Below are 57,671 nucleotides of genomic sequence, written 5' to 3'. Positions count from 1 at the left end.
GCCGTTACCATTCACAAGGGTCTGACCAATCCCGAGATCCGGCATCGCCTCGCCGAGGCATCCCTGTTCGTCTCGGCATCCGATTATGAAGGCTTCGGGCTCGTGGCCGTCGAGGCGATGAGCGCGGGGCTGCTACCCGTGCTCAACGCCAACGCCGCCTTTGTCGATCTCGCGGGCCGGCATCCGGACCTGTCCCTCTGCGATGCCTCCGACATCGCCGCGACAGTCGATGCGGTGGAAGCCGCTTATACCCGCCTTGAGACGCGAGGCCCCGCGCTCCGGAGCGATCTGATGTCCGCCGCTCACGCCTACGGATGGAGTGCCGTGGCCGACCGCTACTGCGACGTCTACCGCTCGGTGCTTGGCCTTGCCGCCGAGTCACGTCCCGCTATGTCGTTCGATACGACCGCCCCTGCCCGATGAGGATCGATATCATGCAACCGACACGGTCTTTCGCCGGACGCGCCGCCCGCCTCCTCGCGCTCGCGGCCTGCCTTTCCGCCAGTGTCCAGCCCGCGCTCGCCGGGTGCTACAACGGCGTCAATCTTGCAGGCGCCGAGTTCGGCACCATGCCCGGCGTCTTCGGCAAGGAATACACCTACCCCTCCAAGGCAACGATCGACTATTTCGCTGAAAAAGGTTTCAACACCGTCCGCCTTCCCTTTCGCTGGGAGCGCATCCAGCGCAAGCTGAACGGCCCCCTTGACCGGGGAGAGCTTCAACGCCTCAAGGACAGCGTCGCGGCCATGCGCGCACACGGCCAGACCGTCATTCTCGACCTCCACAATTTCGCCCGCTACAACGAGAAGATCGTCGGCACGAAGGACGTGCCGGACGCGGCGCTCGCCGATGTCTGGGCACGTCTGGCCAAGGTCTTCGCCAACCAGAAGGGCGTGGTCTTCGGACTGATGAACGAGCCGTTCGACATGGCCCCCACCGCCTGGCTGCCGCCCGCCAATGCCGCAATCGCCGCCATCCGCAAGACGGGTGCGAAGAACCTCGTGCTGGTGCCCGGCGTGTCGTGGACGGGCGCGCACAGCTGGCAGGTCGATATCGAGGGCTCCTCCAATGCCTCGACCATGATCAACGTCAAGGATACGGCCAACAACCTCGCCTTCGAGGTTCACCAGTATCTGGACAAGGACTTTTCAGGAACGAACGACGACTGCCCGCGTGGTGATGATGCCGCGGCAGCACTTCGCGCCATGACCGACTGGTTCCGGGCCAACAAGACACGGGGCTTCCTCGGTGAGTTCGGCGGATCGGAGACATCGGACTGCATGATCGGGCTGGCCCGCATGGTCGATGTGATGGCAGAGGACAACGACGTCTGGATCGGCTGGACCTACTGGGCCGCCGGTGACTGGTGGTCGCCGGACGAACCTTTGAACATTCAGCCAACCGAAACGGGCGACCGACTGCAGCTGAAAGCGCTGATGACGCGCAAGCTTGCCCGCGAGGAGGATGCCTGTCCGGCGTTGGACACCATCAAGCCGCGCTGAGGTTCCGGTCGGCGGGTGCTGCGGAATTCGGCTCTCGCGGCTTGCGGCCGAGCGCTGCGTCGTCGAGCACGGAGATCGTGCCGAACAGGAACCACAGCAAGCCCGCTGTCTTGATGGAGTAGCCGCTGTCGCTGATGATCATCAGCAGCAAAAGGTAGACGATGACCATGCCATGGAAGGTCCGGGCCTTCACACTGGAGAGGGGCGCAAAGACGAGCAGGCCCCAGAGTCCTATGAAGCCGAAGAGGCCGAACTTGGTCAGCGTATAGGCAAGACCCGAGTCCGCCGTGAACTGCGTCGTCGTCTGCGCGCCGAACACCACGCGCAGATCGAGCGAGGTGAGAAGGTGCGCGGTCACCTGAAACCTGCCGCCGATATCGTTCGGCCCGCCCTGCGTGCCCGACTGGATGCCGTAATAGGCGAGCGCCGACAGCATGATGAACGGCAGCACATACCATGCAAGACGCGGCATGAAGCGGTAGGCCGGCAGGAGCAGCGTCATCAGGATGCAGGTGTAGAGCCCGAAGCGCGCATCGCCGAGCGCGATCACCGTCAACGCGAGGAAGAGCGTGACGAAGCGCAGGCGCATGGTCGGCCGGAACAGGCACCAGGCATAGACGATCGCCCCGAAATTTCCGACAGAAACCGGCTCCAGAAAGACCGAGGACACCCGATGCATGCCGAGAAACGGCAGGATGGTGCGCGCGCTCGGCCGCATGCCGCTGATGAACAGGCCGGTCGTCTGGCCGTAGAGTTGATCGACGGTGACACTGCCGCGTGCGAGATAATAACCGATGACGTTGAAGAAGGAGATGTAGACGTCGAGCGCCAAATACTCGAACAGGCCGACGGCCACCACGATGGCCGCCGAGATGAAGACCAGCATGTCGGCAAGCTTCAGGTCCTGCAGCGTCCGCCCCGCGAAATAGAAACCGATGGGAATGAGAATGTCGCGAACGGCCTTGAGATCAGGCTGGCCACGCATCGTGAACAGGAAGACCATATAAGAGATAAAGACGGCCATCAGCATGTAGGGTGCCGTGCGGCGCCCAAGCGCCACGATGAACACGCACCCCACCAACACCATCTCCGACATCATCACATGGCTATCGGACACCCGCATGATCCGGGTGTTGACGAGGCAGAGAAGAGCATTGAAGACGAGGCCGCCGATGACGCTGAAGGCGGCCAGCCGCGTATAGAGCCCCCGCCACGCGTCGCCATCCCGAGCAGGGAGACCGCCGACAGGCAGTGCGTATCGCGCGGAGACGTCCTGAAGGACGCTCATCAGGCCGCTGCCTCGACGATCACGACGCCGACGAGTTTGGTCTTCCAGGGGCCGAGCGCCTGCGCCAGATCCTTCAGATCGGTGCGCCCAACGCGGCCGGGCCGGATGACGATGGCGATTGCATCGCTGTCCTTCACGAAGGCCATCAGCCGTGCAGCATTCTCCTCCCCCGTCGCATCGACCACCGAGAAGTCGGCAGGCTCCGGCTTGATTGCCGCCGAGAGGAGCGAGCCGGAGGCACGGCTGCGCTGCCTTGGTACGGCATGGCGATCGAGCCGGCGGTAGGTGACGCTTTCAAAAGCCGGGACGCCACCCATCTGCATACGTCTCAGTGTGCCGGCCAGCGGCGAAGTCGCGGCAACGGACGCACTGGCGACATCGACGGCGGCTCCCGTATCGGCCAGCGCGAGCGCGATATCGCCCACCAGCGCCTCATCCGGCTTTTCCATGCCGGGCGAAAGAAACACGATGCGGGCCGGCAGGGCCGCAACGGCATCGGTCAGCACATAGGCCGAGCGTGTCACGCCTGCCTCCCGCTGCCGCTCCATCGCATGCGACCGTGCAGCCGCCTTCCCGGAAAACGGCATGCGTCGCTTCATCCGCGCGACGATACCGCCGGTGCGCCGCGAGCGGCCGGACGTCCAGCCGTCCTCCGCCAAACCGGATGTTTCCCGATGACCTCCCGTCCGGCGTGCCGCGATGCGCGCGATGACGGGAACGCCGAGCATATCGACGATCTGTCGATCGGAGGTCACCCGCCCGTCGAGAAGGTCCAGCCCGACGGCAATGGCCGATCCGGCGGCGGCCCCGAACAGGAAGCCGGCGATGGCGACCAGCAGGGCGGAGGCCCGTGTCGTCTTCGACGGTGGCAAGGCCTCCGAGATGATGCGGGAATTGCCCGAACCGATATCATACTGGCGGCTCAACTCTTCCGAGCGCGTGACGAACGAGGTGTAGACGCCGCGGATCGCATCGGCTTCGCTCTGGAGTTGCGCAAGTTTCGTGCGCGCGTCGCCGCTGGCGCCATTGGCGTTGCGCAGCGCGGCAAAGCGCGTTTCGAGCGCCGCGACATTGGCCTTGCTGCGCTCATAGGTGTTGCGCACCGAGTCCTGCACCCGCTTGAGCTCCGACTCCAGAGCCCGCCGCATGCTTTCGGCCTGGGCCTGGGCGGTCTGGAGCTGGGGATGGCGGCTGCCGAGGCTGGTTTGCAGCTCCGCCAGCCGATCGAGCGTCTGCGCATAGCGTGTCCGCAACGTCGTGACAGACGTCTGCTGCAGCGCTTCGGGAATAGCGCCCGAGGCAAGATCACCTGTCGTCAGCGAGCGGACCTGATTGTAGTTGATCTGCTGCTGCTCGAGTGAAGCACGCGCGCCGCCGAGTTGCTGCGTTACATCCTCGAGTTGCTGGTCGGTCACGAGGCCTTTCTCGCCCGTGCTGATCAGCCCGTTCTCGGTGCGGAACTTGACGACCTTGTCCTCGGCTTCGAGCAATCGCTTGCGAAGCTCCTCCGCCTCGACCTGCAGGCTCATACTGGCCTTGAGGCTCTTGTCGGAACCGGTCTTGTTGGCCTTTTCCAGATAGATCGCCGAAACGGCATTTGCGATCTCGGCGGCGCGCGCCGCGTTCGGATGCTGGGCCGTAATGGTGAAGACCAGCGACTGGTCGGCCCGGGTGATGATGAGGTTCTGCGCGAGCGTCGCCGCAGCGCCCGCCGCCGCCGCCTCTTGGGAAACCGGCACCGGTGGCGACCGGCCAAGAAGGCGGCCGATCATGCCGACCTTCGCCTGGAAGAACGGATCCTTCTGCAACTCGAGCTTTTGCGCCGCCTCTGTGAGAACGCTGAAGGACTGCATGACGTAGATCTGGCTGTCGATCGCCTGCTGCGCCTGCGCGGGCGCGGCCGTATCGCCGGCGGACTGGCCGACCGCGGCAAGGCGCTCGGGGTCGAGCAGGATCTGGGTGGAGGCACGGAAGACGGCCGGCTGGCTGAGAACGAACGCAAACCCAAGACCGCCGAAGATCAGCGCCGTCACGATGACGATGCCGATCCGGCGCATCACAATCGACGGAAGTTGAAAGACGTCGATGTCCATAGGGCTTCCATATCCACGCCAGGTTGTTTTGTCAGCGCTCAAAGCTTGGCTCGGCGAGTTTCGGACGTTCGTTCGCACCCGACACGAGGTTCTCGATCCGAAGAATTGACAGCTTATGGTTAACAACCCCTGAACGTGGCGGTTCACACCGAAGCGAAGCACAACATTTGCAGGGACTTACGACGGGATCTGCGCAGGCAAGAACCATATCAGGCATCACTTGAGGAAACTTTAGCTATATTCCTTAGGCCGTCTTTAGCCTGCAACCGCTATCTCTGCGTCCATCAGAGCCACAGGCCTCGAGCCGCGCTGTAAAGGAGTGACGCCGTGAAGACCCAGATCCGAGAAATGCTTGCCCAATATGCCTCCCTGCCCTCGGCAGCCACCCTGGACGACGACGCAGACCTCTACGCAGCCGGCATGTCGTCGCATGGCTCCGTCCAGCTGATGCTGGCGCTCGAGGATACATTCGACGTCGAGTTTCCCGACAACCTGCTCAACCGCAGGTCCTTCTCCACGATCACGATCATCGAGCAGACGGTCAACCAGCTGGTGGCCGGGAAAGAAGCCGCCTGATGGACGTCGCTCTCAACGCCCATGGATCGACGCTGCTGGAGCGCGCCCGCCGCGTGGCCGGCATCGCGGGGCAGCACGCCGACGACGTGGACCGCAATGCCCGCTTCCCTCGCGAAGCGGTAGATGCCCTGATCTCGGAGCGGCTGCTGTCGATCCAGATCCCCGTCACGCTGGGTGGAGAGGGCGCGACGACCGCGCAGATCGCGGAAGCCTGCACCGTTATCAGTCAGGCCTGCTCCGCCTCCGCCATGGTCTTCGCCATGCACCACATCAAACTGTCGAGCCTCGTATCCCACGGCATCGACAGCCCCTGGCACCAGAGCTTCATGCGCCGTATCGTCGATGAACAGCTCCTGATCGCCTCGGCGACGACGGAAGGCGGCATCGGCGGCAACATGCGCAATTCGATCTGCGCCATCGAGATCGACGGGGACACCTGCCGGCTTCAGAAGGACGCGACGGTCATTTCCTACGGCCGCCACGCCGATGCGATCCTGATCACCTCCCGCGCTCACCCGGACGCCGTGACGACCGACCAGGTCATGACGGTGTTCACGAAGGATCAGTACACGCTGGAGCGCACCAACGAGTGGGATACGCTCGGCATGCGCGGCACCTGTTCGGAAGGCTATCTCTTCAAGGGAGAAGCCCCCAAGGAACAGATCCTGCCAAAACCGTTCGCCGAGATCGCGGCACAGTCGATGCTTGCCAGCTCGCACCTGCTCTGGGGCGGCGTCTGGTACGGAATAGCGGTCAATGCGATGACCCGCGCCCAGGCGTTTGTGCGCGCCGCGGCCCGCAAGAGCCCCGGCCAGACACCGCCCGGCGCGCTGCACCTCGCGGAAGCATCGAGCCTCCTGCAACAGGTCCGCGCAAATGTCACGGCGGGTCTCGCCCGCTATGAGGCAGCCCTTGCCGAGCCTGAACTGCTCTCCTCCATGGGCTTCTCCGTCGCGATGAACAACGTCAAGATCGCGGTCTCCCAGACCGTGCCCAAGATCATCGACCACGCCATGCAGATCACCGGCATCATGGGTTACAAGAACGGCACCGCGTTCTCCCTCGGACGCCACCTGCGCGACGCACAGTCCGCGCAGCTTATGATCTCCAACGACCGCATTCTCGCCAATACGTCGAACATGCTTCTCGTCAACAAGATTGAAACCAACCTTCTGGGATAATCGACCATGGATATGCAGCTTCCCTTGCTTGACCGGCTGTTTGCGGCCGGCCTCCTCATCGACACCGGCGTCGATGGCCTCTATGGCCGCAGCGGCGTGTTCGAAGACGTCATCACCCGCTTCGAAGCCGTCATCGACGGCCTCGGCGGCGTCGACAAGCCGGAGGCGATCCGCTTCCCGCCCGGCATGAACCGCGCCCATTTCGAAGGTTCGGGCTACATGAAGAGCTTTCCGCAGCTCGCCGGCACCATCCATTCCTTCTGCGGCTGCGAGCTCGACCATGTCAGCCTGCTGACATGCATGGAAGAGGGCAAGGACTGGACCGGCCAGCAACAGGCGACCGACATCGTTCTGACGCCTGCCGCCTGCTATCCGCTTTATCCGACGATCGCCAAGCGTGGCGCCCTGCCTGTCGGCGGCGGCCTCTTCGACCTGCAGTCCTACTGCTTCCGTCATGAGCCGTCGAAGGAGCCGACCCGCATGCAGCTGTTCCGCATGCGGGAATATGTCCGCATGGGCAAGCCGACGGACGTCGTCGCCTTCCGCCAGGACTGGATGGAGCGTGGAACCAAGCTGATGGAATCGGTTGGCCTGCCCGTCGAGATCGATGTCGCCAACGACCCCTTCTTCGGTCGCGCCGGCAAGATGTACAAGAACAACCAGCGCAACCAGAACCTCAAGTTCGAGCTGCTGATACCCGTCAACGCCAATGCCGGCCCGACCGCCTGCATGAGCTTCAACTACCATCAGGACCATTTCGGCAAGACCTGGGGCCTGACGACGGACGACGGCGAAACGGCGCACACCGCCTGCGTCGGCTTCGGCCTGGAGCGCATCGCGCTGGCGCTCTTCAAGCACCACGGCCTCGACGTGAACGAATGGCCGGCACACGTCCGCAAGACGCTCTGGGGCTGATCGACCATGCAAGCCGTCTTCCCCGGCATCGCGCCCGAGACCTATCGCCCACATGCGCTCCACGACAAGGAGCGCATGTGGCCGGAGACCAACTGCTACATCGATCTCTGGATCGAGGTCTTGAACACGCTGGGCCTGCCGCCGGAAGCCATGCTCGGCTTTACGCTCCGCCAAGACTTCGAGGGCGACCAGTTCACCTTCTTCAAGGTGCCGCTGGAAGACCTCGAAGCCCTGTACGGCATAACCTGTACGGAACTCGCCATCTTCGACAAGGTCGAGCGGCATCTGGAGACCCAGATCGCCCGCGGCCGTCTCTGCCTCGTCGAGATGGACAGCTTCTTCATGCCCGACACGGCAGGCGTCGCCTATGGCCGCGAACACGGCAAGACGACGATCGGCATCAACCGGCTGGATGTGGCCTCGCGCAGCCTCGACTATTTCCACAATGGCGGCTTCTTCCATCTGGAAGGCGACGATTTCGACGGCCTGTTCCAGACGCTCGGGCATCCTGATGCTTTGCCGCTCCTGCCCTATACCGAGTTCGCCAAGCTGCCGACCGTGCTGCCGGACGAGGCGCGCATCCGGGAAACGGCGCAGGCGCTGCTGGCCTTTCACTTCGCCCGCCGCCCGCAGGACAACCCGTTTCAGGCCTTTGCTGCCGTCTTCCCGGCGCAGGTCGAGGCTCTGGCCAACCGCGACTTCGATTTCTTCCACAAATACGCCTTCAACACGCTTCGCCAGTTCGGCGCGAATTACGAACTGCTCGCCACCCATCTCGGCTGGCTTGCGCCGGACGGGCGCTATGAGGCGGAACGCCTCGCAGCCCTCAAGATCTCCGAGGTCGGCAAGACCGTGCAGTTTCAGGTCGCCCGCGCCGTCAACCGCAAGAAATTCGACGCTCTCGGCGGCACGTTGACGCCTGCCGCAGAGGCTTGGGACGTTCTGATGCTGGGGCTGGCGGCAAAGCTCCCCTGATCCCTCATCTGCCCACGATTGACCGGGAACCTCACGACATCATGACAACGCTGCCGGAACGCCTTCGTCTCGAGGAGACACGCCCCCTGACGCAAGGCTGGCGCCTCGTCCTGACACCGCCGGGGCTTCACGCAGATCCATCGACACTCGTTGAGGACGACAGCATTCCCGCAATCGTGCCCGGCACCGTGGCCGGAGCGCTGGAAGCGGCAGGCCTGTTCGATCGCGCGGCCCCTCAACCGCTGAACGGGCAGGATGCGTGGTTCCTCACCATCATCGCCGATGAACCGCCAGGTGAAGCGATTCTCGGTTTCCAAGGTCTTGCGACCCTCTCCGACGTCTTCCTGAACGGCGAGAAGATCCTCTCCTCGCAGAGCATGTTCACGAGCCACGACGTCCCCGTGCGCCTGACAGGCAACGATCGCCTCGCGATCTGCTGCCGGGCGCTCCTGCCGCATCTGTTGCGCAAGCTGAAGCGCGCGCGCTGGCGCACCAAGATGATCGTGCCCGCAGGCCTGCGCGGCGTGCGCACGACGGCGCTCGGCTACATGCCCGGCTGGTGCCCGGAGATCCACGCGGCCGGCCCCTATCGTCCCGTTACGCTCCGCCGTGCCGAACAGGCTTGCGTCAGCGCCGTCGATATCGCCGCCTGCCTCGATGCCGACGGCACGGGCCACCTGAACGTTCGCTTCGACACGACGGTGATGGGGCCGGTCCGGCTGCGCTGCGCCGGCCATGAGACCACCGTTATGGTTGAGAATGGTCGTGCGGAGACCACGCTTGTCCTGCCAGGCATCGCCCCTTGGTGGCCGCGCAGCCATGGCGAAGCTGTGCTCCACGAGGTCGAAATCCTCATCGGGGAGGACCGTCTCACGCTGGGCCGCACCGGCTTCCGCCGGATCGAGATCGAGCGGGGCGCCGATGGCACGCGCTTCGCCCTGAAGGTCAACGGTGTCGACATCTTCTGCCGCGGCGCCATCTGGACCAATGCCGACATCGCGACGCTGCCGGGAGAACGGGAGGCCTATGCACCCTGGTTGCGGCTGGCGGCCGAGGCCAATATGAACATGATCCGCATCGGCGGAACCATGACCTATGAGAGTGCCGCCTTCTTCGCGCTCTGCGACGAACTCGGGCTGATGGTCTGGCAGGACGCCATGCTGGCCAATTTCGACTATCCGACCGAGGACGAGGCCTTCGCAGGATTGCTCCGCGAGGAGATCGAGACCCTGCTGCGGGCGACACGCGCCTCGCCCTCGCTGACCATCTTCTGCGGTGGTAGCGAGATGTACCAGCAGGCGGCGATGATGGGCCTTGCGGAACGGGTATGGGCAGGCCCTCTGACCGAAACGGTCCTGCCGGGCGTCGTGGCGCGGGAGCGACCGGATATCGCTTACGTTCCCAACTCCCCCTTCGGTGGTGCGCAGCCTTTCTCGCCGAATGCCGGCGTCGGCCACTATTACGGCGTCGGCGCCTATGAACGGCCGCTCGACGATGCCCGCCGCGCCGATGTCAGCTTCGCTGCCGAATGCCTCGCCTTTGCCAATGTGCCGGAGCAAGTGACGCTCGATGCGCACTTGCCCGTCGCACCCGTGCACGATCCCCGCTGGAAGGCACGGGTTCCCCGCGACCGCGATGCCTCATGGGATTTCGAGGATACGCGCGATCACTATCTCGGCCGTTTCTACGACCTCGACCCGGCCCGGCTGCGGCGGGAAGACCCTGCGCGCTATCTCGACCTATCGCGTGCCGTGACCGGCGAGGTGATCGAAGCCACGTTCTCCGAGTGGCGCCGCGCGGGCTCCTCCTGCGGCGGCGCGCTGGTCTGGACGTTCCAGGATCTTCTGCCCGGCGCCGGCTGGGGTCTCGTCGATGCCACGGGTGTACCGAAACCCGTCTGGCATGCTGTCCGCCGCGCCTTCCGCTCCGTTCAGGTGCTTCTCCTCGATGAGGGAACGAACGGCCTCGACATCCATCTGGTCAACGACACGGCACGCGACGAGACGGTGCGGCTGGAACTCACCTGCCTTCGCGCAGGGCGCCAGCCGGTTATCTCCGGCCGTCACGAAACCATCCTGCCGGCACGATCGAGGCTGCGGCTGCCGGCAACCGATCTCTTCGGTGCGTTCTTCGATACGACCTATGCCTACCGTTTCGCCGGCCCGCAGCATGACGTGACGGTCGCCCGCCTCGTCTCGGCGGAAACGAATGCCCCCCTTGCCGAGGCCTTCCACTTCCCGCTCGGCCGCCGCACGGCGATCCACGATGCAACGCTGACAGCGGACCTGATCGAGACCGATGAGGGCTTCGTGCTCGATATCGCGACCGACCGCCTCGCCCAGTCGGTGCATATCGCCTGCCCCGGCTTCCTGCCGTCGGACAACTGGTTCCACCTCGTGCCCGGCGCGGCACGCCGTATTCGGCTGGTGCCGAAGGCGACAGGGTCAGAGATGCCGGCGCGGCCCTCCGGCGAGATCGCCGCCATTGGCAGCACCCTCCCCGTCCACTTCTGACCCACACATCGTCTGACGATCGACGCGCGAAGCTTCACGAGACGACTGGAAACGCAACAGGATCTTGAGCCTTCGCGCAGGGTGCTGTTTTACCCATTCGTAGAAGGTCACGATGATGTGCGTGTGGCGGATGCGATAGCGAGGATCGTATCGCGAATGTGCTCGCGAAGTTCGCGCCGCGCCTTGGGCGGCGTGACATTGTGGTCGGCATCGGCCAGCAGGATGCGCGAGACGTTCGAATACCGTGCAAGAAGGTGACCGTCCCGTCCAAAATGCTGGGTCAGCCGAGCGAGGCCGATATCGCCCTCGCTATAGACGAGAGAAACGGGGACATGACGGTCGCGCAATTGCCGGAACGCGCGGTGCACACCGTTGCGCAGCCTTGCTTCGACCGACAGGGAACCAAGCACCGGAGCTGCCATCCGCGAAACGCGGCGCACGACGATCTTGAGAATATTGCCGGCGGCGCGCGGCACGTCGATCTTGCCGGAGATCAATCTGTAGGCTGTCTCCATGCGAAGGGCGCGCCGCTTGTAGTCGTCGAGCGAGCGGGGATTGTAGCGGATCATCTGATCCACATCGTCACGCGGATCCCAGGAGAAGGTCAGAATATTGATCGCGATGACCCCACGGCACCGCGGCTCGGCCAGCGCCGCATTGAACGCGAGGTAAGCCCCGCTGCATCGACCGACGAAGACGGGATCGGGCAGGCCGATGGCCTCGATGCGATCGAGCGCGGCGCGCACATCGGAAATCTGTTTGGGTGAATAGAGCACCTGACGGTCGCCCTCCGGCGCCGGCGGGCTATCGGCGATGCCAGCGGCGTCGAACCGGAACGAGGCAATGCCCGATGCGGCGAGCATGCGCGCCGTTTCCACCGTCGAGCGCGCCCAGCCGGATTGCCGGTCATATCCGGTGCCGAGCAGCAAAGCGGTGCCCGAGGGAACGGCATCGGCTGGCGTACAGAGGATGCCGAACAACCGGTCGTCGGGGCCGAACCGCATAGGACATTCGATGAAGCTGCCGCCATCGATGACGCCGGAAGACGGTGCACCCTGCCCGGCATCCGCCGCGACCTCGGACCCGACGAGGTCAAGGATCCATCTGCTCAACGCCTTGAAGACGGCAACGGGCGTCTCCGCTATGGTCGGGTTCGACACGAGGTCGGAATAGCCCTCGAAGACGACCCGAGTGACATCGGCACCCTCCGTCTGCAACTGAACGGCCAGCGCTCCGTCTGCATCCGACTGCGGACGTTCCGCGATGAAAAAACGCGTCGAGCCCGCTGGCTTCAGCGCCTTGCCATCTGCGCTGCGCACCGCAGCGGCAATGCTGTCCTGCATCGTAAGGCCCGCGATAGACGTACCCGGACCGCCGCTGCCGGGCGGCAAGCCCAATCCTTCGTCCACAACCTTTGCCCATAGCGAAAGCTCACGCAGATATCGCCGCCCGCTCGTGACCGGCGCAAGAAGAGCAACACCCGCAAACACAAACGAGGGATCTTCCGCCTGAAGCAGGTCTGGAACCTGAAGCGATCCGAACCCCTGCGCCACCACGACCAGACGCTGAAGTCCGGTGAGATCGCGAAGGCATCGCGCCGCGGCAAGCGCCGTCGTCACGAAGGGTTCGAGGCCCGCAGACTCGGGCAGATCCAGCGCATCGCCCGTGCCGGGATGGTCGTAGCGCAGGCTGGCAACACCGACATCCGCAAGGCTATCGGCAAGCTCGCGCCACGCCTTGTGCACGCAGAGCTCTTCCAGCCCCCAAGGGCTGATGAACAGGACGGCGCTTCGCGTAACCGCACCTTGCGCCGGTGTGAAAAGGCCGACGGTGTTTTCAAACGTGATCGGCCGGCTGGCACAAAGAGGCATCCGGATGGCATCCAGTCTGGCGGAGGTCATTCGTATTCGGTTCCGTTGGTTGGAAGCACCGAGGTGCGATGTCGCCTCGATCTAGAGCAGTATCCGTTAATATTCGATTCCTCTGATGGATATTCGAAACCGTCAGGCTTTCGGCAGGACCGGTTCGAGGTCGGACCGTCGCGCCGTATGTCGGGCAGGCGCCGTGCGCCATCCTTGCAGGCGGCCGAGAAGAAGTTGCCGCGAGCGGCGGGCCATCGCCCAGTCGGCCTTGAGGCCATAGACGAAAATACCGACCAGCGGACGAATGATTTCCGGCAGGAAACGCCGCATCGGAAAACCGTGCCGCCGCAGCACGTAGCCGAGCCCGGCGCCGTAGCGATACATCTTTTGCGCATGCTCGTGCGTCCGCCGGTCGCCATGGTCCTCGGGATGATGCGCCGTAAGCGCCGGGAAATATTGCCCCGTCGCGCCGGTCTCCAGGCAGTTGAGGATCATGTCCTGAACCTCGTGCGCGCCCCAGATCGTACCAGAGCCCGGCCCCAGAGCCGCATCGAACCCGCCTGCGACTTCGTATACCGGCCGACGCACGATAACGATCCACTCCATCAGCGTGTCCCAGACCGTATCCCGCGTCAGCGCCGTCGGCTCCGTGGCGAAGTCCCCCATGATCGTCCGTCCGTCGGTCGCCGTCGGCCGGCCGCTATAGATATCAGCCGGCTCTGACGCCATCAGTGCCTCCAGCGTCTGGAAGAAGGCGTCGGGATACCAGCAGTCGTCGTCCGGGAACATTAGCCAGGCACCGCGCGCCTGCGCCGCGCCGCGGTTTCGCGCGCGACAGACGCCTTTTTCGCTCGAGCGGATATGGACGATGTCGATCTCCGCCGAGAACCGCGCGAGAAGAGGAACGAGGCGGTCGTCGCCGTTCTGATCGACGAAGAGAACCTCGAGATCGCGGCGCTGCTGCGCGACGAGCGAAACCAGAAGACGCTCGATCTCCTCGACCCGCCCGAGGGTCGCCACGACGAGAGAGAAACGATGCTGCAGCGGCTCTTCCACGTCGAACCTCCCGATCCGCCAGATGCGCGAATGCCGTGACGCTCGCCCCGAAGGGCAGTTGCATCCGGCATAAGCCATATTCGCCAATAGCGGATTAATGGCGACGCGAAAAAACCGTCTAACCGTCCCGATGCGTCCGCAGGCTTCGCGGCTGCAGGCGCTTCAGCGTCTTGCCGCCGGGGTCGTTTTCCAAATGCAGCACGCGCTTGAAGAAGGTGTCGTTCGGCTGCATTCGCCCGATATTGATGATGGCGGCCTTGGCCGTCTCCACGGTGAAGAAGGTGACGACGCGCTGGTAGGTTTCCGGATCGAGCGTATCGAGCACCTCCTCCACAACGATCCAGCGCGGTTTGTGAAGCCCGAGACGCGCGATGGCGAGAAGGCGCAACTCCGCCTCCGTGGGCTTCACCTGCGATTGCAATGACTGATCGAGTGACGCCACGAACCGATCGAGCCCGAGGCGCGTCAGCACGGAGGCCAGTTGCTCGCGCGGGAACCGGTCGGGCGCTGCAGGATGGATCAGGGTTTCCGCCACGCTGCCCGGCGGGAAATAGGGTGCGCGCGGAATGAATGCCATGCTCTCGGACGGCGGCAGCGCAAGCCGCCCGCGACCCCAGGGCCAGAGACCGGTCACCGCGCGGAAGAACGAGCTCTTGTCGACGTCGGTCCGCGCCGTGATCAGCACCCGGTCTCCCGGCAGGATCTCGACATGCGCATCGGCAAGCCTGACGCAGCCGGAGGGCGAGGTTATCGCGAGATCGTCCATGACGATACTGCCACCTGAGCTGGCCGCACCGGGCTTAGAATAGGCGATCCGCTTGTCGTTCTCGTAGCGCTCGTCGGTCATCAGCATGGCCGACCGGAAGGCGGAAACACGCAGCAGCGTCGCCCGCCAGTCGGCCACCGCCTCGATGTTGTCCACGAACCATCGGAGCGATGCATGTACCTGATTGAAGGCACCGACGGCCATCATCAGCCCGCCAAAGGAAAGGTTTCCGGCAAAGAAGACAGGCGCCGCGATGACGATGGGCGCAATCACCGTCACCCAGCCATAGCCGGCCGTCACCCACGTCAGTCGGGTCATCGCAAACATCAGGCCGCGACTGATCTCCAGCACGGAGGCAAGGTCGCGCTCGATCCGGCGCTTCTCGTTCGCCTCTCCGCCCGACAGAGAGACCGCCTCGATATGTTCGTTGACGCGCATGAGGGAGAACCGGAGCGCGGCCTCGCGCTGATAGTGCTCGCCGTTCAGCTTCACGAGCGGCCGACCGACCAGCCAGCTCAGCCACGAGGCAATGCCGGCATAGAGGATCGCGGCCCAGACCATGTAGCCGGGAATGGCCACGGCATAGCCCTGAAAATGAAAGACGAAACCGGCCGACAGCGACCAGAGCACCCCGATGAAGCTGACGAGCAGAATGCCGGACTGGACGAGGCCGATGCCGAGGCCGGCCGTCAGGTCCGTCAGATGCCGCGCATCCTCGTGGATGCGCTGGTCGGGATTGATGCCGAGCGAGCCTGCATTGGCAAGACGGAACGCCCGCGTCGGCTTCATCCACTCGTTGATGAGATCCCGCGTCAATCCTTCCCGCAGCTTGATCTTGATCCATTGCCCAAGCCACGTCTGGATGACGTTGAGGACGAGGATGACGCCGGCGATCTGGCCGAAGACGACGAATTGCCCCAGAAAAGCCGGCAGGTCGCGCCGCTCCAGCGTGTCGTAGAACGGCTTGTACCAGCGATTGAGGAAGATCTGACCGACGGCAATGGCGATGATGACCGCAAGCAGCCCGGCAGCCAGCAACAGTATGACACGGCGCGACGGCGAGGCCACGAAGGCCTGCTGCATCATGCGCAGCTGCTGGCCAAGCGTCTGCTCCTCCTCCAGATCTCCCGCTGCCACGCCAGCCGCGCTCCCTGTCTGCCTGTTGCGAGCGTCCCTGCGATGCGGCATGTCAGCGGCTTTCTTCCAATCACGTTACGCTAAACTATAGCGCACCCCGCCATCTCTCCCACGGGAAAACGACCATGAAGCGGCGACCTTGCGGCTTGCTGACCATGCGGATGGACGGAAAGCCGCGAGTGCCGACCATCCGGATCGCCGAACGGGCGGCCAACGGCGTTTCCCTTCGGGCGGAGATCGTTTAAAGCGGTCGGCATTCTTTCGCCCGGAAGGTGCGTACGCATTCGGAGAAGCCATTCGTGTCCGCCGAGATATCCCTGGACGACCAGCGCCATTTCGCAGCCATCGCCGCCATGGCGCAAGAACTCCGGCACGCGATCGCGTCTGCGCCGCGTTGGGTCCAGCTCGCGCATCTTCTAAAGGACGCAGGCGCGCTGGAAGACGCGGAGAGGGCCTATCGGACGGCGATCCGGTGCGATGGCACGGAATGGGACGCGCGACTGCACCTCGCACACCTCTTGAAGCGGCTCAACCGGCTGCCGGAGGCGCTATCGATGTTCGAAGCCATCCGCGCACTTCCCGACGGACCGAATGTCGAACATGAGATCGCCGGATTGCGCGTCGCGCTCCTGCCCGAGAACAGCGTAATCCAACGTCCGGCGGCGCCACCGCCCGCTTCGCCGCTTGCACCGAGCGTGCAGCCACTGCTGGACGACCTATCCGGAGAACTGGCGCGTACCGGCATCGATCCATCCGACGCCACATCGGTGGGAAATATCCCCACAGCCCAGCCAGGCGCGGCTGGGCAACCGCGTCTTCTTCCTCTCATCTGCTCGGCCGATCTCAATGCCGAACTCGTCCCCAAGGCCAACCTTGTCCTTCGCGACGGCGTTCTCACAGGAACCACCGGCAACCCGCAATTCGAGATCCGGTGCGCCACCGCACCCGTCCCTGGCTGGATCGAAATCGAATTCGGCATCGACATGAAGACGCCGATCATCGAGCCGATCCTCTATGTCGAGCATGCGCCGCAATGGCAGACCTTCTCGACCTTCCGGCTGGCCCCGCGCAACGGCAGGTTTCACGCCTTCTGCCGCGTGGATGCGCCCATCCTGAGCCTCCGGCTCGACCCTTCCCACTCCGCCGGCCCCTTCGCCGTCACGCAGATCAGCCTGCGCCAGATCGGGCTCAGCCGCGTCGTGCGTCATGCGTGGAAGCGGGATCGCACAGCGACGCGCGACGCTCTGGCCAGACGCCGGCACGAGGGCCCGGCGGCCATGGAAGCAGCATTGGCGCAGTGCCTCGCAAATTCTCCGCTCGATGCCTACCAGCGCTGGATCCGCCGCTACGAAACGCCGTCGCGGCTTTCCGCGAATCAAGCAAGCAAGAACGTTGCCCGCTGGCCGAAGAAGCCGGCTCTGGCGGTGCTTGTCGAATGGGATCCAGAGGGACCTGCACCCCTCGCCCAAACGCTGGCTTCGCTTGGCGAGCAGGTCTATCCGCACTGGACGCTCGACATTCTCGCTCCGCGCCCGTTGACGGCATCGGAGCGTCTGTACATCGAGGCCGTTGTTCCGGGCGTCGCATTCCCGACGGATCTGCCCACCGCCATCGGCAGCCGGTCGGGCGGCCACATCGTGCATGTCGATGCGGGCGATCGGCTTTCTCCCGCCGCCCTTTTCCGTCTTGCGGAAGAGATTTTCGCCAGACGCGGCAAGGGCACCGACATCATCTACACGGACGAGGATCATCTGGTTGCAGGCGAGCGCCGCGACCCGCTCTTCAAGCCGGACTGGGATCCGGACTTCCAGGCCTCGACCGGCTATATCGGCCCCTTCGTCGCAATCCGTCAGGACCGGCTGACAGAGGGACTCAGCGCACTGTCTGACCGGTGGCAGGACGTTTTGAAAACAGCGCTGGCGGGCGCCTCGGAAAGCGACGTCCTCCATCTCCCCGACGTGCTGAACCATCGTCATGCGAAGCCGGAAACCGTCGCCTTCCAGCCCCCGTCACCCTCAGAGCCGGCCGGTGGCTGGCCGCACGTCACGCTGATGATCCCCACCCGCGACAGCGTCGACATCCTGCGCAAGGGCGTCGCCTCGCTTCTACGCGAAACCGATTATCCGAGCTTCGATATCCTCATCATCGACAATGGCAGTTCGCAAGCCGAAACGCTGACCTATTTCGAGGAAGTCGCGTCCAGCGGGCAGGTCGGCATCGTAAACGTGCCAGGCCCGTTCAACTTCGCGCATCTGAACAATCGGGCAGCGGCGGTGGCCAAGGGTGCGGTGCTCGGCCTCGTCAACAACGACATCCTCGCCATCGAGCCTTCCTGGCTGAAAACCATGGTGGCAGAGGCTGTGCGGCCGGACATCGGCGCGGTCGGCGCAAAGCTCCTCTATCCCTCCGGCCATGTGCAGCACGGCGGCATGGCCTGCGGCGTCGGCTACGTCACCGCACATCCGCAAAAGTTCAAAGCAGAAGATGATCGCGGTTACATGGACACCCTTGTCGCCACGCACCGCGTCTCCACCGTCACCGCCGCCTGCCTCATCGTGGAGCGTCACAAATATGCAGAGGTTGGCGGCATGGATGAAGACGCATTGCAGATCGCCTTCAACGACGTCGATCTCTGCCTCAAGCTTGATGCTGCCGGCTACCGCAACCTCATGGTGCCGGCCGCTCGCCTCATCCACCTCGAAAGCGCCACCCGCGGCCTCGACATGACGGGGGAGAAGGCGGACCGGTTCCGTCGGGAAGCCGAAACGGTTCTTGCCCGCTGGAAGCCGCGCATCACGAACGATCCCTACTACAGCGTCAACCTGACGCAGGATCGCGAAGACGGCACAATTCGGGATTAGAGAAGAAAGGCAAGTCCCCGGGCCTTGTCTTTCACAGATGTCTTGAAAGCTGCACAGACACGTTGATACAAGCATTGCCAGCCGATAAAGATATTTCAGCAACGATAGATGGACCTATGCATGAATTTTGAGCGCCTTTCGATTTCCGACGTGATTCTGGTCAAGCCGAACAAGATCGGTGACGACCGCGGGTACTTCATGGAAACGTTCCGCCAGTCCCTGTTCGAGGAACAGGCGGCAAAGGTCGAGTTCCGTCAGGACAATCAGTCGCTTTCGGCGGATGCCGGCACGGTGCGCGGGCTGCATTTTCAGCTGGAGCCGCGCGCACAGGGCAAGCTCGTCCGTTGCATCGCAGGCGCCATCTATGACGTCGCGGTCGATATCCGCGTCGGCTCGCCCACCTATGGCCAGTATGTCGGCGCGGAACTGACCGCGCAGAACGGCCATCAGCTGTGGGTTCCCGCGGGCTTTGCCCACGGCTTCTGCACTTTGGTGCCGGCCACGGAGGTCAGCTACAAGGTGACGGACTATTACAGCGCCGAGCACGACCGCGGGCTGCGCTGGGACGATCCGGCTATCGGCATCGTCTGGCCCGATGTCGCCAGCACGCCCGTCCTGTCGAAGAAGGACACGCTTCAGCCGCTGCTGGCAGAGCTGAAGGAAAGCTTCACCTATACCGGCCCCAACGCCAACTCGTAACCATCAGGAAACCCGACTATGCGCGTTATTGTTACCGGAGGCGCCGGCTTCATCGGTTCGGCCGTGGTTCGTTATCTCGTCCTTGAGAAGGGCTACGAGGTTCTCACCATCGACAAGCTGACCTATGCCGGCACGCTGACCTCTCTCGACAGCATCAGCAACGAGGCAAATCACAGGTTCCTGCAGGCCGACATCTGCGATCGCAGCGCCATCCAGGAAGCCTTCGACACGTTCCGCCCGGACCGCGTCATGCACCTTGCGGCCGAAAGCCACGTCGACCGTTCGATCACGGGTGCTGCCGACTTCGTGCAGACCAACGTCATCGGCACGTTCACCATGCTGGAAGCCGCTCGCGCGTACTGGAACACGCTGGAAGCCGATGCCAAGGAAGCCTTCCGCTTCCTGCACGTGTCCACGGACGAGGTCTACGGATCGCTCGGCGACGACGGGCTCTTCACCGAAACGACGCCTTATGACCCGAGCTCGCCATATTCGGCGTCCAAGGCTTCGTCGGATCATCTGGCCAAGGCCTGGCAGCGTACCTACGGCCTGCCGATCGTGGTGTCGAACTGCTCCAACAATTACGGCCCCTACCATTTCCCGGAAAAGCTGATCCCGCTGATCATCCTCAATGCGATGCACGGCAAGAAGCTTCCCGTCTATGGCAGCGGCGCCAACATCCGCGACTGGCTCTATGTCGAGGATCACGCCCGCGCGCTCGACCTGATCGCCGAACGCGGTGAGGTGGGCGAGACCTACAATGTCGGCGGCCGCAACGAGCGTCGCAACATCGACGTCGTACACCGCGTCTGCGAACTCATGGACACGCTGCGTCCGCAGGGCGCGCCGCATGCCAGGCTGATCGAGCACGTCACGGATCGCCCGGGCCACGATGCCCGCTACGCGATCGACGCGACGCGTCTGGAAACCGAACTCGGCTGGAAAGCGCTTGAGAACTTCGACACCGGCATCGAGAAGACGGTGCGCTGGTATCTGGAGAACGAATGGTGGTGGAAGCCGCTGCGTGATGGCTATGACGGCGGTCGCCTGGGCCTCATCCAGACGCAGCCGAAGGCTTCCTGATGGCTCTGACATATCTCGTCACCGGCAAGGAAGGACAGGTCGTCCGCTCGATCATCGAGCGGGCAGCCAACCGTCCTGATATCGCCATCGTCACCTTCGGTCGCCCGGAAGTGGATTTCAGCGCACCGGAAACGCTCGGACCCGCCATTGCGGCCATCCGGCCTGACATCATCATTTCCGCTGCCGCCTACACGGCGGTGGATCAGGCCGAAAGCGAGGAAGATCTCGCCACCAAGGTCAATGGCGAGGCAGCGGGCGCACTGGCGAAAGCGGCTGCCGGACTCGGTATTCCGATCGTCCACATCTCCACCGATTACGTTTTCGACGGGACGAAGACGGGCGCCTATGTCGAAAGCGACCCGGTTGCGCCGATCGGCGCTTACGGCCGCTCGAAGCTTGCCGGCGAAGAGGCCGTGGCAGCGGCCACGCCGAACCATGCGATCCTTCGCACCGCCTGGGTTCACAGCCCCTACGGCAAGAACTTCGTCAAGACGATGCTGCGCGTGGCAGCCGACCGAGACGAGATGAACGTGGTCGCCGACCAGATGGGATGCCCGACCTCGGCGCTCGACATCGCCGATGCCATTCTCACGGTTGCCGACAACCTCCTGAAGAGCGACGACGCGGCACTGCGCGGTACGTTCCACCTGACCAATGCCGGTCGCGCCAGCTGGGCGGAGTTCGCAACAGAGATCTTCCGCCTGTCGGCAGAACAGGGCGGGCCGTCTGCGAAGGTCAACCCGATCCCGTCGAGTGCCTATCCGACGCCGGCAAAGCGTCCGGCCAATTCCCAGCTCGACGGCAGCAAACTTTCCGCCATCCACGGCATCACCCTGCAGGACTGGCGCGCAGCGACCGAAACGGTCGTCACCCGCATTCTCCAGGCGTAGTTCATTTAGGAGTATTTCGATGAAGGGTATTATTCTCGCAGGCGGCAGCGGTACGCGACTGCATCCGATGACGCTGGTCACATCCAAGCAGCTGATGCCGGTCTACGACAAGCCGATGATCTACTATCCGCTGTCCACGCTGATGCTGGCCGGCATCAAGGACATCCTGATCATCTCGACCCCGGTAGATCTGCCGAACTTCCAGCGCCTGCTGGGTGACGGCAGCGCCTGGGGCATCAACCTCACCTATGCCGAGCAGCCGTCTCCGGATGGTCTGGCGCAGGCCTATATCATCGGCGCCGATTTCGTCGGCTCGGATCCCTCCTGCCTGATCCTCGGCGACAACATCTTCTACGGCCACGGGATCACTGATCTATTCGATCGCGCAAGCGCCCGAACGGAGGGAGCCACCGTGTTCGCCTATCATGTCGCCGACCCGGAACGCTACGGCGTGGTCGAGTTCGACAAGAGCATGAAGGCGCTCTCCATCGAGGAGAAGCCACCGGAGCCGAAGTCCAACTGGGCCGTTACCGGTCTCTACTTCTACGATGCCGCCGTCGTGGATATCGCCGCCAACCTCAAGCCCTCGCCGCGCGGCGAACTGGAGATCACCGACGTCAACCGGATCTATCTGGAACGCGGCAAGCTCAGCGTCGAACTGATGGGCCGCGGCTATGCCTGGCTCGACACGGGCACCCCGGACAGCCTGCTCGATGCAGGCGAGTTCGTCGCCACGCTGGAACGTCGCCAGGGCTTCAAGATCGCCTGCCCGGAAGAAATCGCCTACCTCAACGGCTTCATCGACGCCAACCAGCTTGAGGTCCTCGGCAAGAAGCTCGGCAAGAGCACATATGGCAAGTACCTCCTGTCGCGCCTGAAGGACGGCAAGATCTGAACGCGCATTGGACATCGATCCGGCACGAGAAAGGCGCAGGCTCCCCAGCCTGCGCCTTTCTTATATAATGCACCGTGCGGAACGACCGATTAGGTATTGGTTCCGCGCAGAATCTCGAACAGGAACCAGACGCGCTTCTCGCCGTCATCGATCCAGTTTTCCAGCAGGCTTGCGGTGGCGACATCGCCATGCTCGTCGCAGACGTCGTGTAGCTCCCGCATGCTCTGGATCAAAGCACCATTATCGTCGCGTAACTCTGCAAGCATCTCGTGCGGGTGAACGAAATCGGCATCGTTATCCTTGATCCGCTGCTGGCGGGAGATGTCACCGATCGACTTCAGCGTCGAACCACCCAGCTTGCGCACGCGCTCGGCCAGCGGGTCCGTTATGGCAAGCAACTCGGCTCCGTGATCGTCGAGCAGCAGATGATAGTCGCGGAAGTTCGCGCCGGACATATGCCAGTGAAAATTCTTGGTCTTCAGATAAAGCGCGAAGACATCGGCCAGGAGGGCCGATGCACCCCCGGAAATATCCTTCACGCCTTCCTGCGAAAGGCCCGTTGGCGTCTTCAGGTCGGCCTTGCGGCGCGATTTTACGGACTGGTCCATGGGTTCTTTTCCTCGTCTTGGAATATTTGAAAATCGTGACGTCGAGAAAGTCATTGCTATCGCATGCAACAGGGCAGCGACGAGTTCTCTGCAGAAAGCAGCATTAGACCTGTTCGGCATGCCGAAGCAGCAACGGATGACCCGCAGGGAAGTTCCTGCCAAGCGACAACCTAGGCGGCAAAATCGCGGCAAACCTTAGTTACGGTCCCCCAAGCCTGCTCCTTTAAGGCACATTCGCGTCTTTCCGCTACACATGGATGTAACGAAGAATGGCCCCGGAACCGTGCCGCTAGCGCTGCGTAATTCCCAAGCAAGCACCGATGCACGCGGCAATCTCGAAGAGAGGCTGCTTCAGGCGCTGCCAACGTCCAGACGAAGATCGCGGCAGTCGCGAAACGCGGCAGGCTCTGCTCCAGTGTCTGCAGGTTTCATGCTCGCACATCTGAAACACATCTCTTGACATGTCCCGTGGAATAGAACATTTAGAGAACAAATCAGGAGATGTTTCGAGATGGCGACAGCAGAGAAATTCATTGTCATGCCTTTCAAGAAGGTCCGCGGCGGCGTTGCTCCGGGCGAGATGCGCCAGGCTTCGAATGCCGTCAGCGCGGAGAAGATCGCGACCTCCATGTCCGCACGTTTTCCGGGCGTGGCGGCCTATGCGGTTAAGGTCGATGAAGAGTCCGGTGACATGAGCGAGCCGCGCCTGATCATCCAGTTCGGCGAGGTTGCCGATCTCGCAGCAGCATGAGGTATGCCATGGATAAGCAGATCGAATTGCGCGAAAGCGTCAGGATCCTGATCGCGCAGGGTGAAGCGGCGCGTCAGCGGGCCGAGGCCCATCGCGAACAGACCCGCATCAAAGTCGCCGCCATGACGTCTCGCCCTGGCGAGAAGTATCTGGCCGCCATGCGCCAGGCCAAGGCGGCGACCAGCCACTAAGCACTTTTCAGGCGACGGCTGAGCGCCTCGCCTCTGTCTCCCCCGGGAACTTACCGGGCTCCCCATGGTTCTGCGGCTTTTTATACGAGAAGGAGCACACCATGGCCGACACCGATATCCGCACGATCTTCGTCACGGGACTTAAGAATGCCCATGCAATGGAGAATCAGGCGCTCTCCATCATGAAGCCACAGGTTTCCAGGATCGAGAACTATCCCCAGGTTGCCGACCGCCTTCAGCAGCACATTCGTGAAACGGAAGGCCAGATGACGCGGATCGAGACGCTGCTGGACGAGTTGGCAGAGAGCCATTCGGCACTCAAGGACATGGCGCTTTCCTTCACGGGCGCGATGGCGGCGCTAGGCCACACCGTCGCCGGTGACGAAATCCTGAAGAACTCTTTCGCAAATTTCGCCTTCGAGAATTTCGAGATCGCTGCCTACAAGTCGCTGATCACGGTGGCCGAACTCGGCGGCTTCCCGAATGCTGTACCTACGCTGCGCTCCAATCTCGACGAGGAAATCGCAATGGCCGATTGGCTGGATGCCAACCTGCGCAGCGTCACCATGACATTTGCATCCCTCAAGGAATCCGGCGAAACCGCAAAGATCTAGAACGTCCCAACGAACAGGAACCTGCCGTGGCGCCAGACGTGGCCCCGGCCGGTTCCGGTCTCGTCGGACGGCACTGCACGAGGACAGGCTCGCAAATAGCACCGTCGTCATTTGCCATCCGGCCACGCCGCCTTAGGTCTCCCTTCACACCCGCATCAGGACTTCTCAAAAGGCGACGACATTCATGAAGCGTCAGACGATCGATGAGATTGCACGCCGGCACGGTATCGGCGAAACGCGACCCAGTCCCGATAAGGATGAAGTTACCGTCTCCAGCGAGACGAAAATCAAAATCCTGGAGGCGCTGAACGTCGAGGTCGACGCCGAGGAGCCGAGCGAGCCGACACTCCGGACCACGGAGAAAGCCGCGCCTCTCCCTGCCTCCTACCTGCCCCCCTTTCTCCAAGACACGCGCGTGTGGGGCGTGACACTCGAACCTTATGAGCTTCGTTCATCCCGCAACTGGGGTATCGGCGACTTTCAGGATCTCTGCGACATCGCCCGGGTTTTCGGCCCGCTGGGCGCGGACTTCATCGGATTGACACCGTTGCACGCGCCCTTTCTCGCCGACCCCGATCGCTGCAGCCCCTATGAACCCTCCAGCCGACAGCGCCTGAACCCCCTCTACATCGCCGTCGATCGCGTTCCCGGTTACGAGCAGGACCCGGATATGGAGAGTAAGGCTGCTGAATTGCGGCAAGCAGGACTTGTCGATTATGTCGGCGTCTGCAACCTGAAGCTCGAAGCGCTGCGCAACATCTGGACGGGCTGGACGCCCGAGAGACACGGATCGTCCGAGCCGGAAGATTTCGACACGTTCATCACCCGCGAAGGTGCGCCGTTGCGCCTCCATGCATTGTTCGAGACCCTGTCTTTCACAATGTCCGCCCAAGGCCTCGGTGCCGGCTGGCATGCATGGCCGGAGAGCTTCAAGGACCCAAAAAGCCCGGATGTCGTTGCTTTTGCCGAGACCCACGAGGACGAGATCCGCTTCCATATGTGGCTGCAATGGCTGGCGCACTGCCAGCTCGACACAGCCTCGAGGGCTGCAAAGGCTGCTGGCATGCGGATCGGCCTCTATCTCGATCTTGCGGTCGGCGAGGCGCTCGATGGCGCCGCGACCTGGGGGGAGCGCGATCTCTACGTCTCCAAGGCCACCGTCGGAAGTCCGCCGGATCCTTTTGCGGCCGACGGCCAGGACTGGCACCTCGCCGCCTTCCAGCCAGCGGCTATCGCCAGCGGTGATCCATCGCCCTACCAGCGCATGGTAACGGCCGCCATGCGCTATGCCGGCGCGATCCGCATCGACCATGCCGCAGCGCTGCGCCGCCTCTTCCTCGTTCCGCTCGACCTGAAGCCGGACGGCGGCGCCTATGTCGCCTATCCGGAACGGGATCTGCTCGGCATTCTTGCGACATCCTCCAAACATCATGAATGCCTCGTCATCGGCGAGGATCTCGGCGTCCTCCCCGAGGGCTTGCAGGATGATCTCGCTCAAGCACGCATTCTCTCCTACCGCATCCTGTCCTACGAGCGCACGGAAGACGGCTTCAAACCGGCAGAAGCCTATCCGGCTTTGTCGCTCGCCTGCATCTCCACGCATGACCACCAGACGCTCGCCGGCTGGTGGCGCGGCGCCGATATCGCCACCCGCGCCGAGCATGGCATCCTCCCGCCTGACATTACGCAGGCGCATCAGGAAGAGCGAAGGATGGAGCGAAAGGATCTCGTGCAAGTGCTTGACGACGCGGGAATAGAACAGCCTGCCCGCCTGCCGTCCGGGTCTGCCGAGGACAGCGCTCTGACCGGCATCGTGGTCGATGCCCACCGTTTCATCGCCAGGACCACGTCTGCCCTCGCGGCGGTACGTCTCGCGGATATGACCGGCGAGAAAAATCCGACGAATGTTCCGGGGACCAGCGACAGCTATCCAAATTGGAAGCCGAAGCTCTCCATGACGCTCGACGAATTGCCCGAAGCCCCGCTTCTCGTGGCGATTTCCACTGTCATGCGGGAGGAGCGTCCGCGCTCGGAAAGCACGACGTCCGCACGCATCTGACAGCACCGCCACGCCATGTTTGGCAAGACGATGTGGAACAAGCTTGGGGTTCGCACGGTTCTCAACGAAACAACGCGAGACAGCCCATGAATGTTCATTCGCTTGCCGAAGCACACACACCTGTCATCACGCCGCCGCGGATCTACTACGTCCACCCCCTGCATCTGAGGGGAATGGAGGCGTGGGACGCGGCCTTTGCGCATGCCGCAACGCTCGGTTTCGACACCGTCCTTTCGGCACCGGTCTTCCAAAGAGGGGACGGAACCAGCGTTTTCGTCACTGCCGACTTTAACACCCTAGGCTCAGAGCTTGGCGTCGGCGACAGCATCGAAGATGGCATTTCGACGCTAGTCTATGCCGCACGGCGTCACGGTCTAGCCCTGATGCTGGACATCGTCGTCGGGCGAGAGGCAGACGCACCGTCGAACGGCAGCGCTACCGTCGATCCCCGCATTTCGCCTATGGTCTCCGGCAGCCGCGCTGTGCAGGGCCATGATGTGGACCAACAGGCCACCCTGGTCGCCACGTGGACAGATCGTCTCCAGAAGCTCACGGACGCCGGTATCGATGGTTTCCGATGCATCGGCCTTGCCACGATGCCGGCGGACGCATGGCGAAACCTGATCTCAAGTGTCCGGCAGCGCCAGCCGAAGGTCCGGTTTCTAGCATGGACGCCCGGCACATCGTTCGAGGACCGCAAAGCTCTGGCTCAAGCCGGCTTCGAGGGCGGCTTCTCGTCGCTCGCGTGGTGGAACATGCAGGACCGCTGGCTTCTGGACGAATATGAGTTGCAACGCAGTTTCCCGTATCAAATCGCCTTTCCCGAAGCGCCGTTCGCCAAGCGAACTGCCCATGGTACGGAAAGCAGCGAGATCCTGAAGCGGCGCGCCGTTCGAACGCTCGGTCTTTCCGCGACCCTCGGTCAGGGCATCCTCATCCCGATGGGCTTCGAGTTCGGCGCATCGACACCGCTCGACCCGATGCATGGTCATGGTGGCGGCATCCGCGCGCTGAAATCGCAAGGCGCCTTCGACATCTCGTCGGAAATCCGCTCGGTCAACGAGCGGCTTGCCGCCGCGAAGCTTCCGGCCGGAATGCCGCTCACACTGATTGCCGGCAGCGCCACATCCGTCAGCGCTCTCGTGCAGGGCGACCACGTGGATCTTCGTCAGGCGGAGACGGTACGCGTCATCGTGTGCAATCGCGATCTTCGTCGCAGTGCCGCAGCACCTTTCAACGCCATCCGCGAGGCAGCATCCGCCTTCCTGCCGCTCTGCGATATCGCTCGGCCGGAACGTGCCCTCGACGCCGATGTTCGGCTTGCGCCGGGCGAGCTGCGCATCTTCGAGGGTACGGCGTCGAAGCCGATCCTCATGGCAGGCGCGCCCATGGATGCGCGTGCCGCCGCAGATACACCACGGCTGGCCATCGAGAAGGTATCGCCAGCCGTCGATGAAGGCCGCTTCCCGGTCAAGCGCGTGGTCGGCGACGTCGTGAAGGTCGAAGCCGATATCTTCGGCGATGGGCATGATCCACTGGCTGCCGTGCTCCTCTGGCGTCCGGTGGATGCGCAGGATTGGACCGAAGTTCCGATGCAGTTCGTCGTCAACGACCATTGGAAGGCAGAATTCACGCTAAAGCGGATGGGTCGCCACGAATATGTCGTGGAGGCCTGGCGCAATCCCTACGCCATCTTCCGATACGAACTCGGCAAGAAGCACGAAGCCAATCTCGACCTGACGCTGGAGATTCAGGAAGGCATAAACCTCATCAAGGCCGCGCAAGAGCATGGCCCCCAGCGGGTTCAACCCGAACTGAAGGCGCTTCTGGCAACGCTTGCGGAAGAGGATGCCGATGCGAAGACCCGACGGTTGCTCGCACCGGAAACCTTTTCTCTCATGGCACGTGCCGACCGTCGTCCTTTCAGCGTCCGTTCCGCCGTTATTCCGGTCGACGCCGAGCGGAAGGCAGCAGGCTTTGCGAGCTGGTTTCAGGTTTTCCCGCGCTCGCAGAGCGGCGACGCCAATCGCCATGGAACGTTCGACGACGTTATCGGCCGGCTGCCCGCCATTCGCGAGATGGGCTTCGACGTCCTTTACTTCCCACCGATCCACCCGATCGGGACCACGAACCGTAAGGGCCGCAACAATACGCTGACACCCGGTCCGAACGATCCCGGCAGCCCCTACGCCATCGGCTCGCCGGAGGGCGGCCATGACGCGATCCATCCGGAACTCGGCACGTTCGAGGATTTCCGCCGACTGGTATCGGCCGCCGCAGAACACGGGCTCGAAATCGCTCTCGATCTGGCGATACAGGCTTCACCGGATCATCCCTGGCTGAAGGATCACCCCGGCTGGTTCGACTGGCGACCGGATGGAACGATCCGCTATGCGGAAAACCCGCCGAAGAAATACGAGGACATCGTCAACGTCGATTTCTACGCGAAAGACGCCGTTCCCTCTCTATGGGAGACGCTTCGCGATGTCGTCCAGCTTTGGGTCGATCAGGGCGTCAAGCTTTTCCGCGTCGACAATCCGCACACGAAGCCGTTCCCTTTCTGGGAGTGGATGATCGCCGACATCCGCGGTCGTCATCCCGAGGTCGTTTTCCTTTCGGAAGCCTTTACCAAGCCAAAGGTCATGTACCGGCTGGCCAAAGTCGGGTTCTCGCAATCCTACACCTACTTCACGTGGCGGAACGCAAAGTGGGAACTCGAGGAATACATGCGGGAGATCACGACGGAGGAGCCGAAAGAGTTCTTCCGCCCGCACTTCTTCGTCAACACGCATGATATCAACCCGGACTTCCTGCAGAATGCGCCCCGTCCGGCCTATCTCATTCGTGCTGCCCTCGCCGCGACCCTTTCAGGCCTCTGGGGTGTCTATAACGGGTTCGAGCTCTGCGAAGGCCGGCCGGATGCCAAGCGCAAGGAATATGCCGACAGCGAAAAGTACGAGATCCGCGCGTGGGACTATGACCGCCCGGGCCATATCAAGGGCGAAATCGCGCTTTTGAACCGTATCCGTCGCGAAAACCCGGCGCTCCACTCGCATCTCGGGCTGACACTTCTTCCCGCCTGGAACGACAATGTCATGTTCTTCGAGAAGGCAAGCGCCGGCCGCGAAAACGTGCTGCTGATCGCCATCAGCCTCGATCCTCACAACGTACAGGAGGCGGATGTCGAAGTTCCGCTCTGGTCATGGAACCTTCCGGACAACGGATCGCTTCCCATGGAAGACCTTATTGCCAACCGGAGCTTCACCTGGACGGGCAAGACACAACGCATCCGCCTCGATCCGACGATGCCGTTCGGCATCTGGCGGGTTCGATAGGGAGGAATCGACATGGATATGCTGACCGATCAGGTGCAGGACGAGAGCGGCACCCGCCCACAGACACATGCCGAAAGCGGCTCCTCGGACCCGCTATGGTACAAGGACGCCATCATCTACCAGCTTCACATCAAGTCGTTCCATGACGGGAATGGCGATGGCATCGGCGACTTCAAAGGCCTGCAGGAGAAGCTCGACCACATCTCCTCGCTTGGCGTCACCGCGATCTGGCTGCTGCCGTTCTTCCCGTCGCCGAGACGCGACGATGGCTACGATATTGCCGACTACGGCGATGTCAGCCCCGACTACGGAACGATGGACGAATTTCGCGCCTTCGTGGATGCCGCCCATGAGCGGGGAATTCGTGTCATCATCGAGCTGGTGATCAACCACACCTCCGACCAGCACCCGTGGTTTCAGCGCGCCCGCAATGCGCCGGTTGGCTCCCCGGAGCGCGATTTCTACGTCTGGTCGGATACGGACCAGAAGTTTCCGGAAACCCGCATCATCTTCCTCGATACGGAAAAGTCCAACTGGACCTGGGATCCGGTTGCAGGCGCTTATTACTGGCATAGATTCTATTCTCACCAGCCGGATCTGAACTTCGACAATCCGAAGGTGATGGAAGAACTGCTTTCGGTCATGCGCTTCTGGCTGGAGACCGGCATCGACGGCTTTCGTTTGGACGCCATCCCCTACCTCATCGAGCGCGAGGGGACGAACAACGAGAATCTGCCGGAAACCCACGACATCCTGAAGCAGATCCGTGCGGCGCTCGACGAGAGCCATCCCGGCCGCATGCTGCTTGCCGAAGCCAACCAGTGGCCGGAAGATACGAACGAATATTTCGGCAATGGCGACGAATGCCACATGGCGTTCCACTTTCCGCTGATGCCGCGCATGTACATGGCCATCGCCAAGGAAGACCGTTTTCCGATCACCGACATCATGCGCCAGACGCCCGATATTCCGGACAATTGCCAGTGGGCGATCTTCCTGCGCAACCATGATGAGCTGACGCTCGAAATGGTGACGGATGCCGAGCGGGACTATCTCTGGAACATCTATGCCGCCGACCGCCGTGCCCGCATCAATCTCGGCATCCGCCGCCGGCTTGCGCCGCTGATGGAGCGCGACCGACGGCGCGTTGAGCTGATGAACGCGCTGCTGCTCTCCATGCCCGGCACGCCGGTTATCTATTACGGCGACGAAATCGGCATGGGCGACAACATCTATCTCGGCGACCGCGATGGCGTGCGCACGCCGATGCAGTGGTCGCCGGACCGCAATGGCGGCTTTTCCCGCGCAGACCCCGCCCGCCTCGTTCTGCCCCCGGTCATGGATCCGCTCTATGGCTACGAGGCCGTGAATGTCGAGGCGCAGTCGGCGGATGCGCATTCGCTCCTGAACTGGACGCGCCACATGCTGGCGCTCCGTCGTCGCCACATCGCGTTCGGCCGGGGCACCCAGCGTTTCCTGAAGCCGGGCAACCGCAAGATCCTCGCCTATATCAGGGAATACGAGGGCGATACGATCCTCTGCGTCTTCAACCTCTCACGCCTGCCGCAGGCCGTCGAGCTTGATCTCTCGGAATTCGAGAACCGCGTGCCGATCGAACTGACCGGCATGTCGCCGTTCCCGCCCATCGGCCAGCTCACCTATCTCCTGACCCTGCCGCCCTACGGCTTCTTCTGGTTCCAGCTCGTTGCCGAAGCCGATGGCCCGACCTGGCGCAACGACCCACCTGAACAGCTGCCCGATTTCGCAACGATGGTGCTTCGCCGAGATCTGCTGGAAGTAGTCGAGGAACCGCGTCTTTCGAACGTCCTCTCGCGCGATGTCCTTCCCTCCTATCTCGCAAAGCGGCGCTGGTTCGGCTCTAAGGGCGAGACGCTGCATGGCGCTACGATCGTCAGCGCCGTACCCATGGGCTTCCCCCACGATATCCTGCTCGGCGAACTCGAGGCCGAACTCGAAGGGCACACCGAAACCTACATGCTGCCGCTCGCTATCGCGTGGGACGACGCCAATCCGCCGGCGCTTGCCCAGCAGCTGGCGCTTGCCCGTATCCGGCAGGGCCGACGCGTCGGCTTCCTGACGGACGGGTTCGCGGTGGATGCCTTTGCCCGCGGGGTCCTCAAGGGGCTGCGCGAACGCACCCAAATCTCCGGACGCAGCGGCACGCTGGAGTTCATCGGAAGCGACCAGCTCGATGGCATCGACGTGCGCGACGACGTGCCGATCCACTGGCTTTCGGCAGAGCAATCCAACAGCTCGTTGATCGTCGGCGATATCGCGATGATCAAGCTCATCCGCCACATCTTCCCGGGCATCCACCCGGAGGTGGAGATGACGCGCTATCTGACCAGCGTCGGCTATGCCAACACCGCGCCCCTGCTCGGAGAGATCGCCCGCATCGCTCCGGACGGCACGCGCTCCACGCTGATCATCATTCAGGGCGCGATCCGAAATCAGGGCGATGCGTGGAACTGGATGCTCAGCACCCTGCGCCGCACGCTGGACGACACGCTGACATCCGTGACAGACATCGCCTCCACGGACGTGCAGGAGGGCCTGTTCTCGCCGCTGATGGACTTCGTCTCCAATGTCGGCACGCGTCTCGGCGAACTCCATGTCGCGCTGGCGAAGCCGACCGAGGATGATGCCTTTGCGCCGCTGCATGCCCGGACCGATGATATCGAGGACCTGCGCCGTCAGGTGGTCGGCCAGATTTCGGACGGGCTTGCCATTCTCGACCGTGCACGCGGCGACGTGGAACCGGCGCTCGGCGAGGAGATCACCATGCTCGTCGATGGGCGCGAGACCCTGCTCGCTTCCATCGGTGCCCTTGCCGATAGTGCAGCGGACACGCTGATGATCCGCAATCACGGTGATTTCCATCTGGGCCAGATCCTCGTTGCGGAAGCCGATGCCTACATCATCGACTTCGAAGGCGAGCCGGCCCGGGGCCTGGACGAACGCCGCGCGAAGACAAATCCGCTGCGCGATGTTGCAGGCCTCTTGCGGTCGCTGAGCTATCTCGCAGCGACGGCGGAACTCGACAACGAGGTGGTGAGCGACCCGACCGACGACAGACGGTCGGTGCTCATCCGCGCCTTTATCGAAAAAGCCGAGGCGGTATTCCTGACGAGCTACTTCGCTGTCACGGAAACGTCGGATGCGCTGCGCATGCCCGAAGCGGTCCGCACGCGGATCCTCGACCTCTTCCTTCTGGAAAAAGCCACGTACGAAATCGCCTACGAAGCCCGCAACCGGCCGAAATGGCTGCCCATCCCGCTCGCTGGCTTCTCCGCCATCGTCCGCCGACTTTCGGAAAGTAACGCCTGATGCTGGAACGCCTCGATCTTCTTCAGGGTATCGACAACGATGCCATCACCGCCCTCATGGATGGCCGACATGGCGATCCCTTCGCCGTGCTCGGCGCGCACCCGCACGCCGACAGGACCATCGTGCGCGTGCTCATGCCGGGTGCTGTCGGGATCGACCTTCTCGACCCGGCAAGCGGCGCAGTTGCAACGAGCCTTGAGCTCGTGCACCCCGGCGGTCTCTTTGCGGCTCTGACCGATCTGCCCCGCTATCGGCTGCGGATCACCTGGCCGGAAGCCATTCAGGAAACCGAGGACCCCTACGCCTTCGGCCCGCTGCTTGGCGACCTCGACCTGCACCTCTTCTCGCAAGGCACCCATTACAGCCTCGGCCGGACCTTTGGCGCACGGGTCACGGATGTTGACGGTATCGAGGGCGTGCGGTTTGCCGTCTGGGCGCCGAACGCTCGACGCGTCTCCGTCGTCGGGGACTTCAACGCGTGGGATGGACGCCGCAACCCGATGCGGCTGCGTCCCTCGGCCGGCGTCTGGGAAATTTTCATCCCGCGTCTCGGCAAGGGCGAACGCTACAAGTTCGAGATCATCGACGCCTCCGGCAACCTGTTGCCGCAGAAGGCCGACCCGATCGCGCGCGCAAGCGAGGCGGCACCTGCCACGGCCTCCATCGTCGCATCGGCCGCGCCCTATCCGTGGACCGATGAAGACTGGATGCGCCGGAAAACGGAAATCCGTGACGGAGAAGCCGCCATTTCCGTATACGAGGTTCATCTGGAGTCCTGGCTTCGCATTGCCGAAGACGGAAACCGGTCGCTGGACTGGATCGAGTTCAGCCAGCGCCTCATTCCCTATGCCGCACGTCTGGGCTTCACCCACATCGAGCTGCTGCCGATCATGGAATATCCGTTCGGCGGATCCTGGGGCTACCAGCCGCTCGGCCTCTTCGCGCCGACGGGTCGTTACGGCACTCCGGAGGATTTCGCCTATTTCGTCGATCGTTGCCATGCCTCGGGCATTGGCGTCATTCTCGACTGGGTGCCTGCCCACTTCCCGACCGACGTCTGGGGCCTCGCCCGTTTCGACGGCACGGCTCTTTACGAGCATGAGGATCCCCGCGAAGGTTTCCACAAGGACTGGAATACGCTGATCTACAATTTCGGCCGCAACGAGGTGAAGGGGTTCCTCATCGCCAGCGCGCTCGAATGGCTGGAAGAATACCATATCGACGCGCTGCGCGTGGATGCGGTGGCCTCCATGCTCTATCGCGACTACAGCCGGAATGCCGGCGAATGGATACCGAACAAATATGGCGGGCGGGAAAACCTTGAAGCCGTCGAGTTCTTCAAGCACCTGAACAGCATCGTGCACCAGCGCTGCCCGAACGTGCTGATGATCGCCGAAGAGTCCACCGCATGGCCGGGCGTGACGCAGCCGGTCGAGAACGGTGGCCTCGGCTTCGACTTCAAATGGAACATGGGCTGGATGCATGACACGCTGCATTACATGCAGGACGATCCTGTCTACCGGCGTTACAATCACGGTCAGATGACGTTCGGCATGGTCTACGCCTATTCCGAGCGCTTCATGCTGCCGCTCTCCCACGACGAGGTCGTGCACGGGAAGGGCTCTCTCCTCGGCAAGATGCCGGGTGACGCCTGGCAGAAATTGGCCAATCTGCGCGCCTATTTCGGCTTCATGTGGGCTCATCCCGGCAAGAAGCTGCTCTTCATGGGCGGCGAAATCGCACAGGAGACGGAGTGGAACCATGACGGCTCGATCGTCTGGGATCTTCTCGATCGCCCGGAACATGCCGGTATGCAGCGGCTCGTGGGCGATCTCAACCGACTCTATGCCTCTGAACCGGCGTTGCAATATGGAGATCTGCATCCTCAGGGCTTCGACTGGGCGGTCTCGGATGATGCGGAACATTCGATCTTCGGCATGCTGCGCCTCAGCAAGGACCGGACGTCGATGGTGCTCGCCGTCTCCAACATGACGCCCGTACCACGCCAGGGCTACCGGATCGGTGTACCGGCGGAAGGGCGCTGGGAAGAGGTGTTCAACAGCGACGCCGGCGTTTACGGCGGCTCCAACCTCGGGAATGTCGAGGTTTGGACGGAGCATCACCCTGCCCATGGCAAGCCGCAGTCCCTGTCGCTCACCCTGCCACCGCTGTCGACGATCCTGTTGCGGTGGCGGGCCTGAGACCCGATGCGCCAATCCGTCGCTGAGCGATAACGCTGCCTGCCATTGACGGCAGGTGGCGGTATCGGCCAAGATGCGGCATGCCTCATCATGATCTCGACCACGACGCTCCGCCTTCCCGCCGGGCGAAAATCATCTTCGCAGTGCTCGTCGGCATCGTCGTGCTCGCGACGGTCGGCAGCATGGCAACATCCATCGTGCTGTATCTGAAGAGCGTCTGACAGGCTGCGCCGCTCGTTTGCGAGCGGTTCAACGCCGTTAAATCTCGCACGACGTATTTTACGAATACTCGATGTTTTCGGCACGTGGAAGCTGTCGGAACTCTGCGCCACACCATGCGTTGACGGTCAGATTCTTGAGAATCAAGACGTTTCTATGCATGTCAGGAGCATCATCATGAAAGCCACGGCCGCGCTTGCTTTCTTCCTCACCGTCGCCATGACGCTCTTTATCGCCGGCTTCCTCAGTGCCTCCGCCCTTATGGCGAAGCCCGCGACGGAGGCCCTTGCCAACATCAACGTACCCGACCTTTGGACATCCGAGCCGAAGCGTGTCGCGACCGCCGGGCGGGAGCTTGAACGCGCCCCGGCCGCGCCGCCCGTCGATCTGGCATCGTCCGACAGTCTTGCCGTCAATCCGCCGGTCGTTGCTCAACCGATGACATCGATGGACAACGCGTCCGCCGAAATCGACAAGACGGAGCCCGGCGCTCCCGTGAACGACACCGATCTTGCAATGGCGCAGGACCAAGCCATCGATAATCCCAAGCATCAGGCCCCGGAACATCAGGCCTGGTGCGAGCGCCGCTACCGGTCCTACAGCGCAGACGATAACAGCTACAGCGCCTATAGCGGCGAACGGAAGAGCTGCATTTCACCCTACATGGATGTCGCCTCCACCAACGACATCGGCCGGATGTCGTCCCCTTCCGATCTGGCAACCGACGATCACGTTCGCCAGTGTCAGGAGCGCTATTCGTCATATCGGGTCTCCGACAACACCTATCAGCCTTACAGCGGTCCGCGTCGCGCCTGCGTCATCGATTGATACGATCAGTTCAATGATCCCAAGGCAGGAAAGGGCTTATACCAAGTGTCGATGATAGAAACCTATAGGACAGGCGTCTCGGGTTTTCTGGCTAGGAGAGGTTCGCAGATCGATGCCGTCGCATCGGTCAAGAGCCTCGACAACGCCAGAAAGCCCGAGACGCCTGCCGAAGGTAGTTCAGTGCTGGTCTCTGGCGTTGTTGCGATGCTTGCCCGATGCGACAGCATCGCGCTGCGCAACGCGCCTAGCCAGAGACCAGCACTGAACCATCCTAGAGGTTCCTATCATCGACACTTGGTATTACCCCGTCCATGACAAGCAGGCGCATCGTCGTCATCAGCGACTTCCAGGACGGGCAACCGGACAACACTCCCCTACCGACGGTCGAGGAAGCGCGAATGGCCTGGCTTTCAGGCCAGCGCGACGGCAGACCGGAGAACCTTGAGAATCGCGACGATGTCGCGGTCGACGGCGGCTACATCGAGCGGTTTCCGCTTGCCTGTCTGAAGGCGGGGCTCGTCGAGAGCGCCGAGATCTGGACACACTGGCGCGGCAGCACCCCGCCGGACACGCGACCGGGCCCGAGCCGGCACCTGAAACGCCGCGTTTTCCGCATGAACGGGCCGCAGGCTCCCTTCGCCTCCAACGACATGCTCGGCCACATCGCCGCGTTCGGCGCGCCGCATATCCTCTGTGTCTGGGGCCTCGGTGTAAGCGAGGAGATCCTCCTGGCCTGTCGCGACAGTTTCAAGATCTACAATTCGATCGACGCGCCAGCCCTGCGCATTCCGCCTGATGTCAGCCGACATTTCGACCTCATCCTCACCGGCGCCCAATGGCAGTCGGACGTCGTGCAGGAGCGCCATCCCGGAATGCCGACCGCGATCCTGCCGATCGGACCGGAATTCGCCTCGGACACGACGTTCTATCCGCTCGACATACCGAAAACCTATGACATCATCTATGTAGCAGCCGCTCAGGGCTACAAGCGCCACGACATTCTGTTCGATGCCATGGCGAAGCTCCCGAGTTCGCTTCGCGCGCTCTGCGTGTGCGGTTACGGTGAACTCACGGACGTCTTCCGGCAACAGGTTGCGGAACGCGGTCTTTCGGTCGACTTCATCGAACCGCCGGGCGTGCCCTTCGAGGAGGTGAACCGGCTGATGAACACGGCGCGGCTCGGCGTCGTCTGCGGCGTCGATGACGGGGCGCCCGCAATCCTGACGGAATACATGCTGGCAGGCCTTCCGGTGCTTGCCAACAGCGCGCTCTCCTGCGGGCGGCAGTTCATTACCCCCGAGACCGGTCGCACGGCATCAGCAGAGGACTTTCATCTCGCTATTGCCGACATGCTGGAGATACGTCCGAGCTTTGATCCACGCGCTGTCGTTCTCGCAAACTGGACATGGCCGCACTCAATCCGAAGGTTGAAAACCTTGATGTCGGAGACTTACAAAAAAAGAGCCTCTTCTGCTGGAACCTAGAGGTGCGTGCTCAGTTCCATGCAAGCTTGGCGGAAGGGAGCTCGATGAATTTACTGGGTGCGTTTTCAAAGGTTTCGGAGGGCATCTTTTGCACCGACGCACCGCTCGTCTGTTTTTCCCACCTCCGCTGGGATTTCGTTCTCCAGCGACCGCAGCATTTGATGCAGCGTTTTGCGGCTGATCGGCAGGTCTTCTTCTTCGAGGAGTATATCCCCACAGACCATCATCTCGCCTATCTCGAAATTCATCCCTTTGCCGGCACCATGGTCAAGGCCGTTCGCCCGCGTGTGCCCCACTGGTGGAATGAAACGCAGCGCGAGACAGCTCTGGCGGGCCTTCTCGATGAGCTGCTGGCGCTGAACGGCAACCGCCAGCCGATCCTCTGGTTCTACACGCCACTGATGTTCGCTTTTGCACGCCATGTGGATGCGGCGGCCGTCGTCTATGACTGCATGGACGAACTCGCCAACTTCAAATTCGCACCGCCGCAGTTGAAAGCCATGGAGCAGGCCCTGCTCGCGCGTGCCGATGTCGTATTCACCGGCGGCTACAGCCTCTATGAGGCCAAGCGCGACCGTCACGACAATCTTCACGCCTTCCCCTCGAGCGTCGATGCGCACCATTTCCGCATCGCGCGCAATGGACAGTCCTCTCCTCCGGATCAGGCCGGCATCAAGGGTCCGCGCCTCGGCTTCTACGGGGTGATCGACGAGCGGCTCGACCTCGGCCTGATCCGAGACATCGCAGCCGCGCGTCCCGACTGGTCATTCGTCTTCCTCGGCCCCGTGGTGAAGATCTCGCAGGACGACCTGCCCCGCGCGGCCAATATTCATTATCTCGGGCAGAAGAATTATGCAGAACTGCCGACCTATCTCTCTGGATGGGATGTGGCACTGATGCCGTTCGCGCTCAATGAAGCGACACGGTTCATCAGCCCGACGAAAACGCCGGAATATCTTGCCGCCGGCCGTCCGGTCGTGAGCACAGGTATTACCGACGTCGTCAGAAGTTATAGCGATGTGCCCGGCGTCTACATCGCAGAGGATGCGGGAAGCTTTGTCGATGCCTGCGCCGCTGCACTGGCTCTGCGGCAGTCGTCCACATCCTGGCTGGAAACAGTAGACGCCGTTCTCGCCCGCTCATCATGGGACGATACTGCGCGCCGGATGCGCCTGTTGATCGAGCAGTCCATGGGCGGTCCGGAGCCGCTGCCGGCAGAGGCGACGGCACCGCTGGCTGGACGGACGCCGGAGCAGCCGGCACCCCATGCCTGAGCAGTCAGCAAGACGCCCGCGCATCGTTCTCGCCACCGACAGCCTTGACCCTTCGGGGCTGGGCGAGCACATGCTGGCATTGGCACGCGGATTAGCGCCGGATCACGATGTTTTCCTGATAGCCGATCCCGAAAGGGCCAACCATCTTCTGACCAAAGCCGCGAGGCGGGGTATTGCCGTCAAGGATCTCGTGCCTGCCGATGAGTTGCAGGCATGGCTGAGACGGGCGGGTATCGATCTGCTGCATGTTCATGCCGGCATCGGATGGGAAGGCCATACGCTTGCAGCTTCGGGCATCGCGGCCGGCATTCCCGTCATCCGCACGGAGCACCTCCCCTATCTGCTGACCGACCCGGACCAGCAAGCACATTACCAAGCGGAAACCGCTGCCCTCGCCCATCATATCGTCGTGTCCGAAGCCTCGCGCAAAACCTATATGGACCGCCATCTCGACCCATCGCGTATGACGGTGGTCCGCAACGGCATCTTCCCGCTCGAGCCGAAAGCGGAACGGCCGAACGTGGCCATGGATCTTTCCGACCGTACCGTCCTCCTTTCCGTCGCGCGCTTCTCGGCACAGAAGGACCACGCGTCCCTGATCCGCGCCCTGCCAGCGGTCATCGAGCGCCACCCCTCCATCGTTCTTCTTCTCGTCGGATCGGGCGAAGAGGAAGCCCGGATCGGGAATTTGGCGAACGAACTCGGCATTGCCGATGTCATTCATTTCCTCGGCCACCGCGAGGATATCGCGGATCTCGTCGCATGCGCCGATCTCTTCGTCCTCCCCTCCCTGTTCGAGGGCCTGCCGCTCGCCGTGCTGGAAGCCATGTCTCTCGGCATACCCGTAGCGGCCACGAAGATCGGCGGCACCGTGGAGGCGCTGGGCGAGGATCACGCCTTCTTCGCCGAACCCGGACATCCAGCCTCGCTGGCCGACACGATCGCGCGGGCTCTCGATGATCCCGCCGGGCGCGCGGCTGTCGGAAGGATCGGGCTGGATCGCTTCCGCCAACACTTCTCTGCCGCCCGAATGGCGGCGGAAACAGCCTCCGTCTACCGGCCTTTCCTGACGCCGAACCTATCCCTGCAAAAGGACCATTCCATGCAAAAGACCCGTCTCGGCTTCATCGGCGTCGGGGGCATCGCCCACCGCCATCTCGACATTCTCGCAACCTTCGAGGATGTGGAACTGGTTGCGTTTGCCGATCCGGATTCGGCCCGCGCCGATGACGCGGCCCGTCGCTTCGGCGCGAAATCCTTCACCAGCCATCGCGACATGCTGGAAAACGAACGCCTGGACGCCGTCTACATCTGCGTGCCGCCTTTTGCCCATGGCGAACCGGAGCGCGATCTGATTGCCCATGGTATTCCGTTCTTCGTTGAAAAGCCGGTGTCGCTCGACATCGCTCTTGCCGAAGAGATCGCAGCCGGCATCGCGGCGAAGAACCTCGTGACGGCGGTCGGCTATCACTGGCGCTATCTCGACACCGTGGAGGAAGCCCGCGCACTGCTGACGGACAACCCCGCCCAGCTATTATCCGGTTACTGGCTGGATTCGACGCCGCCGCCGCAATGGTGGTGGAAAGAAGACAAGTCGGGCGGCCAGATGGTCGAGCAGACGACGCATCTTCTGGATCTGGCGCGCTTTCTGATCGGCGAAGTCACCGAGGTCTATGGCCGTGCGGGCCATGCCGACCGTCAGGACTTCCCCGGTCTCGACGTTCCCACAGTCAGCACCGCCAGCCTTACCTTCCAGTCCGGCGTCGTCGCCAACATCGCCTCGACCTGCCTTCTCGGCTGGAGCCACCGCGTCGGTCTGCACATCTTTGCCGACAAGCTCGCCATCGAGCTGACCGACCGCGACATCATGGTCGATGTCGGTCGCGGCCGGCCGGTTCGCCAGGCAGACGGCGATCCGGTCTGGCGGGAGGACCGGGACTTCATCGACGCGGTGCGGGGGGCTGAGAACCGCATTCGCTGCCCCTATGCCGACGCCGTCGCCACGCACCGTCTGGCACTCGCCGTCGTCGCCTCGTCACGCAGCGGCGAGCCGGTGCATCTCGACATCACCGAGAGCGCGAGGACACCGCCGGCAACGCTCCGGTTCCAGCCGCGTCCGGAGGAAGCGCCACGCGGAATGCCGCCGGGCCATCGCAAGATCCGCTCGCTGGGCATCGAGGCACCCGGACGCGCCTATGTCTTCGAGTATGAGGAAGGCCCGCCTGCCGACGGCCAGGTACGCCTGGAAACGCTCTATACCGGGCTGTCCGCCGGCACCGAACTGACGTTCCTGAAAAACACAAATCCCTACTTCCGCTCGCGCTTCGATGCCGGCCGTGGCGTCTTCATCGAGAACGAGCCGGACCTGCATTACCCCGTACCCTTCCTTGGCTACATGGAAGTCGCCCGCGTGGCGGAATCCCGCGCCGGCGGGTACGCCGAAGGCGACGTGCTGGCAACGACCTATGCGCACAAGACAGGCCATACGGCAGACCCCTATCATGATGTCCTCGTTCCCATGCCGGCGGAGATCGATCCGCTTCTCGGCGTCCTGGTCGCCCAGATGGGGCCGATCGCCGCAAACGGTATCCTTCATGCCGACGCCGAAGCCATGGGCACTCAGGTCGCATCACTCGGTGTCGGCGTTGCCGGGCGACCCGTGCTGGTCATCGGCGCGGGCACCGTCGGCCTGATGACGGCGCTGTTTGCCCGCAAGCTCGGAGCATCCGACGTCGTCATCACCGATCCGTCCGACTTCCGTCGCGCAAAGGCCGAGGCCATGGGCCTTACGGCCATGACGGAGGATCAGGCCTGGCAGCACGCGAAGGCCCGCTGGCATGATGGCGGTTTGGGGCGTGGCGCCGATCTGGTCTTTCAGACACGTGCGCATTCGGGCAGTCTCCAGACCGCGCTGAAGGCCCTGCGTCCGCAGGGAACCGTCATCGATCTCGCCTTCTACCAAGGCGGCGCGGATCATCTGCGTCTCGGCGAGGAATTCCACCACAACGGCCTCAACATCCGCTGCGCCCAGATCAACCGCGTGCCACGCGGCCTGTCCGCGCTCTGGAACCGGCAGCGCCTCGCACGCGAAACCGTCGATCTGCTGCGCCATGACGGTGCTGCGATCCGCGAGCACATGATCACGCATGTCGTACCGTTCGAAGACGGCCCTGCTTTCCTTCAGGATCTCGTGGAGCGTCGCCCCGACTTCCTGCAGGTCGTCTTCAAGGTCGGCGCATGATGGAGGCAGCATCGGGGGACCAGCCCATCCGTATCCTCTTCGTCTTCGCGTGGCTGGTCGTCGGCGGAGAGGAGACGGAAGTCCGGCTTCTGGCACAGGCGCTTGATCCCGAACGCTATCGGATCGATGTGGTTGCGTGCTTTCGCAAGCCCGGCATGCCGGAGCAGACGCACGAGCAGTTGCGGGATCTCGGCGTTTCCGTGGACACGGCTCCCTACACCATGTCGTTCGAGGATACCGTCTCCTATCTCGCCGGCAAGGTTCCCGGCTATGATGTCGTCGTGTCCTGTCAGAACGTCGCCGATATCTATCCGGCGCTCGAACGACTGCACATCCGTCCACCGCTGATCGAGCATGGCGGGCTGGTCTCCGAGGCCCTGGCCGGGCCCAAGCACCTGACAACACGCTATGTCGGCGTCTGCCGCTCCATCCGCGATGCCGCGGCGTCGCGCATGCCGGGCCGCGAGGCGGATGCGATCGAGATTCCCTCCATGGTCGATCTCTCGGCCTTCGATCCGTTGCAACGAGCATCGATGCGCGCCAGCCTTGGCCTCTCAGACAGGCATATTCTGATCGGCTGGGTCGGGCGGCTCGATCCGAAGAAGAACGTCGGGGACGTCATCAAGGCGGCGGCGCTGATCAAAGCCGAAAACGCGGATGCCCGCTTCGTCATCGTTGGCGGACCGGATGCCTTCATGCCCGAATATGCCGAAGAGTTGCAGCAACGCGCCACAGCTCTCGGACTGTCGGATGTGCTGCAATTCCTCGGTGACCGGAAGGACATTCCGGACCTGCTTCAGGCCTTTGACATCTTCGTCTGGCTTTCTCGCGGCGAAGGGATGCCGCATGTCATCGCCGAAGCCGGAGCCGCCGGACTGCCGGTCATATCGACGCCCGACAACGGCGCGCTTCAGCAGATCGAGGATGGCGCGACCGGGCTTATCGTCCCTTATGACGACCCGGCGTCCGTGGCCAATGCCGCACGTCGCCTGATCTCCGACCCAAGTCTCCGCCAGACGCTGGGCTGTGCTCTGCGGGAAAAGGTCGAGCGCCTCTACTCCGTGGAAGCCGTGGTTCCGCAGTGGGAGCGCCTGTTCGAAGATATGCTGGCCACGCGTATCACGCGCGGCACGACCGGTCTTTTCCGGTCGTTCGTACAGGGCGGGTTCGAATGCTCCACGCATCGCCTGCGCCCGACGCCAGAGGAACCGCTCGGCCCCCGCCTCGACATGATCGATGATATCGGGCACGACGTTCATGCCGAACGCGACTACCGCCAGCTACAACAATTCGGCATTTGCACCGTGCGCGACGGCTTTCGATGGCACCTGATCGAGCAGCACGGCGCCTTCGACTGGTCGAGTGTCCGGCCCATGCTGCAGGCCGCGGCTCACACCGGTACGCAGGTTATCTGGGATGTTCTCCATTACGGCTGGCCTGACGATATCGATATCTGGACGCCCCGTTTCGTGGATCGCTTCGCCCGGTTTGCGGGCGCCTGCGCGCGCATCGTGCGGGAAGAGAGCGACGACGTTCCGTTCTATTGCCCGGTTAACGAGATCTCGTTCTTCTCCTGGGGCGCGGGTGACGCCGGCTACCTCAATCCCTTCGCGCACGGTCGCGGTTTCGAACTGAAGGTACAGCTGGCGCGAGCCGCCATTGCCGGAATGGACGCCATTCTCGATGTTGATCCCCGTGCCCGCTTCGTCCATTGCGATCCCGTGATCAACGTCATCACCGACCCGTCGAGGCCATGGGAGGCACCGGTCGCGGAAGGACACCGGCAGTCGCAATTTCAGGGATGGGACCTGATTTCAGGCCACTTGTGGCCGCAGATCGGGGGTGCCGAGCGCTATCTCGATGTCATCGGCGTCAACTATTACTTCAACAACCAGTGGATCCACGGCGGTCCGCCTATCGATATCGGCCATCCGCTGTACAAGCCGCTTCGCACCATTCTCATCGAAACCTACGCCCGCTACGGCAAGCCCATGATGATCGCCGAAACCGGCATCGAGGATGACCGCCGGGCCGCGTGGTTCACCTATGTAGCGCAGGAAGCCCTGGCCGCCATGAGGGCCGGCGTACCGCTCGAAGGTCTCTGCCTGTACCCGATCGTCAACCATGCCGGTTGGGACGACAGGCGTCCCTGCCAGAACGGTCTCCTCTCTGCCGCCATGACGCCGGAGGGACGACGCGTCCACGAGCCGCTGGCCGCAGCGATCAAAGCCTTTCAGGAAAGAGACGGGCGCCTGCTGAAGGAGGAGCGGCAACAGGACTCCGGCGAAAGAACACTGAGAACGCAGCAGGTCCTGACCGTCTGATCTGCGAGAAACGCGTTTTTCCCGTTGGGTTTACATCGGGCGGAAGGCAATGAATCGACGTGGCTTATCGGTCAGATCTCAAGGTCGACAACGATGACGCCGTCCGACCCGCCCCTGGTATGGGCGACAATCCGCGCGCCAGCTGCCTGATGGTGCGGATGAACCAGATAGGCATCGCGAACGGCCGCGCTGTCGAAATCGAACCAGAACACATCGTTGAAGCCACGCATCATCTCGGTCTCGACGCTGACATTCGGGCCGGCATGAAAGGCGCGGATGCCATCGACATGCTCCTTCAGCGCTTCCAGCTCATGATAGATCGACTGCTTGTCGGCTTCCGATACACTGTCCTTGAATTTCAAAAGCACGATATGCCGGATCATCGCTGACGTCCTCCCGAACCCGTTTCCACCAAAGCGACATAAGGCTGGCACTCCGAAAGCGCCAGCCTCAAGAGCAAAAGACAATTCGCTCGTCAGCTGATCTGGGGAAGCGCACCGATCAGCTTGTCGAGCGTCACCGGGTAGTTTCTGACCCGGATACCCGTCGCATTGTAGACGGCATTGTTGATCGCCGCTGCCACACCGCAAAGTCCGAGCTCGCCGACGCCTTTCGCTTTCATCGGCGACGACATGGGGTCGGTCTCGTCCATGAAGATGACCTCCTGATGCGGAATGTCCGCATGCACGGGCACCTCGTAGCCGGCAAGATCGTGGTTGACGAAGAAGCCGCGCTTCTTGTCGACCGCCAGCTCCTCGGACAGGGCACCGCCGACACCCATCGTCATTGCGCCGATCACCTGGCTGCGCGCCGTCATCGGATTGAGGATCCGGCCTGCCGCGCAGACGGCGAGCATGCGACGGATGCGGACCTCACCCGTGGCGATATCGACGCCGACTTCCACGAAATGCGCGCCAAAGGTCGACTGCTGCTGCTCTTCGGAGATATCCCCGTACTCGATCGTATCCTCGACGATGAGCGGTGCTTCCCGGACAGCATCCGCCAAGGGCACGCGCCGGTCGCCGGAGATGACCATGCCATCGGCGAAGTCGATGCTCTCGGCGTTGAAACCGAGCGACTGCGCAATGGCTTCCCGCATCTTGACGCAAGCGGCATAAACGCCAGCCGTGGCGCTGTTGCCACCCCACTGCCCACCGGAACCGGACGAGACCGGAAAGCGGGAGTCGCCGAGATTGACGGCCACGCGGTCCAGCGGCAGGCCCAGCATTTCCGCTGCCGTCTGGGCGATTATCGTGTAACTGCCGGTGCCGATGTCCGTCATGTCGGTTTCGACGGTGAGAATGCCCTCGCGATCGAGCTTGATGCGAGCGCCGGATGCCATGACCATATTGTTGCGGAACGCAGCGGCGACACCCATGCCCACCAACCAGTCGCCATCCCGCACGCTGCCGGGGCGCGTGCTGCGCTTGTCCCAGCCGAAACGCTCGGCTCCGAGCTTCATGCAGCCGACGAGATCGCGATGTGAAAAAGCCTTCTCCGGCTTTTCCGGATCGACCTGCGTATCGTTGAGGATGCGGAAGGCGACCGGGTCCTGCCCGAGCTTTTCCGCCATTTCGTCCATGGCCACTTCGAGCGCCATCAGGCCGGGCGCCTCGCCCGGCGCACGCATGGCGTTGCCCTCGGGAAGATCGAGGACGGCAAGCCGCGTGGCGGTCATGCGGTTGGCTCCGGCATAGAGCAGTCGCGTCTGCTGCACCGCTGTCTCTGGGCCACCGCCTTCGAGGTCCCCGGACCAGCTCTCATGGGCAATTGCCGTGATCTTGCCGTCCTGCCCGGCGCCGATGCGGATCCGCTGGATCGTTGCCGGCCGGTGCGTCGTGTTGTTCATGAGGAACGGCCGGGGCAGCGCAACCTTTACCGGGCGACGCGCCGCGCGCGCGGCCAACGCCGCCAGCACTGCATCCGAGCGCAGGAAGAGCTTTGCCCCGAACCCGCCGCCGATGAAAGGCGACATGATGTGGATCTTCTCCTTGTCCATGTCGAGCGCGGTGGCCAGATCGGACCTCCACCAATCGATCATCTGGCTCGATGTCCACACCGTCAGCGCGTCACCGTCCCAGGCAGCGATGGACGCATGCGGTTCCATCATGGCATGCGACTGATCCGGCGTCGTATAGGTCTGGTCGAACTGGACGGTAGCCGCGTCGAAGGCCGACGCGAAATCCCCAGCCGCCGAATCCGGCTCTCCATCTTCGGGCTTCCTGGCGCTTTCCATCGAGGCTTCCAGGTCGAATGCGCCCTTGCCTTCCTCGTAGTCCACCTTGATCAGATGCGCAGCGGCACGCGCCTGCTCGAAGGTCTCGGCGACGACGACGGCCACGGCCTGATGGTAGTGGTGGATGTCCTTGCCGCCGAAGAGTTTAGCCGTATTGCGCTTGGCCTTCTTCAGGTCCGGCATGCTGTCGCTGGTGACGATCGTAATGACACCGGGTGCCTGAGCGGCAGCGGACACATCCATCGCGCGGATGCGTCCCTTGGCAATCGCGGCACCAAGCGGGTAGCCGTAAGCGTAAGGCATGGCATCGTCGTGCCACTCATAGGCATATTTCGCGCGGCCGGTCGTCTTCATCTGCCCGTCGATGCGCTCGATGGGCTTGCCGACCACCGTCATGCGGTCGATCGGGTTCTCTGTTGCAGGTGTATCGAACTTCATGATCTCAACCCTTCGCTTCGGCAAGAACAGCGCCAAGCGTCCGCTCGACCAGCTTCACCTTGTAGGCATTGTGTTCCGTCGGCTGGGCATCGAGCAGCAGGCGACGCGTCACCCGGCCGGCACCGCTCGGAAGATCCTCGTCGGCGGCATCGAGACGCCACGGCTTGTGGGCGACCCCGCCGACAGCGACGCGACCCGTCCCGTCCGGCTGGATCACCGCGCCGACCGAGATGAGCGCAAAGGCATAGGACGCACGATCGCGAACCTTCCTGTAGATCTGCTTGCCGCCGATCGGCTTCGGCAGCACGACCGCCGTGATGATCTCGCCCTTCTTCAGCTCTGTCTCGATATGCGGCGTGTCGCCCGGCAGCCGGTGGAAATCGGCGATCGGGATGCTGCGCTTGGCACCGTCCGAACCGACCGTCTCCACGACGGCATCGAGCACCCGCATGGCGATCGCCATATCGCTCGGATGGGTGGCGATGCAGGACGAGCTGATGCCCACGATGCCGAGCTGACGGCTGAACCCGTCGATGGCGGAACAGCCGCTGCCCGGCTGGCGCTTGTTGCAAGGCTGGTTCGTGTCATAGAAATAGGGACAGCGCGTCCGCTGAAGGAGATTGCCAGCTGTTGTCGCTTTGTTGCGCAGCTGCCCGGAGGCCCCGGCCAGAAGCGCGCGCGACAGAAGACCATAGTCGCGGCGCACCCGTTCGTCCGCAGCCAGATCGCTGTTGCGCACGAGCGCTCCGATCCGCAAGCCCCCCTCCGATGTCGCCTCGATCGTATCGAGCCCCAGCGTATTAACGTCGATCAGATGCGTCGGCGTCTCGATCTCGAGCTTCATGAGGTCGAGCAGGTTCGTGCCGCCGGCGATAAACCGGGCAGCATCATGGGCAGCAGCCGCCTTGGTAGCGGCTTCGACGGAGGTTGCGCGCTCATAGGTGAAGGACTTCATGCCGGCCTCCCCGCGACGTCCGCAATGGCGTCGACGATGTTGGAGTAGGCCCCGCATCGACAGAGGTTCCCGCTCATCCGCTCGCGGATTTCCTCCAGGCTGAACGCGACCTTGGCTGTCAGATCGCCCGTGACGTGGCTCGGCATTCCCGCCTTGATCTCCTCAAGCACAGCGACGGACGAACAGATCTGCCCGGGCGTGCAGTAGCCGCACTGGTAGCCGTCATGCTTCACGAAAGCGGCCTGCATCGGGTGAAGCTTGCCGGGCTCGCCAAGGCCCTCGATCGTGACGACCTCGTCGCCCTCATGCATGATGGCGAGCGACAGACAGGAATTGATCCGCCGTCCATCCACCATGACAGTGCAGGCGCCGCACTGGCCATGATCGCAGCCCTTCTTGGTGCCGGTCAGATGCAGATGCTCCCGAAGGGCGTCCAGAAGCGTCGTGCGGTTGTCGACCGACAGGGTCTGGTCCTGGCCGTTGACCTTGAAGGAGACGCTGGAGGTCTCGCCGGCCGGAATTCCGATCTTCGCGCCAGCCGGCACCTCGGCCTGCTGTGCGCGGGCCTTGGAGGCGACGCCGCTTGCCGCGACGGTTGCCGCGGAGGCCATTAGAAGATCCCTCCGGGATAGATCAAGTTCGCCCTGATTTAGCATTTTCTGCTCCATGTTCTTATGAGATTTCCGCGACATGGCATTGCGCGGATCCATAAGCCGGAGCTAGGGCGGAGTGTCAGGCAGACCAGCCCCAAGACAACGCCTCGGGCCGGACTGCGATCACGAAGGCGACATGATAAGGCTTTTAGCCCCGCGCTTCCGGCTCAGGATCGGCCGTGGCGAGCGAAGCCTGTGCATCGGGCGAGACGACGGCCGACGGCAGCGGCGTACCGCGCTTGCGCTCCCGCATCAGCGTCAGCAAGCCGGAGAAGATGATAAGCGCGATGCCGCCCGCCATGGGCAGGTCGATTGCATCGTCGAAGATGAAATATCCGAAGAGGATCGCCCAGATCATCTGGCTGTATTGCGGTGGCGCGACCAGGTTTGCCGGCGCCATTCGCGCTGCCGTCATCAGCAACGCGTTGCCGGCCGAGCCGAGGATACCGTAGCTGGCGATGAAGACCCACTGCATCGGCGTCGGGATTGCAATGTTCGACAGCATCAGAAGGCCGCTGACAACGAGAACGCCGAGAAGCCCTGCTCCATAGAGCGACATCCGCTTCTCGGTCGGTCCCATGCCGCGCAGGACGACGATGGCGATGGCGGCACTGAAACCGCCGATAGCGCCCGCAAGATGTCCCACTGAAAGCTCGCGAAACCCCGGTCTCAGGACGATCAGCACGCCGATGAAGCCGACGATGACAGCCGACCAGCGCTGCCAGCGCACATCCTCTTTCAGGAAAATGACGGAGAGGATCGTAACGAAGGACGGCAGAAGGAAGAGGAGGCAGAAGGCTTCCGCCATCGGCAGCTTCGTAAAGGTGATGATCGACGCGATGGAGCCAACGGCGCCGCAGGCAAAGCGCAGCAGCCAGAGCATGCGATTGGAGGTTCGAAAGATATCGAGCCAGGAATCCTCCCGCGCCTTGATCAATGGCAGGATAACAAGCCCGAAGACCGCGCCCGCGAAGGCGACCTGATAGGCGGGTATGGCCCCGTCGATGAGTTTGACCGAGGCATCACTGAAAGCAAACACGGCATAGGCGATGAACGCGATGACGACACCGCGAAGGGGAGACTGTGAGACGGGCATGATGTCGAATCGCAAAGGAGGAGGATCCGTCTGCCATAGCCCGAAAGCCACTGCGCGGACAGATGCGGATCAATCGCCGCGCCACCGGAAATCAGCGTTTTCGCAACCCATCGACGAAAACATCGACCATCCGGAGCGCGGTCGGCTGCCAGTCCGCCGGTCCGTGGCTGTAGAAAATGCCGAGCAGCGTCCGCAACAGCTCGTCAGGCGACACGTCGTCCCGGATCGTGCCCGCCGACGCTGCCCGATCGAGCAGAAGACCGATGGCCTCGACCATGCGCTCGTAGGAATAGGCCTTGAGCTCCGACGATCCGACGACGGCTAATTGAAGCCCCTCGATCATTCCCTTTTTGGTCGCGACAAGGCGGACATTGGCCTGAAGCCAGGCTTTGAGTGCGGCGACGGGATCGGCGTCCGTCGAAAGCTCGCGCGCCAGATCGGCGAGAAGATCGACTTCGTGCCGGTATACCGCATCAAAAAGGGCCTCGCGCGTCGGGAAATGACGGTAGAGCGTCCCGATACCGACCCCGGCTTCCCGTGCGACGGCTTCGAGGCTCGTATGCGCGCCACCGAGCCGGAAGACGGCGGTGGCAGCCTCCAGCAGACGTTCCCGGTTGCGAACGGAGTCTGACCGCGGCTTCCGCCTTGCTTTCGCGTGTTCCTGGTCCATCTGCCTAATCATCATCTGAAAGTTGCCAACGGGCTCTTGCTAAACGGAGGCACCCTCCGTATATTGCGTATCACATCGAGGAGACGTTGACCGGAATGTCCGTCCCTCATGCGACGGATCAACAGCGTCAGTCCCGTCTCGTCGAAACGTTCACCGCCCTTGCGGTTCATATCTCATACACCACAAACCTGACTGGAGCACCCATGCCTTTCTCCATCAGCCTTACCGTCAATGGTCAACCGAACAGCATCGCGCTTGACGATCCGCGCGTGACGCTGCTCGACCTCCTGCGCGAGCGGCTTCACCTCACCGGCACCAAGAAGGGCTGCGACCGGGGCCAGTGTGGCGCCTGCACGGTTATTCTCGACGGACGGCGCATCAATGCCTGTCTGACACTGGCTGCAACCCTCGACGGCAGCACGGTCACAACCATCGAAGGCCTTGCCGAAGGCACGGAACTGCACCCTGTGCAGGCAGCTTTCATCGCCTGCGACGGCCTGCAATGCGGCTACTGCACGCCCGGCCAGATCATGAGCGCGGTCGGCCTCCTCTCCGAGGGACATGCCGGCAATGACCCTGAACGCGTGCGCGAACTGATGAGCGGCAATATCTGTCGATGCGGTGCCTATCAGGGCATCACCCAGGCGGTGCTGGAGGCAGGCCAGATCCTCTCGCAGAACAATACGGCACAGTCTCGGGAAAACGGAAGGAACGCGGCATGAATCGCTTCGACTTCATCCGCCCGGCAAACATCGCCGAGGCCGTGACAGCCGCAGCCGTCCCGGGATCCGTCTATCTCGCCGCCGGGACCAATCTGCTCGACCTGATGAAAATCGGCGTGACGCGACCAGAGCGCGTCATCGACATCAGCAGGCTTCCGGGTCTCGACCGTATCGAATGGCTGTCGGACGGTAGCGTTCGCATCGGCGCGCTTATGCGCAATGCGGACCTTGCCTACGACACCCGCTTTGCCGCGACCTATCCCGCCATCGCGGAAGCCTTGTTGTCGGGCGCCTCCGCACAGTTGCGCAACGCCGCAACGGTCGGCGGAAACCTCTTGCAGCGAACGCGTTGCGCCTATTTTCAGGATACCGCCAGTGCCTGCAATCGCCGCGAACCGGGCTCCGGCTGTGACGCTTTGCACGGTGAGAACCGCCTCCACGCCGTTCTCGGCTGGTCGGAACAGTGTATCGCCACGCACCCCTCGGACTTCTGCGTGCCCCTGGCGGCGCTTGGTGCCGTGATCGAGATCGAAGGTGTGGGGGGACGCAGGGACATCCCGATCGAAAGCCTCCACAGCCTTCCCGATGCCTCGCGTGCGCTTGAGTCCACTCTCGCGCCGGGCGACTTCATCACTGGCCTGCGCCTGCCACCGGAGGCCGCATCCTTTGCCGGAAATGCCCGTTACGTGAAGCTGCGCGAGCGCACGTCCTACGCCTTCGCGGTGGTTTCGGCGGCCGCCATGCTCGACATGGACGGCGACACGATCCGCGCATCGAGACTGGCAATAGGCGCCGTCGCCGCCAAGCCATGGCGTGCGCACGAGGCGGAGGCGGTGCTTGTCGGTCAAAAGGCGGGCCGCGAAATCTTCGAGAAGGCCGCGACCGCAGCCCTTGCCGACGCGCGGCCTTCCGGCGACAACGCGTTCAAGATCACGCTGGCCCACCGCATTCTCGTTCGCGCGCTGATGCTCGCCTACGAAGGCACGCCGAAGGTCATGCCCGCGCTCCCTGCCTCGCCCTTCCCCGAACAGCACCTTTCCGCACCGAAGGCAGATCTTCATGTCGCTTGAGACCCATATCGCCCCCGTCGCCACGAGCCGTTACGGCTCCAATGCCGGTCAGCCTCTCACCCGCCGCGATGGCCTCCTCAAGGTCACCGGCCGTGCGACCTACGCGGCCGACAATCACCCCGAAGGTATGCTGTTTGCGGTCATGGCGGTGAGCCGCATTGCCCGCGGGCGTGTCCGCTCCATGAACATCGAAGCGGCCAGGGCCCATCCGGGCGTCGTCGAGGTGCTGACGCCGGCTAATCGGCCACCACTGTTCCACGATCCGAACGAGAGGATTCCGCCCTTCGGCTTCCGCGTCGAAGTGCTTCAGGACGATAGCGTGCGCTACGTCAATCAGCCGATTGCGCTGGTCATCGCCGAAACGCTGGAAGCCGCCACGGAAGGCGCTGCCCTGCTCGATCCGCAATATGACACCGAGCCTGCCCGCGTTGGCTTGGAAACCGGGGTTCGCTTCGACCCGTCGGGCGTCGGCATCGGGGGGACCCCGAAGACCGCCCATGGAGATGTCGAGGCGGGCTTATCGAAAGCCCCCATCGCCATAGACGTAGAGGTCGAGACGCCGCCTCAATACCACAACGCCATGGAGCCGCATGCCGTGGTCGCGGAGTGGGACGGTGATCGCGTGGTTCTCGACATGCCGAACCAGGCGCTGGCGATCAGTTGCGCGTCCTATGCCGCCTTCTTTGGCATTCCCGTTGAGAACGTTACGATCCGCTCGCCCTTCCTCGGCGGCGGCTTCGGCTCCAAGGCTATCCTCAACGGGCCGCAGATCCTGGCGATCCTCGCAGCCCGCATGCTGAACCGCCCGGTCAAGCTGGCGCTGACCCGCGCCCAGATGTACGGCCCCGTCAGTCATCGAGGCCAGACGTGGCAGAAGCTTCGCATGGGTATGGAAAGGGATGGCGCGCTGATCGCGCTCCATCACCACTCACTTTCGGCCACATCCGCCTTTGAAGACTTTCTGGAGCCTGCGGCCAATGCATCCCTGCCGCTTTATGCAAGCCCGGCGATCCTCGTCGAGCATGAAGGGATACGGCTCGACACGGGCACGCCCGGGCCCATGCGCGCACCGGGCGAAGCGTCCGGCTCCGCAGCCCTCGAAGTCGCGATCGACGAGGCGGCGGAAGCCTGCGGCATGGATCCTCTGGCGTTCCGCCTGAAGAATTACGCCGAAACCGAGCCGGCGACGGGCAAGCCTTTCTCCTCCAAGGCGCTGCGCACCTGTTATGAAGAAGGAGCCGCCCGCTTCGGCTGGTCGCGCCGTCCGCGCTCAGCAGGGCAGATGCGGGATGAAAACGGACTGCTCGTCGGCTGGGGAATGGGCACTGCCGTGTTCGGCTGTCCGCATTTCCCTGCCGAGGCCCGGGCGACGCTTCGCGCCGACGGCACGGCACTGGTCGAAACAGGTGCTGCCGACATGGGCCAGGGCGCGTGGACGGCCCTCGCCCAGATCGCAGCCGAGGCGCTGGGCCTCGAGCCGGATCAGGTCGAGTTCCATTCAGGTCTTTCAACGTTGCCCGATGCCGGCGTTGCCGGCGGCTCGGGCCACACGGCCAGCGCCGGCCTCGCCCTCAATCAGGCTGGTGGGGACGCGATCGCACAACTCTCGGACCTCGCCGTCAACGATCCCCAATCGCCCTTGTTCGGCGCGGGGAATATCGGCGTCACCGCACGCGGCGGCCGGCTCTATCGACGGGACGATGAAAGCCGCAGTGAGAGCTATGCGCAGATCCTCGCCCGTGCCGGACGTTCCCATGTCGCGGGGACGGCGAAATCCAATCGCGACCCGGCCATTGCTTCGGGACATGCGCTGTATTCGCATGGCGCCGTCTTTGCGGAGGTGAAAATCGATCCGGATCTCGGCCAGATCCGCACCACGCGCCTCATTGGCGCCTTCGCCGCAGGGCGCATCATCAATCCCCGGCTGGTGCAGAGCCAGTATTTCGGGGGTATGATCTGGGGGATCTCGTTCGCCCTCCACGAAGAGGCGGTGACGGACAAGAGGACGGGCCGGATCATGAACGCCGACCTCGCCGAATATCATGTGCCGGTAAATGCGGACGTGCCCCCGCTGGAGGCAATTCTCGTCCCTGAGGATGACGCCATCGTCAATCCAATCGGCGTCAAGGGCGTCGGAGAAATCGGAATCACTGGCACCGTGGGCGCTATTGCCAATGCTGTCTGGCACGCGACCGGAAAACGCGTCCGCAAGTTCCCGATCCGCATCGAGGACGTGATGTCCTCGCGATAGGCTGGGCAGATCATACCAGGTGTCGATGATAGAAACGTACAGTTTCCTATCATCGACACCTGGTATGATGTCCGGCGCCGCATCTCGAACGCGCCAAGCCGGACACGTCTCCCTCCCTCCCTCTCTCTCTCTCTCTCTCTCTCTCGACAAACCTGCCTGCAATATGATTCGTGAACATCGTAACGCGAATGCGCCTTGTTGCAGGCGCAATCAAAGCGCAATTATAAAGTGTCGAGTTCGTCACTGCGCGAGCTACCGCGGGAGGAATGCTCCTCTTGTCGAACATCAGGAGCGACAGGTGGCCCGCTATTACTTCAATCTCCATGACGGGGAAGATATTCCCGATACGATCGGCTCTGAACACGACGATATAGCGAGTGTTCGAGAAGAAGCTGTCGAGAGCATCGCGGAACGGCTTCGCGGTCGTCTGCTGGAAAAACAAGATGTTTCGGCGTGGTTGATGAACGTTACGAATGACGCCGGGTTGACGGTCCTCGTCGTCAGTTTTTCTGCATCCGTACAGATTATTCCTGATACACCATCACGATCGCATTGATCCCAAAAAAGATCTTAAACTGGAATTGTCAAATTCGTACAAAGGGCGGCACGGACTTGGTCGGCCCTTATCTTTTTGTATGTAAAAGATTATTCTTATCGCTTGGTTCGGCTTGGAATGAGAGCGGGCTCCTTCCCGGCGAGAGCTTGCAATGACACATTTCGATCAATCGCGGGTCCGCAACCTCCTTTTAGAGAGACTCCCGCCGGAAGCTTTCGAAGAATTGCGCCCGGCCATGGTCGCCATCGATCTTCCCATCAGACATGAAATCGTCCGCGCCAATGAGCTGACCTCCCACGTCTGCTTCATTGAAAGCGGGCTGGCCTCGGTCGTCGCCACGACCCGTGATGAGGAAGCCATCGAGGTCGGTCATATCGGCTGCGAGGGGCTCTCCGGCGTCAATATCGTCCTGAAAGTGGATCGGACGCCGAACCGCACCTTCATGCAGGTTTCCGGCCACGGTATCTCGGTTCCCGTCGCGGCGTTTGCATCCATGCTGGCAAACAATCCCGACGCGAACGATCTCATGCTGAAATATGTGCACTGTGCCGAACTGCAACTGTCACATTCCGCCCTTGCCAATGCGCGCTACAAAATGCACGAGCGCCTCGCTCGCTGGCTGCTGATGTGTCATGACCGGCTATCGACGGACGACCTCCCCCTGACGCACGAGTTTCTGTCTGTGATGCTGGGCGTGCGCCGCTCGGGGATTACCAACGAACTCCACATCATCGAAGGCATGCGCGTCATCAAGGCAACCCGCGGCAATATTCGTGTCCTCAGCCGCTCCGGCCTCGAGGAAATCGCCGGTGGTAGCTACGGCACGCCGGAGAAGGAATACGAACGACTGATGGGAACCTGGCTCCACAGCCGCCGGGCCTGATCGGAAACACGCTCTGTCTTCTCGCCTGTCGCTGAAGCCCCTTCTCCACTGACGCACGACGTCGTTCCAACACCGCCTAACGGAATATGATATCGTTGCGTCATACTCGCTGCCGGAGCATTGGTTTCAACTCATAGCCCTACCTGTTGCGTCTCAAGGCGCTCATCTTCCGTGGGGATTGGGGTGAGTGCCTCTGGATCGACCTGCGGGACATCGCCTCGCCGGATCAGGCGTTCGTACTCCTCCTCAGGCGTGCCATAGCAACCGCCAGCGATCCGGAGCAGCGTCTCACGGTTTAATATCCGGATCTGCCCGCGGGTCGATCGGATTGCCCGCGTTCCCTCCAGAACATGAAGCTGGTCTGTAACGCTCGCCCGACGCACACCCAGCATCAAGCTGAGGAAATCATGCGTTAGCGTGAGAGTGTCACCTTCGATGCGATCGTGACACATCAGGAGCCAGCGAGCGAGCCTCTGCGGAAGGCTGTACCGTGATGTGGCAAGGGTCGTGAACGAAAGTTGCAGATCACAGGTATGGATATAACGCAGCAACAGCAGCCGGGCTTGCGGATCGTCCAGAAGCGACACAACGTCACGTGCGGGAACCTTGAGTCCACGCCCCGGCATCTGCATGAAGGTCCGCGTGGGGCTTTGATCAGCACCCAGCACAACTGTGTAGCCCGTCATACCCTCGTACCCGATATGACGCATCTCGATCCGCCGACCGGAATCGTCCTCGACGACCATCGAGGCGAGGCCGGCTTCGATGAAAACGACATGTTCGATCGGTTCGTCCGGTAAAGCCAGCGGGTAACGCAGCGGCAAATCAAGCGGCTGGAGATGCGGCGCAAGCTTTTCGAATGCAGAAGCCGGCAAACGGCGCAGCAGCGTATTCCTAACCTCTTCCTGCGTCAGTTCTGACATGCCCCCCCCCTTTCTGGATGGCACCGAACAACACAGGCGCGAAGCGGTTGCGGCAGGGACGCGTCTGTACGTTTTTAACGATGAGGTATGTCTGAATGATCCGGATGAACGTCAGGTATCCATCGAGACCGTAGGTCCTTCGCCGCGCCAGGCTCCCGCCGTTCTGTCACTCTGCCGGTCTATTTCCGCCTCAGCGTCATGCCGGCACGACAAAACCCCCGGGGCGGGCGCCTACGGGGGTTTGTTTTGTGTGCAGTATGACGGATTTGATTTGGTTGCGGGGGCAGGATTTGAACCTGCGGCCTTCAGGTTATGAGCCTGACGAGCTACCGGGCTGCTCCACCCCGCGGAAGGGAAAGGGACTGAGATTGTTTGAGAAGATGGTATATGTTTGCCTTTAGCAGACCTGGCAGCGACCGACTCTCCCGCGTCTTAAGACGAAGTACCAT

At 62.8% G+C, this 57,671-nt stretch carries 42 protein-coding genes, 1 tRNA gene and 1 pseudogene (1 of these 44 running past the window's edge); 30 read left to right on the top strand and 14 right to left on the bottom strand.

Going from position 1 to position 57,671, the window contains the following annotated elements:
• A protein-coding gene (locus BSG19_RS16630) for a glycosyltransferase family 4 protein (RefSeq protein WP_244529295.1) crosses the window boundary here: on the top strand, positions 1–423 show its 3' end. Its footprint begins 765 nt before the window's first position; the window shows 423 of its 1,188 coding nt (coding positions 766–1,188); its start codon lies off the left edge, out of view; its stop codon occupies positions 421–423.
• 11 nt (positions 424–434) lie between these two features.
• The gene (locus tag BSG19_RS16625) at positions 435–1,502 is read left to right on the top strand and encodes a glycoside hydrolase family 5 protein (protein ID WP_092989445.1); all 1,068 of its coding nucleotides are present in this window, start codon (positions 435–437) and stop codon (positions 1,500–1,502) included.
• Here the strand turns inward: BSG19_RS16625 and BSG19_RS16620 are convergent.
• The gene (locus BSG19_RS16620) at positions 1,489–2,790 is read right to left on the bottom strand and encodes a hypothetical protein (RefSeq protein ID WP_092989170.1); all 1,302 of its coding nucleotides are present in this window, start codon (positions 2,788–2,790) and stop codon (positions 1,489–1,491) included. The two genes, BSG19_RS16625 and BSG19_RS16620, sit on opposite strands and share 14 nt — an antisense overlap.
• The gene (locus tag BSG19_RS16615; RefSeq protein WP_092989169.1) at positions 2,790–4,883 is read right to left on the bottom strand and encodes a GumC family protein; all 2,094 of its coding nucleotides are present in this window, start codon (positions 4,881–4,883) and stop codon (positions 2,790–2,792) included. Before BSG19_RS16615 ends, BSG19_RS16620 begins: the two co-directional genes overlap by 1 nt.
• A 327-nt stretch (positions 4,884–5,210) precedes the next feature.
• Between BSG19_RS16615 and BSG19_RS16610 the strand changes: the two genes are divergently transcribed.
• Genes BSG19_RS16610 through BSG19_RS16590 form a run of 5 tightly spaced genes read left to right on the top strand, consistent with a single transcriptional unit; the run spans position 5,211 to position 11,043 of the window.
• A complete protein-coding gene (locus BSG19_RS16610) occupies positions 5,211–5,459 on the top strand; it encodes an acyl carrier protein (RefSeq protein WP_092989168.1) in 249 nt (82 codons plus the stop codon).
• Positions 5,459–6,640 carry an acyl-CoA dehydrogenase family protein gene (locus BSG19_RS16605; protein ID WP_092989167.1) on the top strand — a complete coding sequence of 394 codons (1,182 nt, stop codon included), beginning with the start codon at positions 5,459–5,461 and terminating at the stop codon, positions 6,638–6,640. The genes BSG19_RS16610 and BSG19_RS16605 overlap by 1 nt, the downstream gene beginning before the upstream one ends.
• Before the next feature lie 6 nt (positions 6,641–6,646).
• Positions 6,647–7,555, top strand: a complete 909-nt coding sequence (locus BSG19_RS16600; RefSeq protein WP_092989166.1) for an amino acid--[acyl-carrier-protein] ligase — start codon at positions 6,647–6,649, stop codon at positions 7,553–7,555.
• A 6-nt stretch (positions 7,556–7,561) separates the two neighbouring features.
• On the top strand, positions 7,562–8,530 hold the full coding sequence (locus BSG19_RS16595; RefSeq protein WP_092989165.1) for a DUF1839 family protein: 969 nt from the start codon (positions 7,562–7,564) through the stop codon (positions 8,528–8,530).
• Between the two features lie 41 nt (positions 8,531–8,571).
• On the top strand, positions 8,572–11,043 hold the full coding sequence (locus BSG19_RS16590) for a glycosyl hydrolase 2 galactose-binding domain-containing protein (protein ID WP_092989164.1): 2,472 nt from the start codon (positions 8,572–8,574) through the stop codon (positions 11,041–11,043).
• A 107-nt stretch (positions 11,044–11,150) separates the two neighbouring features.
• Here the strand turns inward: BSG19_RS16590 and BSG19_RS16585 are convergent, their stop codons facing one another.
• From BSG19_RS16585 to BSG19_RS16575, 3 genes are all read right to left on the bottom strand, one after another.
• Positions 11,151–12,944: an alpha/beta hydrolase family protein gene (locus BSG19_RS16585; protein WP_092989163.1), complete on the bottom strand. Its 1,794-nt coding sequence runs from the start codon at positions 12,942–12,944 to the stop codon at positions 11,151–11,153.
• Positions 12,945–13,046: 102 nt separating this feature from the next.
• Positions 13,047–13,961, bottom strand: a complete 915-nt coding sequence (locus BSG19_RS16580; RefSeq protein ID WP_170866018.1) for a glycosyltransferase family 2 protein — start codon at positions 13,959–13,961, stop codon at positions 13,047–13,049.
• A 118-nt stretch (positions 13,962–14,079) separates the two neighbouring features.
• Positions 14,080–15,864, bottom strand: coding sequence for an ABC transporter ATP-binding protein/permease (locus tag BSG19_RS16575; protein WP_244529294.1), 1,785 nt, complete (start codon positions 15,862–15,864; stop codon positions 14,080–14,082).
• A 299-nt stretch (positions 15,865–16,163) separates the two neighbouring features.
• Between BSG19_RS16575 and BSG19_RS16570 the strand changes: the two genes are divergently transcribed.
• The 5 genes from BSG19_RS16570 to rfbA all read left to right on the top strand — a co-directional run bounded on the left by BSG19_RS16570 (position 16,164) and on the right by rfbA (position 22,292).
• Positions 16,164–18,725, top strand: coding sequence for a glycosyltransferase (locus BSG19_RS16570; RefSeq protein ID WP_092989160.1), 2,562 nt, complete (start codon positions 16,164–16,166; stop codon positions 18,723–18,725).
• Between the two features lie 120 nt (positions 18,726–18,845).
• Positions 18,846–19,424 carry a dTDP-4-dehydrorhamnose 3,5-epimerase gene (rfbC, locus tag BSG19_RS16565; RefSeq protein WP_092989159.1) on the top strand — a complete coding sequence of 193 codons (579 nt, stop codon included), beginning with the start codon at positions 18,846–18,848 and terminating at the stop codon, positions 19,422–19,424.
• A gap of 18 nt (positions 19,425–19,442) precedes the next feature.
• The gene (gene rfbB / locus BSG19_RS16560; RefSeq protein WP_092989158.1) at positions 19,443–20,507 is read left to right on the top strand and encodes a dTDP-glucose 4,6-dehydratase; all 1,065 of its coding nucleotides are present in this window, start codon (positions 19,443–19,445) and stop codon (positions 20,505–20,507) included.
• 5 nt (positions 20,508–20,512) lie between these two features.
• On the top strand, positions 20,513–21,397 hold the full coding sequence (gene rfbD, locus BSG19_RS16555) for a dTDP-4-dehydrorhamnose reductase (protein WP_092989444.1): 885 nt from the start codon (positions 20,513–20,515) through the stop codon (positions 21,395–21,397).
• A 19-nt stretch (positions 21,398–21,416) separates the two neighbouring features.
• Positions 21,417–22,292, top strand: coding sequence for a glucose-1-phosphate thymidylyltransferase RfbA (gene rfbA / locus BSG19_RS16550; RefSeq protein WP_092989157.1), 876 nt, complete (start codon positions 21,417–21,419; stop codon positions 22,290–22,292).
• Positions 22,293–22,381: 89 nt separating this feature from the next.
• Here rfbA and BSG19_RS16545 read toward each other — a convergent pair whose 3' ends face one another.
• A complete protein-coding gene (locus BSG19_RS16545) occupies positions 22,382–22,900 on the bottom strand; it encodes a Dps family protein (RefSeq protein ID WP_092989156.1) in 519 nt (172 codons plus the stop codon).
• A gap of 511 nt (positions 22,901–23,411) precedes the next feature.
• Between BSG19_RS16545 and BSG19_RS16540 the strand changes: the two genes are divergently transcribed.
• From BSG19_RS16540 to BSG19_RS16485, 13 genes and pseudogenes are all read left to right on the top strand, one after another.
• A complete protein-coding gene (locus BSG19_RS16540) occupies positions 23,412–23,651 on the top strand; it encodes a hypothetical protein (RefSeq protein ID WP_062475554.1) in 240 nt (79 codons plus the stop codon).
• An 8-nt stretch (positions 23,652–23,659) separates the two neighbouring features.
• On the top strand, positions 23,660–23,842 hold the full coding sequence (locus BSG19_RS16535; RefSeq protein WP_092989155.1) for a hypothetical protein: 183 nt from the start codon (positions 23,660–23,662) through the stop codon (positions 23,840–23,842).
• Between the two features lie 101 nt (positions 23,843–23,943).
• Positions 23,944–24,456 carry a ferritin-like domain-containing protein gene (locus BSG19_RS16530; protein ID WP_092989154.1) on the top strand — a complete coding sequence of 171 codons (513 nt, stop codon included), beginning with the start codon at positions 23,944–23,946 and terminating at the stop codon, positions 24,454–24,456.
• Positions 24,457–24,640: 184 nt separating this feature from the next.
• Entirely contained in the window at positions 24,641–26,515 is a 1,875-nt protein-coding gene (gene malQ, locus BSG19_RS16525) for a 4-alpha-glucanotransferase (protein WP_092989153.1), read from the top strand.
• 86 nt (positions 26,516–26,601) lie between these two features.
• Positions 26,602–29,850 (top strand): maltotransferase domain-containing protein, encoded by a 3,249-nt coding sequence (locus BSG19_RS16520; protein ID WP_092989152.1) that lies wholly within the window; start codon positions 26,602–26,604, stop codon positions 29,848–29,850.
• A gap of 18 nt (positions 29,851–29,868) precedes the next feature.
• Positions 29,869–33,198 (top strand): maltose alpha-D-glucosyltransferase, encoded by a 3,330-nt coding sequence (gene treS, locus BSG19_RS16515; RefSeq protein ID WP_092989443.1) that lies wholly within the window; start codon positions 29,869–29,871, stop codon positions 33,196–33,198.
• Positions 33,195–35,399: a 1,4-alpha-glucan branching protein GlgB gene (gene glgB, locus BSG19_RS16510; RefSeq protein ID WP_092989151.1), complete on the top strand. Its 2,205-nt coding sequence runs from the start codon at positions 33,195–33,197 to the stop codon at positions 35,397–35,399. The genes treS and glgB overlap by 4 nt, the downstream gene beginning before the upstream one ends.
• 80 nt (positions 35,400–35,479) lie before the next feature.
• Positions 35,480–35,620 (top strand): hypothetical protein, encoded by a 141-nt coding sequence (locus BSG19_RS26125; RefSeq protein WP_170866017.1) that lies wholly within the window; start codon positions 35,480–35,482, stop codon positions 35,618–35,620.
• A gap of 175 nt (positions 35,621–35,795) precedes the next feature.
• Positions 35,796–36,446, top strand: coding sequence for a BA14K family protein (locus tag BSG19_RS16505; RefSeq protein WP_170866016.1), 651 nt, complete (start codon positions 35,796–35,798; stop codon positions 36,444–36,446).
• A gap of 311 nt (positions 36,447–36,757) precedes the next feature.
• A complete protein-coding gene (locus BSG19_RS16500) occupies positions 36,758–37,930 on the top strand; it encodes a glycosyltransferase (protein WP_092989150.1) in 1,173 nt (390 codons plus the stop codon).
• A 44-nt stretch (positions 37,931–37,974) separates the two neighbouring features.
• Positions 37,975–39,123, top strand: a pseudogene (locus tag BSG19_RS16495) (glycosyltransferase family 1 protein); the annotation flags it as partial.
• A gap of 73 nt (positions 39,124–39,196) precedes the next feature.
• The gene (locus tag BSG19_RS16490) at positions 39,197–42,445 is read left to right on the top strand and encodes a glycosyltransferase (protein ID WP_092989148.1); all 3,249 of its coding nucleotides are present in this window, start codon (positions 39,197–39,199) and stop codon (positions 42,443–42,445) included.
• A complete protein-coding gene (locus BSG19_RS16485; protein WP_244529293.1) occupies positions 42,442–44,769 on the top strand; it encodes a glycosyltransferase family 4 protein in 2,328 nt (775 codons plus the stop codon). The genes BSG19_RS16490 and BSG19_RS16485 overlap by 4 nt, the downstream gene beginning before the upstream one ends.
• Before the next feature lie 71 nt (positions 44,770–44,840).
• Here BSG19_RS16485 and BSG19_RS16480 read toward each other — a convergent pair whose 3' ends face one another.
• The 6 genes from BSG19_RS16480 to BSG19_RS16455 all read right to left on the bottom strand — a co-directional run bounded on the left by BSG19_RS16480 (position 44,841) and on the right by BSG19_RS16455 (position 50,817).
• A complete protein-coding gene (locus BSG19_RS16480) occupies positions 44,841–45,152 on the bottom strand; it encodes a Dabb family protein (RefSeq protein WP_092989147.1) in 312 nt (103 codons plus the stop codon).
• A 92-nt stretch (positions 45,153–45,244) separates the two neighbouring features.
• Positions 45,245–47,443, bottom strand: coding sequence for an aldehyde oxidoreductase molybdenum-binding subunit PaoC (paoC, locus tag BSG19_RS16475; RefSeq protein WP_092989146.1), 2,199 nt, complete (start codon positions 47,441–47,443; stop codon positions 45,245–45,247).
• Positions 47,444–47,447: 4 nt separating this feature from the next.
• On the bottom strand, positions 47,448–48,398 hold the full coding sequence (locus BSG19_RS16470) for an FAD binding domain-containing protein (RefSeq protein WP_092989145.1): 951 nt from the start codon (positions 48,396–48,398) through the stop codon (positions 47,448–47,450).
• Positions 48,395–49,066: an aldehyde dehydrogenase iron-sulfur subunit PaoA gene (gene paoA, locus BSG19_RS16465; RefSeq protein ID WP_170866015.1), complete on the bottom strand. Its 672-nt coding sequence runs from the start codon at positions 49,064–49,066 to the stop codon at positions 48,395–48,397. Before paoA ends, BSG19_RS16470 begins: the two co-directional genes overlap by 4 nt.
• A gap of 133 nt (positions 49,067–49,199) precedes the next feature.
• The gene (locus tag BSG19_RS16460) at positions 49,200–50,147 is read right to left on the bottom strand and encodes a DMT family transporter (RefSeq protein WP_092989439.1); all 948 of its coding nucleotides are present in this window, start codon (positions 50,145–50,147) and stop codon (positions 49,200–49,202) included.
• Between the two features lie 91 nt (positions 50,148–50,238).
• The gene (locus BSG19_RS16455) at positions 50,239–50,817 is read right to left on the bottom strand and encodes a TetR/AcrR family transcriptional regulator (RefSeq protein ID WP_244529292.1); all 579 of its coding nucleotides are present in this window, start codon (positions 50,815–50,817) and stop codon (positions 50,239–50,241) included.
• 203 nt (positions 50,818–51,020) lie between these two features.
• Here BSG19_RS16455 and BSG19_RS16450 point away from each other — a divergent pair, with 203 nt between their 5' ends.
• The 5 genes from BSG19_RS16450 to BSG19_RS16430 all read left to right on the top strand — a co-directional run bounded on the left by BSG19_RS16450 (position 51,021) and on the right by BSG19_RS16430 (position 56,299).
• Positions 51,021–51,539, top strand: a complete 519-nt coding sequence (locus tag BSG19_RS16450; RefSeq protein ID WP_092989438.1) for a (2Fe-2S)-binding protein — start codon at positions 51,021–51,023, stop codon at positions 51,537–51,539.
• A complete protein-coding gene (locus tag BSG19_RS16445) occupies positions 51,536–52,609 on the top strand; it encodes an FAD binding domain-containing protein (RefSeq protein WP_092989143.1) in 1,074 nt (357 codons plus the stop codon). Before BSG19_RS16450 ends, BSG19_RS16445 begins: the two co-directional genes overlap by 4 nt.
• Positions 52,599–54,860 (top strand): xanthine dehydrogenase family protein molybdopterin-binding subunit, encoded by a 2,262-nt coding sequence (locus tag BSG19_RS16440; protein WP_092989142.1) that lies wholly within the window; start codon positions 52,599–52,601, stop codon positions 54,858–54,860. Before BSG19_RS16445 ends, BSG19_RS16440 begins: the two co-directional genes overlap by 11 nt.
• A 298-nt stretch (positions 54,861–55,158) precedes the next feature.
• The gene (locus BSG19_RS16435; RefSeq protein WP_092989141.1) at positions 55,159–55,416 is read left to right on the top strand and encodes a DUF6894 family protein; all 258 of its coding nucleotides are present in this window, start codon (positions 55,159–55,161) and stop codon (positions 55,414–55,416) included.
• Positions 55,417–55,567: 151 nt separating this feature from the next.
• Positions 55,568–56,299, top strand: coding sequence for a Crp/Fnr family transcriptional regulator (locus BSG19_RS16430; protein ID WP_092989140.1), 732 nt, complete (start codon positions 55,568–55,570; stop codon positions 56,297–56,299).
• A 131-nt stretch (positions 56,300–56,430) separates the two neighbouring features.
• Here BSG19_RS16430 and BSG19_RS16425 read toward each other — a convergent pair whose 3' ends face one another.
• Together BSG19_RS16425 and BSG19_RS16420 are read right to left on the bottom strand one after the other, a co-directional pair.
• Positions 56,431–57,222: a Crp/Fnr family transcriptional regulator gene (locus tag BSG19_RS16425; protein WP_092989139.1), complete on the bottom strand. Its 792-nt coding sequence runs from the start codon at positions 57,220–57,222 to the stop codon at positions 56,431–56,433.
• A 272-nt stretch (positions 57,223–57,494) separates the two neighbouring features.
• Positions 57,495–57,571: transfer RNA gene (locus BSG19_RS16420), tRNA-Met, on the bottom strand.
• Positions 57,572–57,671: the final 100 nt, after the last annotated feature.

The organism is Rhizobium sp. NFR03, assembly GCF_900111275.1.
Taxonomy (GTDB): Bacteria; Pseudomonadota; Alphaproteobacteria; order Rhizobiales; family Rhizobiaceae; genus Ferranicluibacter.
This window is presented reverse-complemented; position numbering and strand designations above follow the sequence as displayed.

What these genes read in the sequence shown, in the direction of transcription:
- BSG19_RS16625 (WP_092989445.1), top strand. Translation starts at nt 435, where the DNA reads ATGCAACCGACACGGTCTTTCGCCGGACGCGCCGCCCGCCTCCTCGCG.
- BSG19_RS16620 (WP_092989170.1), bottom strand. Translation starts at nt 2,790, where the DNA reads ATGAGCGTCCTTCAGGACGTCTCCGCGCGATACGCACTGCCTGTCGGC.
- BSG19_RS16615 (WP_092989169.1), bottom strand. Translation starts at nt 4,883, where the DNA reads ATGGACATCGACGTCTTTCAACTTCCGTCGATTGTGATGCGCCGGATC.
- BSG19_RS16605 (WP_092989167.1), top strand. Translation starts at nt 5,459, where the DNA reads ATGGACGTCGCTCTCAACGCCCATGGATCGACGCTGCTGGAGCGCGCC.
- BSG19_RS16600 (WP_092989166.1), top strand. Translation starts at nt 6,647, where the DNA reads ATGGATATGCAGCTTCCCTTGCTTGACCGGCTGTTTGCGGCCGGCCTC.
- BSG19_RS16595 (WP_092989165.1), top strand. Translation starts at nt 7,562, where the DNA reads ATGCAAGCCGTCTTCCCCGGCATCGCGCCCGAGACCTATCGCCCACAT.
- BSG19_RS16590 (WP_092989164.1), top strand. Translation starts at nt 8,572, where the DNA reads ATGACAACGCTGCCGGAACGCCTTCGTCTCGAGGAGACACGCCCCCTG.
- BSG19_RS16585 (WP_092989163.1), bottom strand. Translation starts at nt 12,944, where the DNA reads ATGACCTCCGCCAGACTGGATGCCATCCGGATGCCTCTTTGTGCCAGC.
- rfbC (WP_092989159.1), top strand. Translation starts at nt 18,846, where the DNA reads ATGAATTTTGAGCGCCTTTCGATTTCCGACGTGATTCTGGTCAAGCCG.
- rfbB (WP_092989158.1), top strand. Translation starts at nt 19,443, where the DNA reads ATGCGCGTTATTGTTACCGGAGGCGCCGGCTTCATCGGTTCGGCCGTG.
- rfbA (WP_092989157.1), top strand. Translation starts at nt 21,417, where the DNA reads ATGAAGGGTATTATTCTCGCAGGCGGCAGCGGTACGCGACTGCATCCG.
- BSG19_RS16545 (WP_092989156.1), bottom strand. Translation starts at nt 22,900, where the DNA reads ATGGACCAGTCCGTAAAATCGCGCCGCAAGGCCGACCTGAAGACGCCA.
- BSG19_RS16540 (WP_062475554.1), top strand. Translation starts at nt 23,412, where the DNA reads ATGGCGACAGCAGAGAAATTCATTGTCATGCCTTTCAAGAAGGTCCGC.
- BSG19_RS16535 (WP_092989155.1), top strand. Translation starts at nt 23,660, where the DNA reads ATGGATAAGCAGATCGAATTGCGCGAAAGCGTCAGGATCCTGATCGCG.
- BSG19_RS16530 (WP_092989154.1), top strand. Translation starts at nt 23,944, where the DNA reads ATGGCCGACACCGATATCCGCACGATCTTCGTCACGGGACTTAAGAAT.
- malQ (WP_092989153.1), top strand. Translation starts at nt 24,641, where the DNA reads ATGAAGCGTCAGACGATCGATGAGATTGCACGCCGGCACGGTATCGGC.
- BSG19_RS16520 (WP_092989152.1), top strand. Translation starts at nt 26,602, where the DNA reads ATGAATGTTCATTCGCTTGCCGAAGCACACACACCTGTCATCACGCCG.
- treS (WP_092989443.1), top strand. Translation starts at nt 29,869, where the DNA reads ATGCTGACCGATCAGGTGCAGGACGAGAGCGGCACCCGCCCACAGACA.
- BSG19_RS26125 (WP_170866017.1), top strand. Translation starts at nt 35,480, where the DNA reads ATGCCTCATCATGATCTCGACCACGACGCTCCGCCTTCCCGCCGGGCG.
- BSG19_RS16505 (WP_170866016.1), top strand. Translation starts at nt 35,796, where the DNA reads ATGAAAGCCACGGCCGCGCTTGCTTTCTTCCTCACCGTCGCCATGACG.
- BSG19_RS16500 (WP_092989150.1), top strand. Translation starts at nt 36,758, where the DNA reads ATGACAAGCAGGCGCATCGTCGTCATCAGCGACTTCCAGGACGGGCAA.
- BSG19_RS16490 (WP_092989148.1), top strand. Translation starts at nt 39,197, where the DNA reads ATGCCTGAGCAGTCAGCAAGACGCCCGCGCATCGTTCTCGCCACCGAC.
- BSG19_RS16485 (WP_244529293.1), top strand. Translation starts at nt 42,442, where the DNA reads ATGATGGAGGCAGCATCGGGGGACCAGCCCATCCGTATCCTCTTCGTC.
- BSG19_RS16480 (WP_092989147.1), bottom strand. Translation starts at nt 45,152, where the DNA reads ATGATCCGGCATATCGTGCTTTTGAAATTCAAGGACAGTGTATCGGAA.
- paoC (WP_092989146.1), bottom strand. Translation starts at nt 47,443, where the DNA reads ATGAAGTTCGATACACCTGCAACAGAGAACCCGATCGACCGCATGACG.
- BSG19_RS16470 (WP_092989145.1), bottom strand. Translation starts at nt 48,398, where the DNA reads ATGAAGTCCTTCACCTATGAGCGCGCAACCTCCGTCGAAGCCGCTACC.
- paoA (WP_170866015.1), bottom strand. Translation starts at nt 49,066, where the DNA reads ATGGAGCAGAAAATGCTAAATCAGGGCGAACTTGATCTATCCCGGAGG.
- BSG19_RS16460 (WP_092989439.1), bottom strand. Translation starts at nt 50,147, where the DNA reads ATGCCCGTCTCACAGTCTCCCCTTCGCGGTGTCGTCATCGCGTTCATC.
- BSG19_RS16455 (WP_244529292.1), bottom strand. Translation starts at nt 50,817, where the DNA reads ATGGACCAGGAACACGCGAAAGCAAGGCGGAAGCCGCGGTCAGACTCC.
- BSG19_RS16450 (WP_092989438.1), top strand. Translation starts at nt 51,021, where the DNA reads ATGCCTTTCTCCATCAGCCTTACCGTCAATGGTCAACCGAACAGCATC.
- BSG19_RS16445 (WP_092989143.1), top strand. Translation starts at nt 51,536, where the DNA reads ATGAATCGCTTCGACTTCATCCGCCCGGCAAACATCGCCGAGGCCGTG.
- BSG19_RS16440 (WP_092989142.1), top strand. Translation starts at nt 52,599, where the DNA reads ATGTCGCTTGAGACCCATATCGCCCCCGTCGCCACGAGCCGTTACGGC.
- BSG19_RS16430 (WP_092989140.1), top strand. Translation starts at nt 55,568, where the DNA reads ATGACACATTTCGATCAATCGCGGGTCCGCAACCTCCTTTTAGAGAGA.
- BSG19_RS16425 (WP_092989139.1), bottom strand. Translation starts at nt 57,222, where the DNA reads ATGTCAGAACTGACGCAGGAAGAGGTTAGGAATACGCTGCTGCGCCGT.